This window comes from Pseudomonas sp. KUIN-1 (assembly GCF_009176725.1).
In the GTDB taxonomy this organism is placed as follows: domain Bacteria; phylum Pseudomonadota; class Gammaproteobacteria; order Pseudomonadales; family Pseudomonadaceae; genus Aquipseudomonas; species Aquipseudomonas fragariae.
The window spans coordinates 2,290,954-2,348,624 of record NZ_AP020337.1; the positions used below are offsets into that span (position 1 = coordinate 2,290,954).

Here is a 57,671-nt window from a genome sequence, read left to right on the forward strand (position 1 = left end):
GTTCAACACTGCGCCGACTGTCTGGTATGGGGAGTTGAGTACGTTACGTTCGCGCATGGGCGAGTTGCGCATGGATGAGGCCCGTTCTGGCGGCTGGATACGTACCTACGGCAACAAATTCAATGTGGCCGACGCCTCAGGCTTCGGATATCAGCAGGTTCAGAGTGGTGTCGCGCTCGGCGCAGATGGCAAGCTGCCTGTGGGGGCGGGGCAATGGCTGGCGGGTGTGATGATCGGGCAGAGCACCTCTGACCTCAGTCTGGATCACGGTGCCAGTGGCAAGGTCGACAGCTATTCGCTGGGCGCTTACAGCACCTGGCTGAACAGCGAGAGCGGCTACTACATCGATGGCGTGATCAAACTCAATCAGTTCAAAAACAAGGCCAGAGTCAATCTCAGCGATGGTTCCCGCACGCGCGGCAACTACGACAATCTGGGGGTTGGCGCATCGCTGGAGCTGGGGCGGCACATCAAACTGGACAACGGTTATTTTCTCGAACCCTACACCCAGCTGGCGGGCCTGGTCGTTCAGGGCAAGGACTACGCACTGGACAACGGTATGCGTGCTGAAGGTGACCGCAGCCGATCGCTGCTCGGCAAGGTCGGTACGACGGCGGGGCGCAGTTTCGACCTGGGCAAAGGACGTACGCTGCAACCTTATGTGCGGGTTGCCGTGGCTCACGAATTCGTCAACAGGAACGAGGTCAAGGTCAATGACAACGTGTTCAACAACGACCTCTCCGGTTCCCGTGGCGAATTGGGGACGGGCGTTTCGGTGTCGCTGTCTGACAACCTGCAGTTGCATGCTGATTTCGATTACAGCAATGGCGATGCCATCGAACAGCCGTGGGGCGCCAGTGCAGGCTTGCGTTACAGCTGGTAGCGACAGCGAAGCGGGGCGGATGATGTCTGATCGCTGGACGCTGATGCGCCAACGGTCCTATCACTTGTGCCAGTATCCGCAGAAAAAAGCAGGGTGTTAACTGATGGGCATGGCGGTCGGCAAACGGGTCGGCCACCGCTTCCTCATGCTGGAGGCCCGGCTCATGTCTGTTATTTCAAAGTGGATCGAACGGATCAGAATCCTGTTCTGGCCGGTTTCAAGGCGCAAGAGCATGTTGCTTGCGCCGCCGATGGTCGCCGAACTTCTTCCTGACATACCTGGCGGTGAGCCTAATTTGCTCCCCAGCAGCGCCTGGCTCGTGCCGTTGCGGGTCGATTTTCCCATGTGGCAAAACTCCGAGCCTACCCCGGGCAATCCCGAGTATCTGCGCGTGTACTGGAACGACGTGCTGCTGGAGGAGAAGACCTGGACCGCACCTGTACAGCCTGTCGATCTGTTCATCATGATCGCGCAGCAATACCTGATCGAAGGCCGGCATCGACTCCGTTATCGCGTCGAGACCTCCAATCAGGTGCAGACCGAATCCGAAACACTGGTCTTTGTCATTGATAAAACGGCACCGGTATTCGAAGACGAAGGGGCGCTGATTTTTCCGGAAGAAATCATCAGGGATGGTCTCACGGCGGCCTGGCTGGATACTCATGGCGATACCGTGCTGGCCGAGGTGCCCGCGTATTTTTCGCCGGGCGCCGGGGACCTCATTATCTGGTACTGGAGCAGCATGCCGACGGGGTCGGAGCACACCGGAACCCTGACGCTTGAAGCGTCCGATATCGGTGGCGCGATCAACATCGGCTTTGACCGGCAAGTGGTTCTCGAGAGCGGCGATGGCATTCGTTATGTGTCCTACAGGCTGAAGGATCGCTCGGGGAATGCCGGGCCTCGTGCGCTGGCTGTTGCGCTGCTGGTGTGCGCTCAGCCAGTGCCGCGTGTGTTGCCACCCCCTCGTGTTCAGAAGGCTGCAGGCTCGGCAAGTGCCAGCAGGCTTGATCCGGTCGATGCCTTTCAGGGCGCAGTGGTATCGATACCGGAGGATGCCGTGATTCTTCCCGGTGAAACCGTCCGCGTCCAATGGGCCGAGCCAGGCAGTGTGGGCTCTTTTCTTACGGAAATCGCAGACTCGAGACTGTTCAGCGTTCCTTCCACAAAAATTGCCCCGCATTTCAGCAAGTCCATCCCGGTGTACTACGAGGTGTTCGAAAAAAGCGTCGACTCACCCCATCTTTCGGACCGGCATACGTTGAGTATCCTGGGAATGACAGGCTTTCCGGTCGTGCAGTGTGACAAGGTATCCGGAGGGCGTCTGAGCCTGCAGAGCATTGCCGAGGGAGACTACGCGCGGTTCACGCTCGACAGTTGGTCTTTCATGGGCACTGACCAGTTTGTCAGCGTCGAGGTGCACGGCGTCGGCAGTGCTGATAATGAGTCGTTAGTGGTTAGCGTGCTGGACGAGTACCCGGTACCGCTGGTGGGCGATAACATCGACGTCGGTCGTATCAGCAAAACGGATTTGACTAGATTTCTGATCGGCACTCAGCTGGATGTGCGGGTGCGTGTGAGTTTCGACCAGACACTCTCGTGGCAGCCTTTCCCTTCACTGAGACCAACGTTGTATGCCTGAGGAAATCATGGACCGCCAGGTTGGCAGTCCATGGTGCATTGCTACTTGTAGGTCATCGTGAAGCTGAGCGCCCCTTTGGCCTTGCCCGGCCGGATCGCGCTGCTGTCCTGAGTCTGATAGAAGCGGGCGTAGAAGTTCAGCACAACGTTGCCGGGTGTGATCGCGATCAGTGGCACTTCGGTCTGCAACTCCATGGGCGTAACGCCATCACCCTTGAGGACCTGAATCCCCATGCCCTTGGCGTCCGAGTCGCTGGTCAGGCTGAAAACCCCGCTGCCGACGGGGCCCTCGGGAACCGAGCCTTCGACACCATCGAGCTGGATATGCGCCGTGGCCACGAAGCCTGCGCCCGTGTAGGTCTCGCAGTTACTCAACGCAATACTGAATGGCACCGCAGGTGTGGTGAAGCCGGGACCGGTGAAGTCAGCGCTGTCCCACTCACCCAACTGCACCGGGTCGGCACTGACCGGATCTGCACCGACGCTGCACTGTGCCTGAAGTATCGTGCCGGTTAGCCCGAATTTCATGATCCTGCCAAGCGTTGTCACGCTTCCGGAGAACAGTTCACTGCCATTGAGCACATTGGGTCCGGAGGGAATCGGTCCGGTCTTGACCAGCGTGACGTAGTTGTTCAAATGAAGGAAAGGCAGGCTTGTGAGCATTTTCTGGTGGTCGTTGAGGCCGATGAACGGAACGGAGGCGCTGCCACCTACAGGCGTGAAGCAATTGGGGCAGTTCCTGTCATACGGATACTCCAGTCTTACCCGCACCCCGACGCCCGGAATATTGGTTTGCAGTATCTTGCCGGTGAGGTCTTCCCCGTTTATAGGCTCCACCGTGCCGGAAAAGATCGGAGCCGTTGCCGTTGCGTTGAATTCCAGAAGAGCCGTGCCGTCATTTCTGCATGCCGCCTCCAGGCCTGCCTGATCTGGTGTGGCGTGAAGCATATCGATGCTGCCGATAAAGGTGCCCACTGCAGCGTCTTTCGGGACGTAGAGCGTGCCGATGTCGCGTCGGTAGTCCTTTATTCCCGGAGAGGAAACCCAGTAGCAATCGTTGCTCGGTGTGTCATCCGGTACGTCGGAATAAGCCGCAGCACTATGGCTGGCTCCCAACAGGATCAGACTGGGGAGCAGGGCATTCAATGCAGTGTTCATGGGTGATTCCTGAAATAACAATGTCGCGGATGGCTCAGACCTGATGTCACTGGGTACACGTCATGTCCTGCATTCGGTAGCCCTGGGCCAAAGGCATGCCAGCGGGGTCTATGTGCAGACGACACTGAGGGTCGCTTTTCTCTCCCCAGTGGACATCGAGGGTTTGTGCCTGCATGTCGGTGGACAGCAAAATCTGCCCGCCCTGGCCTGCGATGCCCAGGATGTTGCCCTGCGCGTCGCTGACCCGGGCGCCGAATGGCAGCGGCTGGCCACTGGGAGTGGTTGCATTGATGACCAGGCGTGTCACCGTGCGTGCAGCGAAGGTGGTCTTGATCACGGCACCCCTGGCAGGCACCACTTGAGCACTGGCGTTATCGATTTCCACCTCGGGGCCAAGCCGGTCGGTCTGCAAGGCGATCGGGTTATAGCGGTAGGGGCGCAGATAGGGCATCAATGCGTAGCCGCGACTATTGGTCCTGACACCGGTCGCGTTCTGTATGCCCACGCCTGGTGTATCGGGCACTTCGACCAGGGCGATGGTGTCACCCAGATTCGGGCCGAACTCGATGCCGTCGGCATGCAGCAACAAGGCGCCACTGGCATTGACTGATGTACTTCGATAATCATTGCCCTGAGTCACACCGGCGCCGAGGCTGGCGAAGGGCGCCTGATAGCCCGCCGCAAGGCTGGCACTTTGCTGCTTGCCGTCATCGTTGCTCAGGCTGGCGTGATAATTGACCCGGTTTTCGTAGAGGCTGCCGCTCAGGCTGCCCCGTTGACTGTGGCGATTGGCGCTGCTCTGCAGGTCGAGTGTGGCATTGCTCGAATGGCCGGTGTCGAGGGGCATCGAGATGCTCAGGCCGAACTGCCGGTCGTTGCCGCGGTTACTGGCTACGCTCAGCGACTGTGAGGCGTAGAAGTTATAGGTTATCCCGGCACGATGGGTATTGAAGTTGAACTGAAATTGTCGTTGCTCGATATCGCTCCCCCAGTAATTCTGTTGCGACAGCGTAAGACCGACGCTGCTGCGTGCGCCGATTCTCTGATGAATCGAAGCCTCCAGTCGGCTTCGGCGGCTACCCCTGAACGCATCGTCGTTGCTGCGCTGACTGACGGCTTCGTCGAAATCCCGATAGCCTGCGGTGGAGTAGCGATAACCTGCGAAGCGCAGATTGGTATGGGTAGTGAACGCCTTGCCGTACTTGATGGCGTAACTCATGCCCTGCACGCTGGACTGACCGGGCTGATCGATGCCGGCGCGTGACCGGGTCACATCGAACGCCATCGCTCCCAGCATGCCCATGTCCCGTGACACGCCCAGCGCTGCGGCATGGTAGAAGTCGCTGGTCATCAGTCCGCCATAAAGTGTCGAGTTCCAGCCTGTGCCAACGGCCAGCGTGCCTTGCCATAGCCAGGGATGGTCGGTGGCGTAGGCACCGTTGAAGCGGCCCAGGGCTGCGCTGTATTTCCAGACGCCTTCGCGCAACAGGTTACTCATGGTCGAGTAAGGTTGGGTAAAGCGCCGCACCTGACCATCGGCTTCGGTCAGCACGATCTCCAGTTCGCCGCTGCCCGCCGTGTTCAGGTCATCTATTTCATAGGGGCCGGCACTGACATACGTGGAGTAGATCGGGTATCCGTTCTGCAGGACTTCCAGTTTGGCCCTGCTTTGCGCAACGCCACGGATCACCGGTGCGTAACCCTGCAGGGAATCGGGGAGCATCTCCTGATCGGTTTTGATCAACCCGCCCTTGATCGGCAGGCTCCGGAAGACATCGCCGCCGGTGTAGGTCTCACCGAGGGTCAGGTTAGCGTGGGTGCCGGGCAGGTCGCGCTGTGCATAAGCGTAGGCTCTGGTCCACTCGCGATGTCCCTGTGCATCCTGACGCACGCTTTGATTGCTGCGCAATCGCCATGACCCCAGGTTGATACCGGTGTTGAGGTACAGGTCTGCGCTGCTGCTGGTGCCTGTTTCCCTATGGGTCGTCTGTTGCGCCGAGGTCTGGTAATTGATGAAGGCGGCGTTGATGCCGTAATCCCAAAGCGCCGGGTCCACTCGCCCGTTGGCGTCGCGGCGCATGGCGATCTGCGGTATCGAGATCGACAGTTGCAGTCTGCCGCCGTCCAGTACGACCTTGGCGTCCGGAATCAACTGCCCCAGCGCGACACAAGCGACTTGCAACAAGGCCGGGTCGGCCAGACTGTCGAGGCGTACGCCGATCTGCTCCAGCAGTTCCCGCGACAGGCAGGGCAGCAGGCCGTTGCCTTGTGGGTCGGCATCGAAACGGATCTGCCGTTGGCCGAAATGGCGCATATTGACGTGGATTTCTACCCAGTGATCGCCTGGCCCGAGGTTTTCGACAACTGACAACTGGTTCAGCACGCTGGCCGCGGCCTCACTGTCATAGTCCTGGCCCTGACGCAGGAAGCCGGACTGGAACTTGACAGGGGTTGCCGCCTTGGTCAGTTCCAGCGGTACGGTAACGCTGCCGCACACAATCAGCACCTGCATAAAGCGCAGGCGCACTGGTATGAACCCGGAATCGGGTAATAGGGTCATGTTCAATGTCCTGGGGATGAAACGGGCCAGCGCTGTTTCAGTCAGTCAGCGTGGCTGTAGCTGTCAGCGGCGTGCTGTAGCCGCCGTAATCGTTGATCGCGGAAAACACCACCTGCAGGCCCGGTACCGCTTTCGTTTCACTGAGCTCGTAATGGCGAGAGCTGAACGGGCCAAGCATGGCGACTTCCCTGACCTTTTCAGTTCCGCCACCGCCGGAGACGTCGAGGCGAATGAACGACACGTGAAAGGGTGTCGGATTCATCGCGGTCAGTTCTGCCTTGCCCGCAATCTGCCTGACCGACCATTGCAGGTCCTTGAGGCGGGCAATGGGGTTATCAGTCAGCAGCACCGGGCGATAAAACAGTTTGATACGGGTACGCAGGGCAATATTCAGTACATTGCCCTGCGAAGGGTCGGCTTGAGGTATTTCCTGCACGTTGAAGTAGAACAATGATTCGCGATCAGAGGGCAGTTCGTGGGGCAGGCCATTGATCTGTACCTGTTGTTCCTTGCCCGGATTAAGACGGAAAAGTGGCGGCGAAGGTGCGAACGGAACGACGGTGACAGTGTCGTCTGCCTCCGTATTTACCCAGGTCTGTACCGCGAACGGGCGATCACTTGGATTGGATACGACCACCGACGTACTGCGCTTGTCGCCGTCGAACACGATGCGAGTTGCGTTGACCGTCAGTGCTGCCTGAGTGGCTGGTATATAAGCTGCGCACATGAATAACAGCATGCACCCCGCGAGGGCAGGTCTTTTGAAAGCCTGTTGGCAAATCATGGAAAGTTACCTTGTACGTTCAGATCCGAAACGGACCTGAACGTATTGAAGATGCTTCACGTGAAAAGACTATTGATTCTTACACCGTGAGCGAATGGGTCGATGTATCAGTTGATTGCGACAACAAACTGTACATCCGCCGAAGCGGCACCGGCTTGAACGGTAGCCGCTGTCGAACGGTAGTAGGCGTTGAACACCATGTCGGTAGCACCGCCCTCAATCAGTGCATAGGGTGCCGATTGGCTGCCTGGTTTGATGGACGTCAAGGTCTGGTCCTTGATGACAATCGCAACGCCCTTTGCCCCGTCGGCAGTTGGGGTGACAGCGAAGTAGTCGCCGCTGCTGTCAGCGTTACCGATGAAGGTGACTTTGGCCGTATTCGGGTCGCCAGCCACAAGGCCGCAACTGCCGTCGTCATTGACGCGCAGGGCAAAGCTCTTGCCAGAGAGTTCCTGACCGATGCCGGTGAAGCGGTTGGCCTCGATAGAGCCCATGTTCACCACGTTGCCGATAGAGCCATCGCCCGGATTGACTACTTCGATAGGGCAGGTGGTAGCGGTGATCTTGCCTTCGAAACGGATCGTGCCGGGGCCGGGGTTGGCGGATACGACAGTGCCGGTGAGAGTAGTCGCCAGAGCAAGGCCCAGTACGGATAGCATTTTGTTCACGATGAAAACCCTATTAAAGTTACAGAAGTAAAAATGTAACTATTTATGGTGTCTTGAGAGACGGTTTGTGTTGTGTGTCATGACGGGACGGGAGTTTACAGTAGGTGAGTTAGTTGCAAAGTCTCTGGAGGGCTTTGCTTAATGGCGGGAGGTGTAGGATATTTCCCAAGCTAGTGTCGTCTATTGTAGTTTGCGAGTATGTACTTCGTTATATGTCAGGTTGATGGCGTTTGCAGGTCATGGTCTGGCATGAAATATAAATGTTTTGATGCTTGGTATTACACGTCCGGAGGCGTGGATAATGAATGATTCAGTATTGGCAATCGCCTTGGCAAGTCAGGCCAAGATGCCACCGACAAGCGCTTATAGCTGTCGATGGCGAGAAATTGAAATTTAATTTCTGACGGTTCGCAAGTCGCCGTTTCTTCTGAGACGGGGTAAATACTGTCTTAGCCGGAAAAAATATTGCCCAGAACTCTGTGGCCGTGGCGGTGGCGCTACTGGAGTTGGAGCTACAGCCCTTGGAATAGGTTGCATTCCACCAGCGGGAACACTGGCAAATGGAGTCGAGGTATTTGGTGAGGCGGTAACCTCGCCGACGAGCGATGTGGTATTCCTGGCACTGCCCATGCTCCTCAGCCCGCCGCCTGCACCCTGGTCCGTGCTGCTCAAGCTTCCTCTCAATCCTGCTTCGGCGCCGGTTGTTGGCGAAGCCGCCGCTGAGTTTGCTGTCCTCACTGCCGGTTCCACCGCTGCCTTGGACGCAGCCTTGGACGCAGCCTTGAGCGCGCTTTTAACCGCACTTCTGAATACCCCCCCAGCGAGGTCTAAAGGTACCGCGGCATAGGCCAGGTATTCCCCTAACCGAAAGGCTGTCTCGTTTCCCTTCGCCGCACCATAAGTAGTGGCAGCCGTTGATGCAGCCCCCAGAACGGTCCCTGCCGCCAGCAACCCTGTTGCGACGTAGGCCGCCGTCTGTGCGGTCATCGTCATACCCAGGACCGTTACAGGAACCGAGGCGGGCGCGGCCAATCCAAACGATGTAACTGTCGCGTAGGCACCCAATGCCGTGAACACTACGCCAACCGCGAGCATGATCCAGGTCTGTATTCCGATGCCCCCCGGCATCTCTGCAGGTATCGCATCCTCATCGGGCCTTCGCAGCCTGCCGCTCTGGGAGCTGGCGTCATGCCCGGTGGGGTCGCGCCAGGCAATGGGATTGCCCAGGCAATAGGTGTAGGGGTTGACCCCGCCTGCGCCAAAGGGGCTCAAGGAATCAGGGCTGTGAAAACGCATCATGCCGGGGTTGTAGGCTCTGTAGCCATTGCCCAGCAGGTACCAGCCCGTGTCTTTTTCGCATATTTCGCCGTTGAACCCTGCGACGCTGAGCAGCGCGTCATCGCTGTGACGTTCTCCGTAGGCGCTGTAGACCGCTGTTCGCAGCTTGTCCTGCTGGAACTCAGCGAGCACGCTCTGGTTCGCATCCGTCAGCAACAGCAGGGTTTCTGCCGGTTCTCCGATGGTCTGCTGGCCGACGGGTTGCTCGTCTATGTACAGAAACTGAGTACGTCGGTCGTCCTGCACCGTGCTGCTCAACTGCTGGTCCTGATAAAAACGCAGTATTTCGCTGTCACTGCCATTGCGGGTGGTGGCCAGATGATCATGGCCGTCGTAAGCGTATGTGCTGATCGGCTCACCCGCCGGTTTCTCCACCCGTAAAAGGCGGCTTTGGCTGTCGTAGTACAACCGGTTGCCATGTTCGTCATCGAGCTGGTTGCCGTTGGCGTCATAGCGGAACGTCGGGTCCGGTGTGCCCCGTGGAGGCCTGTAGGTGATGCCGAGCAACTGGCATCGGTCCCTGGAGAGGGGATCGGGGTCATCCTCTTTGCCATAGTGGAAAAAGGCCATCTCAGTGCTGGCGTCGGCAAATTCGGTAGTGGTCTGGATCATGTTGTCCAGCGAGTCGAAGATGAACGTCTGCTTGAGTATCGCCCTGCCGGATGCGTGCACTGGCAATGTGCTGCCTGAATAGATGACGCCGGTCAGACGACCTCGAGCGTCATACTTGAATGTTTCCAGCAGCAGCGTGTTGCCTGCTTCCTGCAAGTGACGGCTTTGCATGAGCCCGTCGGTTTGCCATTGCTGTTCCAGCGTACGTACCGGGTGATTGCCTGCAATCTGCGTCCTGAGAATTTCCTGTCCCTGGTCGTCATACTTCATGCGGTTTACCAGGCGGGTTCCGGCGGCCTGGTCACAGGTTGTCATCTCGCTGGGCTGACCCAGGGTGTCATACAGGATTGTCACCTCCACGTTGCCCTGCACAACGTTTTCGAGTCTGCCGAAATCGTCGTACCGGTAAATCGTTTCCACGCCTTTGACGCCACCTTTGATGCGGCCCTTGACTACGCCTTTAACCGAGTTTTTGACGTCTTTTTGTTCGACGTCGGTGCGATACATCGCACGGCCCTGCAAGGATGTCCGATGCACGGTTTTCCAGGTCCGGTCTTGTAGATCTTTCCAGGTCTCTTTGGTCAACTGGTTGTGCGCGTCATAAGCATAAACGCGCTTGCCCTGCTGATTGGTGGCAGAGGTCAGGCGGGCGCTGACGTTGTCATAGCCAAAACCGACGGTGTCATCCGGTGCAGTACTGGAGACGATCTGGTCGGTGAGTGCCAGGTTGTAGGTGTAGCTGATGTCATCGCCCTTGGCGGTTTTGCGGGTTTTGACCTGCCTGTGACCGTCCTCATACTCGTACTGCTCGATACGTTGCCCTGCCTGCGACAGTGTCAGACGACCCAGCCCGTCGAACGCCTGTTTGCCTGCCAGAGTGTTGGTAATGCCGTCCGAATGCATCATTTTCAGGCCGATCGGCAGCTCGGTGTTGCTGTGCGGTGCATAATCACGGTGCGCCTCGCTTCCATCCGGCAAGCGTGTTGTGACCATGCGTGACCAGGCGTCATAACTGAACAGGGTTGTGTGGTTTGACGCATCGGTCTGCTCCGTGCAGCGCCCCAGGCCGTCGTAGAGGAAGGTTTGTGAACCCAGATCTTTTTCTCCATCTGCGTTCTGGGTCTTGATCTTGTCCGGCTTGCCGAACATGTTCAGCCAGGTCTCGCTGCGACCACTGATCAGCGGTTTTGCGTCACTGCTTTGCACCCAGGTCTTCTGAACAGGGCCTTTATGTTCTTCATTGCCGATGGGGTCGTAGTACTGGTGGGTCTGTACGCCGTGATCCGAGGTAATGACACACTGGACGTTCCAGTCGTCATAGGCGTAGGTGTTTCGCGTGGCGAACCGTTGCTGGCTGGCGAACCAGTCATAATCCGTTTCGTGTTGCACATTGTTCCAAGCGTTGTATTGCGCGGTATGGATTATGCGCATCGCTTGCAGATCGTTGCTGTCGATGTGGTCCCGCTCCTCGAGTATTGCCCGGCCCAGGCCGTCCAGAACAGAGCGGGTCTTGACCTTGCGGGCGTCGACCAGCACTTGTTCTGCCTGCTGCCCCGCAGCGGAACACAGGGTGTACAGATACTCGCGACTGGCTTCATCACTTGAGTCCGGTGCGATCGTTTCTTTGGTCAGCCGGTTCAGCACGTCATAGACATAGCGGATCTCCACGCCTTCTTCCAGGGTCAGCAGCACCTGACCGGTCAACAACGACTGTTGTTGCTGCTTGCTTATGCGGGTGTTGTCGAAGCCGATCGTGGTGATGTCTATGAGTTGTACCGGGACCTCCAGTTGCCTGCTCTTGCTCTTGCTGTACTCGTAGACGGTAACGGTGTCGTTTCCATTCAGGGACTCGATATTTTTCCCGGTTCGACCATGCAGGAATGGCGCATCCGGCTGGTTGATGTACTCCAGCAGGACCTTCTGCAACTCTACACAGGTTCCATCGCTTTCAAGCTGCAGCAGCGTTTCGCTTTCCGGCACGATCCAGTCGGGTAACTCGCTGTCGGCCAGTGCAGGCAATGTCTGGTAGCGATAACGTGTGGCCAGGGTCGGGGCCCCGAGCTGCGACGATGGAGCGGGCTTGACCACTTTTTCTTTCAGTCGGGAGACAAACCCTTCCGCATCGGCCGGGCAACCGTCGCCACCGGCGGCCGGGTACCAGCTGCTGACTTCTTCGATGCCGTCGGCGCGGGTATGCACCAGCAGGTTGCCGTAACTGTCATAGGTATCGGTGACGGTCTCTGTGCGGGTCCGCTCAGGCGCGTCCAGCCGTTGCCAGCGGGTGGTGATTTCGCTGGGTAGCTGACAATCGTTGGGCTGTCTGGAGTAATGCTCGCCCTGCAGGATGTTGTAGGCGGTCGTGACCGTCAGCTGGTTTTTGTTCTGGGTGGTGACTTCAAGGGTCTGCAAGTGGAAGCGGTTGAAGGTCCGCTCTATGCTGCGCACGGCCTTGTTGTCGACCCACAGGCTTTCGGTACAGACATAGTTGTAGTCCTGCAAATATTTATAGAGATTGTCCAGGCCGTTGTCCTCCCAGGCGATGGGCAACCCTGCACCGAGAAAGTTTCGTGAGCGTTGCTGGCCGTCCTTGTAGGTATATCGCACATCGATCTCTGCCTGATTCAGGCCGGGATCGATGATGTGCTTTGTCACCCTGGGCACGGGCATGCGACCGGCGCTGGATGGAAACGCATGGCCCTCGTCCTGGTAGTAAACGTTTTCGCTGATTCCAGCAGGTGTCTCCACATGCCTGACGCATAATTGATTGCCGTTCTCCAGGCCATATTCGAAGCGCCACGACGCTTTGTTTTCGGTGGGCAGGGTGATGCGCGATACGCGTTTGTCGCTGCCTGCGAGGGTCATTAGAAAGCGCGCCAGCGGAGTACCGCCGGTGCCTTCGTCCGGATGCAGATCCAGCTCGACGGAGGTGGTGCTGCGGGCAATTTTCAGCAGCGTCTTACCCAGGTCGTCAGTGATTGAAGCAAGCCTGTAGGTGCTGCTGTTGAACACCGTGTGCTTGAGCGCAATGCTGTGCCCCGACGGCGCGATGATTTTCACCGGCCAGGCCATTCTCTTATTGCCGCTGCTGTGCAACTCGAGGATTTCCACCAGACCTGATTTGTGCGCCACCCGGTAAGACTCATCGTCCAGTTTGTAGAAGTGGAAGGTGTCGAGCTTCTTTTCCGTCATCGTCAGTTGGCCGTTGCTGCTGGTGCCGTCGACCCGGAAGGTCTCGCCTGTGCTGAGGGACAGGATCTGAGTGGCAGGGTCGTACTGCGACAACTGCATGTTCCAGCCCAGGCCATAGCCGCTGTCCAGCGTATTGAGCTGGCTGTAGGACAGGTCGAGTCGGAACCCTGGCCCGCGCAGGTCATTGCTTTGCAGATCGGGCAAGCTGATCGATATGTTGTATAGCCCGGTGCGTGGGTCAACGCCGCTTTTCAGACAACTCATGAAATTGAGCGCGTTGGAGTGCACGGAAGTAGAAGCAGCCATGGAGCGGACCTCGCTGATTGATGCGTGACAAGCGCAGCGGTGCCTGACGATTGTGCAGTCCTTGCGCTCTGGTCATTGACGACCCCCAAGCCTGAACGCCCGAAGACGTTCGTGTGGCTGGAGGTCTTGCCTAACCCTAACAGTCCGTACCCGGGCAACAACCTAGCAGTAGTGCTAGTGGGCAACTGATGTGCATCGGCGTAAAAAAATCCTATCCGCATTCTCAGGGGCAACCCTTGCGATATACCCATTTCAGGCGGAAACGAGAAAGGAGTCTCACTCATGGCGCTGGATCTTCCCGCCCCCAAGGTGCCCGACCTGCAGCAGCCCGGGAACTACCTCGATCTTGATCAGTTGGGCGGTGCCGACCTGACCACCTGGATCGACTATCCAGGTATCAAGAACGGCGATCGGTTCATGCCCAACTGGCGAGGTTGCGGTGCCCAGGGCGCAGTGGAGGACTATGTCGGCGATGTTATCGAGGTCGTCGGGTTGCAGCCCGAAGGCATGCCCCTGTTGATCAATAATCCGTTGCTGATGAGGCTTGATAAGGGGTGGGTGTTTTACTCGTACATTGTCGAAGGTCGCCCTGATGAATCCCTGCGCCTGTTCTTCTATGTCGGTAAGCCACCGTCAACGGCCGCCGGGCTGGGGGTGCTGCAATGCAAGGAGTCTCACGATCTGAAGCTTGATCCTGACCTGCTGTGGCAAATCAGTGAAGTGTTGTTCGTGGCGCCGCCGTATCAGGCGATGCGCGTGGGCGACAGGGTGACCCTCACACTGGATCTTTATTTCGATGAAAGCACTTTCTGGTACTCGTTGGTCCGGTCCCGGGAATTGACGGTGAAAGAGGTGGGCCAGCCTCTGCAGTGGCCGATAGGGTCCAACGAACTTGAGCCAATCAGAGATGGCTTCGCTCTGATGAGCTACCGCATCGAGTATGCCGATTCCACATTGACAACGGTTTCGGCCACTCAGTCGCTGGCTTTCGTCGCACCGTCAACGGCGTTATTGCCCGCCTTGACCATCAAGGATTTCAACGGTGGCTCACTGGATCCGGAAGCCTTTCCTGACGGCGTCACCCTGCTGGTCGATCCTTTCGGCATGCAGATCGATGACGATGTCGTGGTTTATGTCTCCAGCGGCAATCGGCTGGTGCAGACCCTGCGGGCCGACCTCTCCAATCTCGACAGTGGCGTACTGCAGTTCTCGCTGGCTCAGGCCTGGCTTTCTGCCAATAACGGCAAGGAAATCGAGCTGGTGTATCAGTACGCGCGACCGGGCAACGCAGCCAGCTCGTTACCGCGCAAGGTCATTCTGAGTCGACCGCTCGATCTACCTGCGCCCGTTATCGAAGACGCCATCATTGACGGCTCCGGTGAAGGGACCGTCACGGGCTATATCTTTGCCTCGCAGCTGCAGAGCGGGGTGACGATTCGCATACCGAAAGAAGCGTTTATCGGCGACGATTACACGGTACAGATGCATTGGGAGGGGTACACAAGCACGGGCAGCTTTATCGCTGATCCTTCGCCAGGCGATCCGCGCCTGTTCGTCATCCCGCCCACAGCGGTCCCGGCCAATATGGGCAAGTGGGTCGCCGTGTACTACAAGGTCGTCTCAGCGTCGCAATCAGGCACTTCGCAAGTATTCAATCTGGAAGTCAGAGCCCTGGGCTCCGTCTGGCCGTACATCCAGATCATGCGACCACGCGTTACCGATGCCCTGCTTGACCTCGCCAGGGTCCCGCCAGAAGGTGCAGGTCTGGACCTGGAATCCTGGGCCTACATGGCTCCCAGGCAACGGGTACGCATCAAGGCCACTGGCTTGCTGCCGTCGGGCCTGGAGCAAACGGTCGGGCTACGTACCGGCGCTGCAGAACCGGTCAGCGAGGCGGAACACCAGGCCAGGCAGCTGTCGGTAATCATCCCGAGGGGGTTTCTGGAAAGTCTGCAAAGAAACAGACCGACCAACACCGTGACGGTTGAAGTCAGCTTTGATGAAGGGGCGAATTACACACAGTTTCCGTCTATCGATTTCACGGTGCTGGACGATGTTTTTTCACGGGCCGGCGGGCTGGCGCAGGACGCAACGGTCACCGGCATGACCCCACACTTACACGGACGTAATCCTATGGCTACTAACACGCTGAACAACCTGACCGAGTGGATGAAAGACCCCGCCAATAATGTGATGTGGGGCTGGGATTCCATCGCGGCAATGGCCCGAGGCAAGGTGAATAACCTGTTGCTTCAGGAGTACATCGCGCGTTTTTCGTCGAACGCCTATCTGCAGCCTGTGAGCGGAGAGGTGGCACTGAGCGACGGGTTTAAAGAAAATATTCACAATTTCATTCTGGATGCGCCCAGGCTGGCGTTCACGAACGATAACCTCGGTCAGTCGCATGCGACATTGACCTGTTCGGTTCTGGGCGGAACCCAATTGACGATGAAGAATAACGTCGACAATTGGGAAGCCTACAGAATTATCCATATCGATGCGCTGCAAGGTCCGAAACTGACACTGGATCTCGCGCTGGAAAGGGTCCCGGGTGATGTCCAGAGCGATGGCCGGGTGCGGCTCGACCTCAAGGACAGTGATAATTTCATTCTGACCTTCGCGGTTGACAGGGCTGACCGGGCACTTGGCGGGGATTTCTTCAAAGCCCTGTTCAGTGCGTTGCCGGACGAGCAGCGCGTATGGACGCTGGGCGTGATCAAGCGTGGCAGCAATAATCTGATGCACCCCCAGTCGTTCAAACTGCGCACCCAGACCAATCCTGCCGCGCCTCTCGACCCGCAGGCCGCCAACTACGGCGACGGGGCCGTGCTGGTGTTCATTCGCCTGGCGGGCAGTCAGGAAGGCGGCGACATCCCGGTAGAGTACCAATACCTGATACCGGATGATGCCGGGAAAGATTATTCGGCCACGGTGTTGTTCAGTGCGGAGCGTACGTTCAAGGCGGCACTGTTCATTGGCGAAGTGACCAAGACCATTGCTTCGATTATTGAAAACGGGGTGTTCAACAGTGTTCATGACGGCTCCGGCCGCTTGATCAAGGCGACGGCCACGTCGGGCAGGCTGACGACCTCCGAAGCGAGCAGCCAGGACGTCAAGGTTGACATCAATGGCGTGGCGGTCTTCGCAAATGTCTACAAAGCCGGGACCTGGCTTGATGTGTCAGGGAGCACGCCTTTGTCTGTGGAGCTCATTGGCGATGGCACGGTGGCACTGACCTGGAAGTCCAAAGCCACCCCCAGCGTTGTGCTTACGTTGCCAGGCCATGGGACGCTACTGGTCATGAGCAAGGTCGTCACGGTCGATGTACGGTGCATTTATACCTTTGCCGAAGAAAACAACGACCTCGTTCTGATCCCCGGTCTCACGATAAACACCACCATCGATGACCTGACTTCCGTGGAGATCCCTCCACCCGCTAACAGCTTTTCATTACTGTTGTTAATAACGTCGGTAAAAAGCAATTTCGAGAAGCTGAACAAGGATCCGTTCGAGTCCGACATCAAAGCCGTACTGGCACGCAAACTCGCTACCCGTGTGCCGATCAGCGCGTTCATCCGGGACAGTATCGATCTCAATTTCAACGAAGCCATTGTGCCTGACGTACTTCGTGCGCCCAGAGACATCGCCGCCTTCGGCCGCATCAACAGTTCCGGGGCAGACTTTGTCGTCAGCCCGGCGGAGCACCTGATGGTCGTCGACAGTTCCACCACCTTCTCCATTCAACCGCCGGGTGCGAATGTGACGTGGGATGTCGAACTTCTGCAAGGTGATGCGCAGAACTTCGGTGCCGTCAACGGCACCGGCCGGTATTACGCGCCGGAATCCTCTTTGACCGAGCTTGCGTTCACGCGTGTTCGGGTAATAGCCACTGACGTGAAATCGAACGCTCGAAGTTCGGCCCTGGTCACGATCGTCACCAACCCGATCACCCTCAATCCATTGATTCAGGTATGTGACGCCGGGCAGACCGTGGAACTGCAGGCAGGTTCGCTCGGCACCGAAGAAATGGACTGGTCGCTCAAGGATCCGGTGGCTGGCGAAAGCGGTGTTCTGGAGCCCAGCGCACTGGCCGATGGTGATCATCGTTACGTCGCGGCGCCAAAGGTGACCGGTAAAACCTATGTCCTGGATCAGATCGTCGTGACCAGCCAGCAGGCGAGTGTTTCGTCGTGGGTACTGGTAAAGCACCAAGTCCCACTGTTAACCGTAAAAGTCGTAAAAACCGTGGAGGTTTCTGAAGTTCTGGACGTTGAGAAAGTCGGGGACCACGTGGACGTTGTGAGCATTCGTGCCGATCAGGTTCAACTGCAAGCGTTTGCCAATGGCCTTACGCCGCCCGGCGTCAAATGGAGAGTGGGCGCCGGGCGCGGGCGCATCGATGACGGCCTGTACACCCCCGACGTAGCGTCAACTGACCGGTTTGTGCTGATTTTTGCCGAGGCCCCGAATGCAATCCTTGGCGTCATAGAAGGGCATATCGTCTTGCCACTACCACTGGACCGGTTTGCTACGGATCTGGAATTGATGAAAGGCAAAAAAGCACAGGCGTTCTAAGCGGACGTGCGCGACGTCTTATCTATATCAACATCACAGGAGGTGATGTCATGGCTGGTTATTCAGCGGAAAGTCTGCTGGCATGGATGAAAAATACCACGCGTCTCAGAGGCTGGGACGCGATCATTGCTCTGGATGGCGACAAGGTCAACGAGCTGCTTGAACATATTTACCAGCAGGGTGTGGCGCAGGGGCTGTCGCGTCCGGTGCCGGACGGAAGTATCACGATTCCCGATACGCATGATGCTCATTTTTTCTCGGGTTGTGTGCTCGGGGCGCCGACCTTGTCGTTCAAGGACAGTGTTCTGGGACATTCCCTGCTGGCCTGGCGCCTGCCAGTTATCGCCGGCATGCATACCGTGGTAGAGAGCGCTCAGGGACAGCACAATGTTCACAGAATCGCTGCCTACGATCCGCTGAACGCGCCGGACCTGGATTTCGATCTGGAACTGAATAGTCAAAGCGCGGATCTGGTGGTAGAGCTTGGCCTGGCTAAAAACCTTTCGCTGGATTTTCCGGGCGGTTCTACTGAACGCAGCAAGATCGGCGAGTTTTTTCAAGGTTGGTTGAGCAACCCTGAAAATCAAGAGCAGAGGTTAAGGCTGGGTATTTTCAATGAGCAGAGCAACGAATTGCTCAACGTGCGCAGAATTGATGTGCGGTCACAGCTTGAAAGCCCCGATGCTGTATCGGTCCATAAAAAAGGCGCCTTGTTGCTGTTCACGACCCTGGAGTACGGGGTGACGGGCGGGATTCCGGATGGCGATTCTGACTTTCGTTACCTGATTCCCAACGATGCTCAGCATTCGTACTCGGCGACCGCCGTGTTTTCCTCCCACGCGCTGCACCGCGCTGCCTTTGGTGGTGCGGTGATACAAATGCTGCAAGCGCCCGACTTCAGCTTCATCGTTCCGGAGGATAAACCGCTGCAGCGAATGGTCGCTCAGGCCGGTACTTTTGCAGTACCGGCCGGAGACTACCGGAGCGCAGAATTTGTCTTCGAATCCGAACCTTTCAGTGTCCAGGCCTTCAACGCCCAGCATCCCCTGACCATTGATTTCGAGTACGCCCAGACTACGCAGACCTGGGAATTCCCCTGCACGCTGGGTTTTCGCTACAGGGCGCTGGACAGCGATCAATGGCAATCGCACAACGCCACCTTCAACATCAGCCTCAAGCACGAGTTTCATCTGATTGAAAGTGAGTCAGATGATCAGGCAGTGGAAGGGCATCTTTATGCACCTTACCTCTTCGACCATGAAGTCAGCGCCGCTCCAGGAACGCTGGACAACCTGAGTGCCAGAGAACTTGAGCAGATCAACGGCTTCGTGGCCTATACCGTCAAACACGCCTTGCTTCAAGGGTTGAGCAAAACCCTGGATGCCACCGGCGCCGAGCGCTTTCTGGCCGGCTGGTCATTGCCTGACGAGCAAGTGCTGCAACCCGTACTCAAACGTCTGCCTTATGACCTCGCGTTGTTCGGTCGTATCGATCCCGCTGCGTCCACGTTCAGTATCGTCGAGCAACAGGCACTGATCAGTACAGGCGAAACGCTGCAATTGACCACCCGGCCTGCGCGCCCGGGCATCGTCTGGTCGCTGGCAAATCCATTGGATGGCGGTACTGACGGTCTGGGGGAAATTGATGCGCAGGGTCGGTATGTGGCTCCCGCAGCACTGCCCGTGAGGCAGGGTTTTCAGCGTGTACTGATCAAGGCGATGGACCCCGTGTCGGGGCATGGCAGTACCGCAGTGTTGACGGTGCTCACCAGCAGCGTCAGCGTCAGCCCGTTGATTCAGGTGTGTAATTACGGTCAACGGATAGCGCTTTCAGCACGCAGTTCGCGCGCAGGCAACCTGAAATGGACGGTGGTCGATCCGGTGCCCGGACAAAGCGGGACGCTTGAGGATGGCGTCGATGCGCCGCATGAAAAATTTTACGTCGCCGGTGCAGGGGGGGCAGGGAATACCTATGTCCTTGACACAATAACGGTCAGCGATGACCAGCACACCGAATCAATCCAGGTACTGGTTCTTCGCCACTCACCGATGCTGCCCATCACGCTTGCCAGCGTCAATGACCAGCGTGCCGAGCTGACAGTCGTCGTCAATGGCCACAAGCTTCCAGTCACCTGGCGTCTGAGCGGGCCGGGCTCCATAGACGCCGCGGGTGTGTACAGCAGCGATTCCAACGCACCCGAACGCTTCGTTGTCGTGTTCGCAGAAATTATGGACGAGTACCTTGGCACGATGGCCGGACACCTGATTCTGCCGCTGCCATTGAGTGGCTCCTCCGGTGTATTGCAGGCACTGACCGGCCCCGCGCTGGGCACGGCGGGTAATACAATGCCCCGTTCACTGAGCGCTATTGTGCAGCAAGCCGGTGCAGGTACCTTGACCCAGGGCTGGGGAGCCGTCGCGGCGGTCAGTCGCAGCGATCTCAACCGGCATATCGAGCAGCAATACATCGAGCGCTATCGGGAGCTGGCCTTCTTGCCGTTGTTCACCGGTGAAATTGTGGTGGATGAGCGACAAGGCGACACTGTTCGTCTGAAGCAGGTCGTACTGGGTGTGCCGGTTCTGTCGTTTGTGGCTGACTCGGCGGGCTCCAGCAGTGTTCTTGTCACGATGAACATCGTGTCGGGCCGTTACAGCGGCTTGCATCAGCCGCAGGGCAGCGCAACCACCGTGTCCGGCAGCTTCATCATCAGCGAGCCCATGGGCTTCAGGCTGGCGATGACGGTCGATCTCTTCGTGGGAGAGGAGGGGCATGTGCTGCTCGATCTGGCTGACGGGGCTGGCGTTGCCTGTAATCTGGGCGGCGTCGATGATGCGATCAATCAGGCACTGGCAGATTTCTTTGCCCGGGAGTTCAAGCAGATTGCGCTTCATTGCCGGGTTTTCTCAGTCCTGCAGGCACAGCTCAATCGTTATCATGTTCAGACGCCAACCCGCTTGCGGCTCCTTACCCGCGCCGCGCCGCGTTCAAGCGACGCGCGCATGGACAACGCGGGTGATGGCGCGCTTATGCTGTTCATGCAAGCGCAGGATAGCGAAGCTGAAGGCTTGTTTCCGTCGGCAGATAATTTCGTTTATCCGATACCTGATGATCGCGGGGCAGACAGTCAGCCAGCATACGGCACGGTGTTGATGCTCTCGCAAGAGACTCAGTCGATGATCGAGCGTGAACGCTTGCAGGTGCTGGACAGCCTGAAGTTCAGCGGTGGACGAGTATTTGAACCGCTTGAGCGACACTGCCCGCACGACCTGTTGTTGTTTGGCAGCCTTCGTTCAACACAGGCCAGCATTACACCGCTGTTCTCGACTGTAACGGCCGGGCAGACCCAGCGCTTTGTCCTGCACAACCCGCAAGGCGAAGAAATACCGGCCACCAGCTGGAGTGCATTAAGCATTCAAAGCCACGTGGCTGCCGGAAGCGGCAGCATCTCTTCCAGCGGCGTTTACACGGCGGCGGGCCTTGAGGCTATCGGCCATGACGCGCTGCGCGTCGTGATCACTGCCGTCTATCAAGAGTCAGGCGCTGTCGTCAAGGTCTCGGCGCTGGTGAGTGTGGTATCGCGGAGCCTGGAGTTGGCGCCACGTGTAACGGTGGTGCCAGGGGGGACTGCGCTGCAACCGGTCTCGCTGGCGGCTTCGACGCATGACGGCAGCCCGGTGAGCTGGGCGCTGCTGGGGGCGGAGCTTGGCAGGTTGAGTGAGGTCGGCAAGGGCGCGCTCTTCAGTCCGGATGCCAGGTCCGGTAAAAGAGCGCTGGCCGTGCAACAGATAGAGGCGTCGGGCAATGACCTTGGCATCGCTACGGTGCTTGTCGCCAACGGGCAGCAAATGCTGCACATCGAGCCGGCTTTTGTACCCAGAGCACGACCAAAGGTAGCGGTGCAGTTACAGGATGACCGCTCACTGCTGCCCGGGCTTGAGCGACGCTGGAAGGTGGTGGGTGGGGCCGGCACTGTTGATCGGCAGGGGCTTTTCATGCCGCCCGACCAGGCGCTTGTCGCCAGTAGCGTGGTGAGCTGTGAAGTGGTGAACAACGGGGTGGTTCTGGCGTGTGGCTATAGCGTCATCGAATTGTCCGAAGTCATCGATGAAGGTACTTGGACCGAACTGTCGATGTTTACCATCACGGTCCCCGGCTCGCCATCGACTGAAAATAATACGGGTATTCTGTACCCCAATGGCTATCAGCAACTCAGGCTGCAGATCAAGACCCAGGTGATGCCGGTCGACGGTGTCGATTACGAGCTGAGCCCCGCCGAAAGGCTCACCATGCGCCTGGTAGACGATGGCACCCAGCAAGAAATCGAGACAGTAGCCCTCCATCTCGATGGCATGTCTGAAGATGATGAGCAGACGTGGCGCGTGCGTAGTCAACATAACCGCTTCGAGTTGTCCGGGGCCGGCGTTTTCGCTGCTGAGCCGGGCCTGGATGCGTCACGGCCAGTCGTGCAGGACTTCTATCTGCACAGTCGACAGGAATCGGGTTCAGTCAGCGTCTTCTACGCGAGATTTCAGGATGCCAACGACAATTGGTGGAACTCTGTGCGGTATGAAGAAGTGAACAGCACGGTCGAAATCACCCCGCGACGCTTGCCCTCGTTCGATAACCAGAATTACAACTTCATTCCGCAGCGTGCCGAGGGGTTAGGCGGAAATCCTCCGGCCGAGCCGCCTGCGGAAGGGGCTCAGGATGACCCTTTCGACTTCAATCTCAACACCATCGATTACTGGAAGCTGAGTGTCGTCAACCCCGATACCCAGCAATGGGTAGGTTTCGAGAGGCTGAAGTTTATGCCCTCCAAGCCTGGCAGTGACGTGATCAATACCTCGATCATTCTCTGGGAGAGCGAACAGGTAGAAGAAAAAATGTTCAGTTGGACGGGTTTTATCTTCGACGACCCGGAAGTTATCGGCGATGTGAGCAAGGTGCACTTTGACGAAGCGCTGAAAGACGTGATGGGGGCCGATCACTCGTTGGACATCGACGTCAATATGGATCTATTCGAGACCGGCAAACTGATCATCAGCCTGCACCGCCTCCGGGGTCTTAAATTCATCCCGAAAGGTCATCCTGCACGCGACAAGTTGACGGGAACATTAGCCGTCCTGTTGATCGATAAGCAGGGCAATGCCCATAAACGGCGAATCAGTTTTCTGGCCGAGGGCCCCGGCAGGCGCAACCGTCTCATGCATACCTTCTATTCGGCAACTCGGTCCGAATGAGGCATTGATGCAACAAACTGACAGGGAGTCATTATCATGAATGCGCTAAGTAAAACCTTTGCCTGCATGGCGCTTGCAGGTTTGACAGGCTGTACGTTCGCCCCGTTCCAAAGGGCGGAGGCTGCGCCCCCGGCACAGGCGATCCGACTCATCATGCTCGCACAAAATGACGATGGCGGAGGCAAGAACTGCACCTTTACCGCCCAGGACGACGTGGTTTATCTCAACAGGGGCGATCATGCGTGCACGAACGATCAGATGAGTTATTTCAAGCTGGATAACGTGCGCTCCGCAGTAAAAATCCGCCTGGAGTCCAGAGATTGTGATGAAGAGGGAGGCTGGGTATTTGAACTCGAGACCTACATTGACCCCATTACAACACCCTGGATCTCCATCGACCAGCTCAGAGGCAAACCGGTCGACACCATCATCAGTCGCGGCATTATTGTGACCCAGGCATATAGCGGTGATGAAAACATAAAAGGCAAGTTGTCCTGCGTCCGTGTCGATGTATCGGATTAGTCCTCGGTAACACTGGACCTGTCAAGCCTGCTTGACCGTCACCCGCAGGGGTGACGGTTATCCCACTCTATAAAGTTCGAGGTTCATGGATCATGACAGCATCGACTTCCGTACACTCCAACGCGTTCAACTTCCTGAGTTATGTACAGAGCGGCGTTGACCCCCGTACCGGGCAATACACGGTGGCGATCACCCTGCCCGATGTCAAGACCAACGGATTGCGTGGCCCGGGCATGCCACTGGCACTTAACTACAACCCTCTCAACCGCCAGGACAGCGGCTTTGGTCTGGGCTGGAACCTGCAGTTGTCGCAGTACGATCCGGGTAACCAGATCGTGTCGCTGAGCAGCGGCGAGACATTCAAGGTCGATGGCACCAGCGACGACCAGATGCTGATGTCGGAAAAGAAAATCGACAGTTTTCACTTGTACAAGGAGGACGAGACCCATTTCAGGGTGATGCACAAGTCCGGTCTGGTGGAGCTGCTCGAACTGCGTGGCAGCGGGGCCAACAGGGTCGCACTGCCGGTGCGCGTATTCGCCCCGGAAGGTCACAGTGTCACGCTGGATTACGCCTCTTTCGGCGGGTATCAGATGCTCAGCGAAGTAACGGATGACTCGGGTCAGCTTCTGCTCGGCATCAGCCGCGAAGACACGGCGGTGACGCTGCGCATGACCACTGGCGAAGGCCCGGATGCGACATTCAAGATGGTGCTGGGCGGATCGGATCACCGTGTCAACCGTATCGAGCTGCCGACCGACAATGCTGCCTCGTGGCGTTTTGTATACAGCCTGATCCGTGAGCATCTATGCATGACGTCGGTAGAAACACCCGTTGGCGGTCGGGAAGAGATCTTTTATACCGACGGCGGCCATCAGTTTCCTGCGAGGGCGGCACGTCCCCCTCTGCCCAGAGTCACGCGCCATCGCACGACGCCGGGCTTGGGGCAGGCGCAAATGGACGTTTTTTACAGTTACCAGGACAGCGCCGGGCGCGAGCGCAACTTCCTGGGCGCGGGGCTGGATATCGCCTGGGAAGACAATGGTCTGGACAATCTGTATCGCTATCTCGGGGCGGAGCTGTACGAATATTCGTCGACCGAGACATTGCGTGTCCAGGTCGCGGGCAAGCCTGATGCCGAGCGCAGTATCGAACGGACCTTCAACCAGTTTCACCTGCTCACTCGGGAAACCACGCGCAAGAACCTTACCGTCATGCAGGTGGACACTCGGTACTACATCGTGCCGGGACAACCCTTTTTTACTCAGCCTGCCTACTGTCAATTACCCAAGGAGGTCCAGACCACCTGGCGGCTGTCGTCAGACGGCAGTGTGCCGCGCAGTGAAATGGTCAGCAGCACCTATGACCAACACGGCAATCTGCTCACTCAGACCCAGGCCAACGGTATGGTCGAGGTCAGTGAGTGGTATCCGGCCGCCGGCGAGGATGGCTGCCCGCCAGACCCTGAAGGCTTCGTCCGCTGGATGAAAAGCAGCAAGATCATCCCGGCGGCGTCCGACTACGGTAACGCCCCGGTCCTGATCACCCGCTATCGCTACACGGCGTTGCCTGCTGTGGATGGCGGTCAGCTACAGCAATGGCTTGCACCGCAAAGCGAGACGTTACTGATGCAGGCCCCTGAAGATGAGTACGAGCAGCGCCTCACGACCTATGAATATTTCGATGAGCCGAACAACGCACTTCTGCACGGTCGGCTCAAACTGCAACGGGTGATCATGGGCGAGAATGCAACCAGCACAGAGTATGCCTACAGCACCCCTGACAGCGAGATTTATGGCAAGACTGTGCTGCAAACCGTACAGACCGTGACCGGCTTCGATGGCGCGAAGAAGGTCATTACCCTGGAGGATTCTCTGCTCAACGGCGAACCCTTGCTCAATCGCGACGACAACAACGTGGAAATCCGTTATGTCTACGACAGCCTGCGGCGTGTACTGAGTGAAACGGTGGCGCCCAATGATGATATCTACCAGGCGACCAGAAGTTATGAGTATCAGCTCTGTGCCAAGGCCACCGATCAGGCCACGCAGACGCTCATCGACGTCAAGGGGGTCAAAACCTGCAGTCACTTTGATGGCCTCAACCGAGTCATCCATGAGGAGCGGGATGACGCAGATAAACCTGCGCGCGTCGATAAACCTCGACAGACCTACGCTGCCGTTTACGACGCATGGGGGCTCATGGTCAACGAGACCGAGTTTGACTGGCTTGGTCAGCAGGATCTGGCGCTGAAGAGCGTCTACGAATATGACGATTGGGGCGAACAGCGCTGCGTCACCGGCCCGGATAATATCAAGACGTTCGAAGAGACCGACCCCATTGGTACGGCGCAATCGCAAGGCCCTGTTCAGCGTAGCTGGATCGAAGGCACCGATGGCAAAGGGAAAAGCGAGTTCACCGAGACCTGGATGAACCTGTTCGAACAGCCGACCCGTAGCGAGCGACAGGATAAGGCCGGCACCTCGGTCAGTCTGAGCCAGTACCATTACGATGGCCTTGGCCGCCGTGTCGAGGAAATTGTCGGGGTGGTAAACGGCGGGCGGCGCACGACCTATGTCTACGACGTCTTTGATCGGGTGATCGAGTCCACATTGCCAAGCCAGGCCATCGTGCGTCGCAGCTATGCAAGCCACAGCAGCGAAGACTTGCCCATCAGTATCGGCATCGAGCACAACGGCAAAAGCATTGTGTTGGGAGAGCAGTCGTTCGACGGGCTGGATCGTCTGGTCAGTTCTGTCACCGGTGGGCGTAAACGTACGCTTGTTTACGACGTCGGTCTGCTGCAACCCAGAACGGTAACCCTGCCCAGCAAGCGGAAAATCGATTACGAATACAAGCCCCAGGTAGGCGACGAGCCGTGGCGCCGGGTGCAGTCCGAAGCTGAGCCCGAACCTGACACCACCCGCGAAGTTGATCCGCTGAAACAATCCGGGCCTGGTGCAGCGCCTGCCCGGACCGCGGAGCCGGGTGTGGCTGCCGATTACACGTACGATAAGCAGAATGCTCGTCTGATTCATTCCGAGGAGCAGGGTGAGATACTGGATCGCGAGTATTACAGTACCGGCTCGCTGAAAAGCGAGAAGCGCACCTCAGCAGGCAAAACCTACGACATGTTCTACAGCTACAGCCGACAGGGCCTGCTGCTGTCTTACACCGATGTACTGGGACAGGAACAGGTCAATCGCTATGACACCTGCGGTCGTCTCGAGGAAACCCGGCTGGGTGAGGTTTATTCAACGTTTGCCTATGACGTTGTGTTTGGTCGTCTCGCGAAAATCACCACCACCGACCAAACCGACAGCAGCCGCGAAAGAACCGTCGCGATCAGCCTTGAATATGATGATCTGGGGCGAGAAGTAAAGCGTACGTTTGACCTCGATGGTGTCGAGCAGCAGATGGTTCAGGTCTATGACGATGTGGATGACATGGTCCAGCGCACCCTTAGCGAAGGCACGGAAATACTCCGTGACGAACACTACAACTACGATACGTCCGGTCGCCTGACTCAATACCAGTGCACAGGGACTCAACGGCCGGTGGACCCTTATGGCAGGACCCTCCTCGGGCAGAACTTCATTTTCGATGGCGCTAACAACCTGACGTTCGTCACCACCCGCTTCGATGGCGGCAGCAACAATGCCAGGTATTTTTACGAGGGTGACGATCCCGTGCAGTTGAGCCGGGTAACGAACACCAACCACGCGTACTACCCGCCTGAAATCAACCTCCGCTATGACCCGGACGGCAATCTGGACATCGACGAGGCCGGGCGCACGCTCAAATACGATCCCCTCGGCCGCCTGATCGAAGTAGGCACGTCCTCAGCCGGCATTCATTACCAGTATGACCCCCAGGACCAACTGACCGGGGAGACCCGTGGCGGCGACAGGGACCTGCGCTTCTATCGCGACGGAGAGCTGGCCAATCAACTCGGCAGCCAGGGGCAGAGCACCTTCATGCGTGGCGACGACTATCTGCTGGCCGAGCAGCAGGGTGACCGGACGCTGCTGCTTGCCACCAGCGCCAGCGATAGCGTGCTGGGCGAGGTGGCTGCCGACGGGGTCAACCGGAGGTGGTATACGGCCTACGGCCACGCCAGCGGTGAAGATCCACCGCACGGCAGACTGGGGTTCAACGGCGAACTGAGCGAGGCGGATACCGGCTGGCAAATGCTGGGCAATGGCTATCGGGCCTACAGCCCGGTGTTGATGCGCTTCAACAGTCCTGATAGCTGGAGTCCGTTTGGTGAGGGCGGGGTGAATGGGTATGCGTATGTCGAGGGGAATCCGGTGGGTAGGCGGGATCCGTCGGGGCACGTCGGGTTATTTACCCCATTAAAGCTGTTGTACCGAGCCTTAAAGAAGACTCCTACTCTGACCACAAAATCCCCAGGCGTCGAAAAAATTCCTGCGCTACTTACCACTCGTGGGAGTAAAGAGGTAACAAAGTTATCGAAAATCAAGCCAACAGACTGGGATAGTTTGAAGGAAGTGGTTGATAGTTATCCCGAGCGCATTGCAGATGCCCGTGGGAACTTCATGCCGAAGTATGCGGATTCTCTTGCGCGCAAACAAGTTAAGGCTCAGGAATCATTAGACTACGTGGTTAGGAATTTCGAAGAGCCTGGAATTACTGCTCATGCGCGCCATACGATTGCAAAAGAATTATCACTTGCCAGAAAAGAGCTTAAAAAGATTTCCGCCGTAAAAGAAATAAGGAGTCCGTCTTCAGCACCTGCTCGATCAAAAGGGGACTGGCTTAATGGCCCCCCAAACAGAGATCGATTTGCATTTAATCCAGACTACTAAAATGTAAGTGTTAATCCGTAATCCAGGTGCACAACGCAGGGGGAGTATCTCCTGTGGGGTGCACCGCTTTTAAATACGTCACTCCACCAAAATAACCCCCTGCCTGATCGCCATCACCAATGCCGCCTTCAACGACGTCACCCCGAACTTGCGGCGGATATTGCTGGTATGGAAGTGCACGGTCGCTTCCGAGCACCCTTGTATCCGTGATATTTCCCAGGCGGATTTGCCGAGCGCCACCCATTCCAGGACTTGTCGTTCCTTGGCAGTCAGCTGGACAGTGGCGGGTGTGGTCTGGGAGGGCGGCGTGGTGCCGGGCGGTTTTCCATTGTCGCGAAGCATGGTGAAGTCCTTTCCCTGAAGATCGCCGCACCACGATACCCCTGCATCCCCTAACGCGAACCTGACATAAATGACAGCGCCGCAGGACCGTGAAGGCCTTGCGCCGTCAAGGCTGTAGCGCTTTTTTACAGCTTCTTTACGCCCCGGCCAGCCTGTCGATCTCGCGCCTTTACACCCTGCCTGCGGACAATCACCCCACGCGGCCTGCGCCGTACCGGTGTTGCCTGATGGGGGAAATTTCAATGAGCGTTATGGATGGTATCTCTCTGTTGATGGGAGTCGGGCTGTTCATCTATCTGCTGGTGGCGCTGTTGCGCGCCGACCAGAGTCAGGAGTGATCATGCACAGTTACGATTATCTGTTGATCCTGGCCTTTCTGGTCCTGCTGCTGGCCCCCGCGCCGTGGCTGGGGCGTTTCTATTACCGGGTCATGGAAGGCGAGCGTACCTGGCTGAGCCCGTTGCTGGGGCCGGTCGAGCGCGCCTGCTACCGGATCTCCGGCGTCGACCCGAAAACCGAGCAATCCTGGCAGCAATACGCCTGGGCCTTGCTGGCGTTCAACCTGGCGGGCTTTGTCGTGCTGTTCGCCATCCTCATGCTGCAAGGCGTGCTGCCGCTCAACCCGCAGCAACTGCCGGGCATGGAATGGTCGCTGGCCTTCAACACCACCATGAGCTTTGTCGCCAACACCAACTGGCAGGCCTACAGCGGCGAAGCGTCGCTCAGCTACCTGAGCCAGATGGTCGGCCTGACCGTGCAGAACTTCGTCAGCGCCGCGACCGGCCTGGCAGTGCTGGTCGCGCTGTGTCGCGGCATCAGTCGTCGCTCATCGCAGAGCCTGGGTAACTTCTGGGCCGACATGACCCGCGCCACGCTCTACGGCCTGTTGCCGATCAGTATCGTGCTGGCGGTGTTTCTGGTCTGGCAGGGCGTGCCACAGAACTTCGGCCACTACATCGACGCGCTGACCCTGCAGGGTGCTGATCAAAGCCTGCCGATGGGCCCTGCGGCCAGTCAGATCTCCATCAAGCAACTGGGCACCAATGGTGGCGGCTTCTTCGGCGTCAACTCGGCGCATCCGTTCGAGAACCCCACGGCCTGGAGCAACCTGTTCGAACTGGTGTCGATCCTGCTGATCCCGGCTGCACTGGTGTTCACCTTCGGCCATTACGTCAAGGACATGCGCCAGAGCCGCGCGATCCTGGGCTGCATGCTGGCATTGCTGCTGATCGGCGGTGCGGTCTCGCTGTGGGCCGAGTACCAGCCTAACCCGGCGCTGAACATCGCCGGTGTCGAGCAGACCGCACCGCTGGAAGGCAAGGAAACCCGCTTTGGCACCACCGGCACGGTGCTCTGGTCAGTCGCTACCACTGCGGCGTCCAACGGCTCGGTCAACGGCATGCATGACAGCCTCAACCCGCTGACCGGCATGGTCGCGCTGGTCAACATGATGGTCGGCGAAGTGATCTTCGGCGGCGTCGGTGTCGGCCTCAACGGCATGCTGCTCAACGTGCTTATCGCTGTGTTCCTCGCGGGTCTGATGATTGGCCGCACCCCGGAATACCTGGGCAAGAAGCTGCAGGCGCAGGAAGTCCGGCTGCTGGTCGCGACCTTGCTGGTGATGCCGGTCGGCGTGCTGGTGCTGGGCGCGATTGCCGCGAGCCTGCCCGGCCCGGCCGGTGCCGTCAGCAACCCCGGCCCGCATGGCTTCAGTCAGTTGCTGTACGCCTACACCTCGGCCACGGCCAACAACGGTTCGGCGTTCGGCGGTTTCAGTGCCAACACCGTGTTCCACAACCTGATGCTCAGCCTGGCGATTTTCATCGGCCGCTTCGGCTACATCCTGCCGGTGCTGGCCCTGGCCGGTAGCCTGGCCATGAAGAAGGCCGCGCCGCAGGGCCAGAACAGCTTCCCGACCCATGGCCTGCTGTTCGTCACCCTGCTGACCGTCACGATTCTGCTGGTGGGTGGCTTGACCTTCCTGCCGACCCTGGCACTGGGGCCGATTGCCGAACACCTGAGCCTGGGTTTCTGAGGAACCGATCATGAACTTACCTATTAATCCTGCAAAAAATGCTGCTGCGAAATCTACTGAATCGCAGGCCACCGAGTCGGCAAAAACCGGCATCGCCGCCCTGTGGCGTCCGGCGCTGGTGCAGGCGTTCATCAAGCTCGACCCGCGTCAGCTCAAGCGTTCGCCGGTCATGCTGGTGGTTGAACTGACCGCCATTCTGACCACCGTGTTGTGTGTGATCCCCAACCCGCAGGTGCCGACTTCGGTTTGCGTGCAGATCGCCCTGTGGCTGTGGTTCACCGTGCTGTTCGCCAACTTCGCCGAAGCGCTGGCCGAAGGCCGCGGCAAGGCCCGCGCCGACAGCCTCAAGGCGGGCAGCGAAGGGCTCAAGGCACGTATCAGGGACGACAACGGCAACCTGCGCATCATCAATGCCAGCGAGTTGCGCAAGGGTGATGTGGTGCGCGTCGAAATCGGCGAAATGATTCCCGGTGATGGCGAAGTCATCGAAGGCATCGCGGCGGTCAACGAGGCCGCGATTACCGGCGAATCCGCACCAGTGATCCGCGAATCCGGTGGTGACCGCTCGGCCGTGACCGGCAACACCCGGCTGGTCTCCGACTGGCTGCTGATCCGCATCAGCGCCAACCCCGGCGAGTCGACACTGGACCGCATGATCGCGCTGGTCGAAGGCGCCAAGCGGCAAAAGACCCCCAATGAGGTCGCGCTGGATATTCTGCTGATCGGCCTGACCCTGATCTTTCTGCTGGTGGTCATCACCTTGCAGCCGTTCGCCCACTTTGCCGGTGGCAGCCTGCCGCTGGTGTTTCTGGTGGCGTTGCTGGTCACGCTGATCCCGACCACCATTGGTGGTCTGCTGTCGGCCATCGGCATTGCCGGCATGGACCGCCTGGTGCGCCTCAATGTGATTGCCAAGTCCGGTCGCGCCGTGGAAGCCGCGGGCGATGTGCATGTGCTGCTGCTGGACAAGACCGGCACCATCACCTTCGGCAACCGTCGCTGCGCCGCGGTCTACGCTGCACCGGGCGTGACCGCCAAGGAACTGGGCGAGGGTGCTTTGCTGGCCTCGCTGGCCGACGACACGGCAGAAGGCAAATCCATCGTCGAGTTTCTGCGCAACCTGCACCCGATGAACGAGCCGACCCTGAGCTCGGTGACTGCCGTGCCGTTCAGCGCTGATACGCGTCTGTCCGGCGTTGATTATCAGGGCCACGTGTACCGCAAGGGTGCAGTGGATTCGCTGTTGGCCTTCATCGACATGCAGCGCAGCGAGCTGCCGCCTGTACTGGCCCGTGAAGTCGACAAGATTGCCAAGACCGGCGGTACGCCGCTGCTGGTCTGCGCCAACGGTCGGTTGCTGGGCGCGATCCATCTCAAGGACGTGGTCAAGCCGGGTATTCGCGAACGTTTCGAAGAGCTGCGCAAACTGGGTATCCGCACCGTGATGGTCACCGGCGATAACCCGTTGACTGCCGCAGCGATTGCCGCCGAGGCCGGTGTCGACGACGTTCTGGCTGAAGCCACACCGGAGAAAAAACTGGAGCGGATTCGCCAGGAGCAGGGCGAAGGGCGGCTGGTGGCGATGTGCGGCGACGGTGCCAACGATGCGCCCGCACTGGCCCAGGCCGATGTCGGCATGGCGATGAACGACGGCACTCAGGCGGCACGCGAAGCGGCGAACATGGTTGACCTCGACAGCGACCCGACCAAGTTGCTGGACGTGGTGCAGATCGGCAAGGAGTTGCTGGTTACCCGCGGTGCGCTGACCACCTTTTCGATTGCCAACGACGTGGCCAAGTACTTCGCGGTACTGCCTGCGCTGTTTGCCTCGATCTACCCGCAACTGGGTGTGCTCAACGTCATGAAGCTGACCAGCCCGCAGAGCGCGATTGTCTCGGCCATCGTCTTCAACGCGCTGATCATCGTCGTGCTGATCCCGCTGGCCCTGCGCGGCGTGCGTGTACAGGCGGCCAGCGCGGCTCACTTGTTGCGTCGCAACCTGCTGATCTATGGCCTGGGCGGCATCGTTGTGCCGTTTATCGGCATCAAGCTGATCGACATGCTGCTGGTCGCACTCGGCCTTGTTTGAAGCCTGTGCTGCATGCCGGTCGGCGTGCAGCCTCACCTGATTGAGGATGTGCAGATGTCCAATGTATTGCGTCCGGCCTTGAGCCTGATCGTGTTGATGAGCCTGATTACCGGTGTGGCGTATCCGCTGGTGGTCACCGGAGTGGCACAAGTGGCGTTTCCGGCCCAGGCCAATGGCAGCCTGGTGTATGACGCGTCGGGCAAGGTGCGCGGCTCGGCGCTGATCGCCCAGTCATTCACCGGCGATGAGTGGTTTCAGTCGCGTCCTTCGGCTGGCGCATTCGCGACCGTGGCCAGTGGCGCAAGCAACTTCGCACCGAGCAACCCGGCACTGGCGACACGCGTGAAAGAGGATGCCGCGAAACTGGCCAACGCCTCGCAGGAACCGATACCAATGGCCTTGCTGACCACCTCCGGCAGCGGCCTTGACCCGCACCTCTCGCCTGAAGCGGTGGCCTGGCAGGCCGGGCGTGTTGCAGCGGCGCGCCAGTTGCCGCTGGACAAAGTGCAGGCGCTGATCGACGCCAATACCCAGCGCCCGCTGATCGGCCCACCCGTGGTTAACGTATTGGCCTTGAATATGAGCCTGAATCAGTTACCGTCTGCACCGCGCAACGCGCAGCTGTAACAAAGTGCGCCATGTACGCAGCAGATTCACTAAGCTGTAGCTGATCAGAAAGAGGGTGGTAACCAACGTGAGTGATTCCGGTCGAGCTGACGCACTGCTGGCCCAGTTGCCCCGCGAGGGGCGCGGAAGGCTGAAGGTTTTTCTCGGGGCTGCGCCAGGCGTTGGCAAGACCTATGCCATGCTCCAGGCGGCTCACGCGCAGCTGCGCCAAGGCGTTAAGGTGCTGGCGGGCGTGGTCGAAACCCACGGCCGCGCAGAAACCGAAGCGCTGCTCAACGGTCTGCCGCAACAGCCCTTGCTGCGCACTGATTATCGCGGCATGACCCTCGAAGAAATGGACCTCGACGCGCTGCTCAAGGCTGCGCCGAGCCTGGTGCTGGTCGACGAACTGGCGCACACCAACGCGCCCGGCAGTCGCCACACCAAGCGCTGGCAGGACATTCAGGAACTGCTCGCCGCCGGTATCGACGTCTACACCACGGTCAACGTCCAGCATCTTGAAAGCCTTAATGACCATGTCCGCGGCATCACCGGCGTGCAGGTGCGTGAAACCCTGCCGGACTGGGTGCTGCAGGAAGCCTTTGAACTGGTGCTGATCGACCTGCCGCCCCGCGAGCTGCTGGAGCGCCTGCGCGACGGCAAGGTCTACGTGCCGGAGCAGGCGCGCGCGGCCATCGATGCCTTTTTTACCCAGACCAACCTCACCGCGTTGCGCGAAATGGCCATGCAGACAGCGGCGGCGCAGGTCGATAACGATCTGGCGCAGGGCTACCGGCAATTGGGCCAGTCGGCCCCGGCGGTTCGCGGGCGGATGCTGGTGGGCATCGATGGCGATATCCATGCCGAGCGCCTGGTGCGTCATGCCAGTCGGGTTGCCCAGCGTCGCCATCTGCCATGGAGCGCCGTGCATGTGGACGATGGGCAAACCCTCGACGAGCAGTCACGCGCGCGCCTGCAAAGCGCTCAGCAACTGGCCGAGCGGCTGGGCGGCGAGGCGGTTTCATTGCGTGCCGGGGAGGTTGCCAGAACGCTGGTTCAGCATGCCATCGAACGACGTGCCAGCGTGGTGCTGGTCGGCCAGTCGCGTCGGCATTGGCGTCGCCGCGTGTTTGGTGGCGGCGTCGCGGCGCGCTTGTTGCGTGAAGGGCATGGGCTGGAAATCTCGGTGCTCGACGACAGCGAGGAACTGCCCGATCAGCCGCCGCGTGCGCGCCCGGCCCGCGAAGTCGTGTGGTTCGATTACGGTCTGGCGTTCGTCGCCACGTTGATCGCCAGTCTGGTCGCCTGGGGCGTTGCAGGCGTGCTGGCGCTGCCGAACATTTCCCTGATCTTTCTCGCTGCGGTATTGCTGGTCGCCGTGCGCAGCAGCATGGGCCCGGCGCTGGCCTGTGCCGGGTTATCGTTCCTGGCCTATGATTTTCTGTTCATTCCGCCGAGCTTTTCCCTGAACATCCAGCGCGAAGAAGACGTGCTGACGCTGTTGTTCTTCCTGCTGATGTCGGCCCTGACCGGCAAGCTCGCAGCACGCCAGCGCAGGCAGTTGCAGGCATTGCGCGATACCCAGGAACAGACCAGCGAACTGCTCGACCTGTCGCGCAAGATGACCGCCGCCACCGACCGCAAGGCGGTATTCAGCGCCGCCGAGCAGCATTTTTCCGGCTGGAAGGAACTGCACTTGTGCCTGGTCGGCCGCGACGGAGAGGGCGGCAGGGTGGTCGAAACCGGTGGGCCGCTGACCTTCTCGGAAGCCGAGCGTGCTGCCGCCGACTGGGCCTGGAAGCACGATCAACCTGCGGGCAGTGGCACTGGCACCTTGCCGTCCGGACGCTGGTGGTGGTGGCCGATCACCGCAGAAGAAGGGCCGCTGGCTCTACTTGGGGTCTGCGCGCGGGAAGGCCAGTCGTTCACCGCGCAGCATCGACGTCTGCTGGCGGCACTGACCCAGCCACTGGCGCAGGCGCTGGCCCGTGCGCAACTGGCGCAAGAGCTTGAGGCGGCGCGCCTGCACGGTGAAACCGAGCAACTGCGCAGTGCCTTGCTGGCCTCGGTGTCCCACGACCTGCGTACCCCGCTGACCTCGATGCGCGGCAGCATCGACAGCCTGCTGGCCCTGGGTGAAGCCATTCCACTGGAGGATCGCCGCGAGCTGCTGGAAGGCACCCGCGATGAAGCCGAGCGCCTGGACCGCTATATCCAGAACCTGCTGGACATGACGCGTCTGGGGCACGGTGCGCTGAAGCTGGCCCGCGACTGGGTGTCGCCCGCCGATATCGTCGGTAGCGCGCTCAACCGGCTGCGTGCCGTACTGGCGCCATTGCAGGTCAGCACCCAGGTGACTGGCGAGCTGCCGCTGCTGTACGTGCACGCAGCGCTGATCGAGCAGGCGCTGGTCAATGTGCTTGAGAACGCTGCGCGCTTTTCACCCGTCGATGGACGCCTGCAGGTGGCGGCCGGTGTGGTCGACAGTGAACTGTTTTTCTCGGTCAGTGACGAAGGCCCCGGCATTCCCGAAGACGAACGAGCGAAGATTTTCGACATGTTCTACACCGCCGCCCGCGGCGATCGTGGCGGGCAGGGCACCGGGCTGGGGCTGGCGATCTGTCAGGGCATGATCGGCGCGCATGGCGGACGGCTTTCGGTCGAGGAGGGTATTGATGGGCTGGGTACGCGCATCACGCTGTTTCTGCCGCTGCAGGCGCAGCCGGATGTGGAACTGGAGGAGTCCGCTTGAGCCAGGCGACCACCATTCTGGTCATCGACGACGAGCCGCAGATTCGCAAGTTTCTGCGCATCAGTCTGGTCTCGCAGGGCTACAAGGTGCTGGAAGCCGCCACTGGCGCCGAGGGTCTGACTCAGGCTGCCTTGAACAAACCGGATTTGCTGGTGCTTGACCTTGGGCTGCCGGACATGGACGGTCAGCAGGTGTTGAGCGAGTTTCGCGAGTGGTCGGCGGTGCCGGTGCTGGTGCTTTCGGTGCGCGCCAGTGAGGCACAGAAAGTCCAGGCACTGGACGCCGGCGCCAACGATTACGTGACCAAGCCGTTTGGCATTCAGGAGTTTCTGGCCCGCATCAGGGCGCTGCTCAGGCAGGCGTCGGGCAGCGAAAAGCCCGAATCTGCGCTTGAGTTCGGGCCGCTCACCGTCGACCTGGCCTATCGGCGCGTGCTGCTCGACGGTCTCGAAGTGGCGCTGACCCGCAAGGAATACGCGGTGCTGGCGCAGTTGGCGCGGCATCCCGGGCGGGTCATTACCCAGCAGCAATTGCTCAAGGATATCTGGGGGCCTACGCACACCGAAGACAGTCACTATCTGCGTATCGTGGTGGGGCATTTGCGGCAGAAGCTGGCGGACGATCCGACCGCTCCGCGGTTCATCCTCACCGAGCCTGGAATAGGGTATCGTCTGCTCGCTGATCACTAGATGAAAAAAGCGAGCAGAGCCCCGTGCTGCGGCACTTTTACTGCCGCGCACCGTCAAAGCCGCACACTCCCTGTTCTCTCTTGAGGTAACACCCGCATGAAAGCCCTTATCTGTCTGCCATTGCTTGTTTTGGTTCTTGCAGGTTGTGCTGGCAAGACCGGATATCGCGACAGCTGCGCCACTCAGCTCGACGCGGCCTGGCATGAGCTGGATCTGGCCAAGGCTGAAGGCTTCGCCGGAACGGTCAGTTACTCGAAGGCCTTGTCGCTGTTGACGGGTGCCAAGACTCAGCAGCAGTTCGAGGCGTTTGAAGGCTGCACCGAGAAGTCCGAAAAGGCCCGCTTCTATATCCGTGAGTCCCGCGCTGGCCGTTGATACCTGACGATACACAGGTCTGCTCTTGATTCTGGCCGAAGGCCGTGGCAGCGAGCTTGCTCGCGAAGAGACCAGTAAAGCCCCTGAAAATGGGGCGTCTGGACAATGACTATCGTGCTAATGCGTTGGCATGCAGTTCGTGACGCTCTGCGTCACACGGCGGTTCTACGACATCAGCTGGATTGACGTTCGGCTCAGTTCACCTTTTCGCCCCTCGGCGACCTACTTTGATGGGGCCAAAGTAGGCAAACCCCTTGGCTCTGTTTCCGGCCCGACTTCGTCGGGTTCCTTCGCCCTGATACTGATCCGGGGCTCAGCCGTCACTTACGTCGCACTCTGCGTCGTCAGTACCATCGTGTTCGAAAAGCACTTTAGAGTAGTCGGGCTAGAGGGACGGCCCGGAGCCTGATGACTATCGTTCCTCACGCTCCGCGTGGGAATGCAGTTCGTGACGCTCTGCGTCACACAGCTGTTCTGTGATGCCAGGTAGATTGAGGTTCGACTCAGGTCACCTTTTCGCCCCTCGGCGAGTCACTTTGAAGGGGCCAAAGTGACCAAAGCCCCTGGCTCCGTTTCCGGCCCGACTTCGTCGGGTTCCTTCGCCCTGACACTGATCCAGGGGTCGCCGCAACGGACCATCCATGGTCCGGTGCGGCTAGCCTGGCGTCCTGCCAGGCTACCCCCGGATCAGCGCCAGGCCTCAGCCGTCACTTACGTCGCACTCTGCGTCGTCAGTGCCATCGCGGTTGAAAAGCGCTTCAGAGCAATTTGGCTAAAGGCACGGCCCGGAAACTGATGACTATCGTTCCTCACGCTCCAGCGTGGGAATGCAGTTCGTGACGCTCTGCGTCACACGGCGGTTCTGCGATATCAGTGATGTTTGTTTCTGGCTCAAGTCACCTTTTCGCCCCTCGGCGACCTACTTTGATGGGGCCAAAGTAGGCAAACCCCCTCGCTCCTGTTTCCGGCCCGACTTCGTCGGGTTCCTTCGCCCTGTCACTGATCCGGGGGTCGCCGCAACGGACCATCCATGGTCCGGTGCGGCTAGCCTGGCGTCCTGCCAGGCTACCCCCGGATCAGCGCCAGGCCTCAGCCGTCACTTACGTCGCACTCTGCGTCGTCAGTACCATCGTGGTTGAAAAGAACTTTTGCGGCAGTGGCTGCGGGTAAGGCATGAGATTGTTTTGGCTATCGTGCCGACGCTCCGCGTCGGCATGCCGTTCGTGACGCTCTGCGTCACAAATCTTTCAGTCTGGCGAGACGGTAGGCCTAACCAACTCTGGCGAAACGGCCTACGCTCACTTTAAAGTGTTCGGACATTAGCATCGCTTGCAGTCCCACAGTCATGAAGCAGTTGCCGGAAGGGGCTTTCGATGGGTAGAAAACTCGATGCGTGCCTGAGCGCGATCAATGAGGTGGTGCTGGGCAAGGAGGCGCAGGTACGCCTGGCGATGACGTGTCTGGTCGGCGGCGGGCATTTGTTGATCGAGGACTTGCCGGGGATGGGCAAGACTACCCTCAGTCATGCGCTGGCGAAAATTCTTGGTCTGAGTTATCAGCGCATTCAGTTCACCTCTGACCTGCTGCCAGGTGACATCCTGGGGACCTCGGTATTTGATCGGGACAGTGGGCAGTTCACCTTTCATCCGGGGCCGATTTTCGCTGAGCTGGTGCTCGCCGACGAGATCAACCGCGCCACGCCCAAGAGCCAGAGCGCGTTGCTGGAAGCGATGGAAGAAGGGCAGGTGTCGATCGAAGGCGCGACGCGTCTGTTGCCCGATCCATTCTTTGTGATCGCGACCCAGAACCCGTTCAGCTCCGGCGGCACTTTTGCCTTGCCCGAGTCGCAACTGGACAGGTTCATGATGCGCATTTCCATGGGCTACCCGGCTAGAGCAGCAGAGAAAGCCCTGCTGCTGGGCGAGTCGCGCCGCGAGCTGTTGCCGCGTCTGCAACCGATTCTGGATCACGCCCTGCTTGGCCAGCTTCAGGCGCAGGCGCGGCAGGTGCGTGCCAGTGACGCGCTGGTTGATTATGTCCTGCGACTGGTCGAGGCGACGCGCAGTCAGCCGCAGTTCGCCTACGGACTTTCACCCAGGGCGAGCCTGGCGGTTCTGGCCGCTGCACGGGCCTGGGCGATGTTGCTGGGGCGTGAGTATGTGATTCCCGAGGACGTGCAGGCGGTGCTGCCATCGGTGATCGGCCACCGGCTGCGTGAACGCAGCGATCCGACCGGACACGGCGGCGGTGCGCTGGTGCAGTGGCTGTTGCGCGAGGTGCCCGTGCTTTGATCGAACCGCTCAAACCGCTCTGGCAACGCTGGCTGTCGAGGCGAATTCCTCCAGCGTCACGCATCACCCTCGACCACCGGCGCATTTTCATCATGCCGACACGCACCGGCATGATTTACGCGTTAGTGCTGGTGCTCATGCTGCTGGTGGCGATCAATTACCAGAACAGTCTGGCCTACGGGTTGACCTTTCTATTGCTGTCGATAGGCGTGCTGGCCATCCTGCACACCTACCGCAACATCAGCGGTCTGGTTCTGAGTGCGGGCGTGGCGCGTTCGGTATTCGTCGGCGAACCGGTGCAATTGCGCCTGCGCCTGGAAAGTGCCGGTCAGGCTCACCATGCACTGGGGTTCGGCTGGAGCGCGACAGCGTTGCAGTCAGGCGACGTGCTGCCCCGTGGGCTGACCGACCTGGAGCTGACGCTACCCGCCGAAAAGCGTGGCTGGCTGCATGCACCAAGGCTGCGCATCGAGAGCGTGTTTCCGCTGGGCATCTTTCGTGCCTGGAGCTGGCTCGACCTGGAGCAGAGCGCCTTGATCTATCCTCGACCCTTGTCCGGGACCCTGCCGTTGCTCAAGGGCGTGCAGCCGCATGCCGAGGACGATGGTCATGCTACCCAGGGTGCCGGTGTCGATGATTATCAGGGCCTGCGCAGCTACCAGCCGGGTGACAATCGCAGTCGCCTGCACTGGAAGGCGTATTCACGCGGGCAGGGGCTGTTGATCAAGGACTTCACCGACCTCAGTGGCCATGACCTGTGCCTGGACTTCATGGCGCTGGGCGGGGATATCGAGGAGCGCCTGTCGCGCCTGTGTTATTGGGTGCTGGAGCTGTCGCAGCGGCACCAGCCGTTTGCCCTGCGGTTACCGGGCTTTCTGTCAGCGGTGGACAGCGGTGATGCACACCGCGAAGTCTGCCTGCGCGCCCTTGCGCTGTACGGCCATCGCCCATGAACGACAAGGTCAAGGCAGTTCCCGCCGCGCCCATTCCGCGTGTCAGCCTGACCTGGCTGCTGGTGGCGCAGGCACTGGTGGTGTTGCCGTTCGCGTTGCATGTCCCGGTGTCGATCATGATCCTCTGGCTGGGCTGCACGGTGTGGCGCGTTCAAGCGTTCCGCATGCGCGTGCGCTTGCCTGGCACCTGGGTCAAGTCCGGGCTGCTGGTGGGCACCGCCGGTGGCGTCTATCTGGCGCGCGGCAGCCTGGTCGGGCTGGATGCCGGGGCTGCGTTACTGGTGGCTGCATTCGTTCTGAAAATGCTGGAAATGAACAATCGCCGTGACGCGCGGGTGCTGATTTTCCTTGGCTTCTTCTGCGTGGCGGTCGGCTATCTGTTCGAAGATAACCTGCTGTGGGCGCTCTTCAGTCTGCTGCCGGTCAGCGCGCTGCTGGCTGCGTTGATCGGCCTGCAACACTCGGACCTGGCCGGCAGGTCGGCCGACACGCTCAAGCTGGCGTTCAAGCTGATGGCGCAGGCGCTGCCGTTGATGCTCCTGCTGTTTCTGTTCTTCCCGCGTCTGGACCCGCTCTGGTCGCTGCCGCAGCCGAGCAACAAAGGCGTCACCGGTCTGTCGGACAACATGGCACCCGGCGACATGGCGGAGCTGAGCAAATCGCCCGCGCTGGTGTTCCGCGCCAGTTTCGAAGGGCCGATCCCGGCGCGCAATCAGCTGTATTGGCGCGGTCTGACCCTTGAGCAGTTCGATGGGCGTCGCTGGTCGCAGTCGGCCCGCGCCCAGACCGTACAGATTGCGCAGTGGGAGAAACGCGGTGAGCCGCTGGCCTACAGCGTTGTCATGGAAGCCAGCGGCCGGCCCTGGCTGCCCAGCCTCGATGTGGCAGAAACCACGTTGCCGGACGTGCGGCAGATGAGCGACTTCCGCCTGCAGCGCAGACGCTCCGTCGAGCAGTCGCTGCTCTACGCCGTCAACTCATGGCCACAGAGCGTCCGTGATCCGCTGTCCAGCGAGCAGATCCAGCGTCAGGACCTGCAGTTGCCTGCCAAGGGCAATGATCAGGCGCGGCAATGGGCCGATGAACTGCGCCGCCGCTACACCACACCGGACGCCATGGTCGCGGCGCTGCTCGGTTACTTCAGCGATCAGCCGTTTCACTACACCCTCAAGCCGGTGCCATTGGGCAATGACAGCATCGATGAATTCCTGTTTGCCAGTCGTCAGGGGTTTTGCGCCCACTATGCCGGTGCCATGACCTTTGTCCTGCGCGCGGCAGGCATTCCGGCGCGCGTGGTGGCCGGGTATCAGGGCGGCGAACTGAACCCCGACGGGCAGTACCTGACTGTTCGCCAGTTCGACGCGCATGCCTGGGTGGAATACTGGCAGCCGGGCGTGGGCTGGCGCAGCGTCGACCCGACTGCAGCCGTGGCGCCGCAACGTATCGAGCAAGGTCTGGAGCAGGCGCTGGCGGCGGACGAAGCGTTTCTGCAGGACTCGCCCTATTCAGCGTTACGCTACCGCAACGTGCCTTGGGTCAACGCCCTGCGCCTCAGTTGGGATAACCTCAATTACGGCTGGCAGCGCTGGGTGCTGGGCTATCAGGGACAACAGCAGTTACAAATTCTCGGTCGCTGGTTTTCAGGCTTCCAGGCGCCGGTTTTTGTCCTGGGAAGCCTGTTTTCACTGGGCCTGGTCGCGTTATGGCTGTTCAAACCCTGGCAACGCGAAAGCGACTCGCAACTGCGCGTGTTCAACGCATTTGAACGCTTGCTCGCCCGCCATGGTCTGCGTCGTATGCCGGGTGAAGGCGCTGACGCATTCTGCCGCAGGGCGGTGCTCTACTTTCCGCAGCATGCCGAGGCCATTGAAGGTTTCATCCGCGAATTTCAAGCGCAGCGCTACGCTGGGCGGCTGGCTTCGGCAAGCCGCTTGAGGCAGGCACTGAGCACGCTGCGCCGTGGTTTGCCATGGAGGTTGTCAGCCGTCAGGGACAGGCATTCATGAATCAGTTTGTCGAAGGGGAATTGCATGTCTTCAATGGTGGATCATCTGGTCGCCGAAGTGCTGGCGCTGGATGTCAAATTGCTCGCGTGTCAGGCACGTCTTGCCGTTTCGACTGACAGCGAAGCGCTGCACGATTTACGTACCACGGTGCGCCGTCTGCGCAGCGTACTGCGGCCCCTGCGGGAAAAACCGAGTGCGGCAGAGCTGGAAGAGGCGGCCAGGGCGGTCGGCCAACTGACCACGCCGCTGCGTGACATGCAGGTGCTCGCCGGGTTTCTTGAAGAGCAGGGTTTGAACGAGGCTGCATTCACACGCAACCGTTACCTGGAAAGCGCCTGCCCAAAGGTCGCCAGCTCGCCCGAGTTGACCCGCCTGCTCAAGCTGATTGACCGGTTCCCGGAAATGCTGCGCCTGCAACAGCGCCAGGGCATGTTGCGTGGCTTGCGCAAGACCATCGAAAAGCGCATGGACAAGCAATGGCACAAGTTGCGTGTGGCCATCGCCGAGCCCGGTCATGACCGTCATGACCTGCGCCTGCTGATCAAGCGCGTACGTTACGCTGCCGAAGCCTATCCGCAACTCAGCCACCAGCCGAAAAACATGCAGGCGCGGCTCAAGTCCGCACAAGGCGAACTGGGCGACTGGCACGATCATCTGCAATGGCTGGCGCAGGCGGCAGAGCAACCGGATCTGGCTCCCTGCGTGCCGGGCTGGCAGATCGGCATAGTAGGCGCCGAGCGCAAGGCCGAAGCATCGCTCAAACGCTTGGCCAAAGCCTGTTTCTGATCCTGTGATTTGTCGAGAGGCAGGTCATTCAGGCCGCAAAAATGGCTATTATGCGGCCTGTCGTTAACTAAGAGGATGGTTATCATCCATCCACTTGTGTGTTGACGTGTGGAGTGAGCATGACCTTTTCTGAACTGATCGATGCGCTGCGTCGCGATCCGCGCTCTGTCACGATCCCTGCCGAATGGTCTCAAGGGCGTGCCTGCTTCGGCGGGCTGATGGCTGCGCTGACCTACGAAGCGATGCGTGCAGAGGTGCCGGAAGGGCGGCCGGTTCGTTCGTTGGCGATCACCTTTGTCGGGCCGGCCGCGCCCGGTGTGCCGATTGCTTTCGAGGTCGACACCCTGCGCCATGGCAAGGCAGTCAGTCAGGTGCTGGGACGCGCCATGCAGAACGGTCAGGTCATGACCCTGATACAAGGCAGCTTCGGTGCCCCTCGGGAATCGATGATCACCGTTGCCGCAGAGGCCGCGCCGGTCCTTAAACCGGTTGATCAATGTCCGGAGCTGCCGTTCGCCAGCGGCGTGATGCCTGATTACCTGCGCTTCATGGACATTCGCTGGGCGTTGGGCGGCATGCCATTCAGTAATACCCGATCACCGGCGATTGGCGGCTACGTGCGCTTTCGCGATACGCCGCACGCCACGCCCATGAGCGAAGCGCACATTCTGGCGCTGGTGGACACCTGGCCGCCTGCGGTACTGCCGCACCTGGACAAACCGGCCCCCGGCAGCTCACTGACCTGGACCATTGAGTTCGTCCAGCCCCAGCCGTCGCTCGATACCCTGCAGTGGTGCAGCTACCGCGCAGTCATCGAGCATGCCCGCGATGGCTATGGCCATACCGCCGCGGCATTGTGGAGCCCCGACGGCGAGCTGATCGCAATCAGCCGCCAGACGGTTACCGTATTTGGCTGACCGGCAACCGGATCAAGGTTTGCGAGCGGCCCGGGCGGCGTCCTGGCGCTGAAACCCCAGCGCCGCCACCAGGCCGATCACGCCGATGGCAACCGATGAAAGGCTTTCGGAAAACAGGCCGTTGAGGATCAGCAGGGCCGCCAGAATGAACAGCGGCACGGCGATCAGGTACAGAGCCAGACTGGCCGAGTGCTCCTGACTGTCGTTGCTGTCACGCCATTGATTCAACTGCAGATCGGAAAGTGGCTTGTTCATGATGCGGTCCTCTTCAGGCAACGCGTAAAGCGTCGTTCAATGCCTGAAGGATAGGCCCGCGCGCAGAGGGCTGACGAGTCAAGCCTGTCTATCGCGGCGATAGCCTGTTACAGCTTGAGCTGGCCAATGGCGGCATTCAGTTCGCCTGCCAGCGTAGCCAGCTCGTCACTGGTGCTGGCCGAGTCAACCGTCTGGATCACCGTGCGTTCGGTGACATCGCGGATACTCACCACCGCACGGTTCATCTCCTCGGCGACCTGGCTTTGCTGCTGGGCCGCCACGGCGATCTGCGTATTGCTTTCGCGCATCTGTGCCACGGCACCGGCAATCGCCGCCAGCGCATCACCCGCTTCCCGCGCCTGCTGCAGGCATTCTTCAGCCTTGTGCGAGCTTTCCTGCATGAAATCCACGGCATCGCGGGTGCCGCTTTGCAGGGTCGAGACCATCGTGGTGATTTCATCGGTGGAGGTCTGCACCCGCTTCGCCAGATTGCGTACCTCATCGGCGACCACGGCAAAACCCCGACCCATTTCCCCGGCGCGTGCGGCCTCGATGGCTGCGTTGAGGGCGAGCAGATTGGTTTGTTCGGCAATGCTGTGGATGACGTTGACCACGCCGTTGATCTTCTGGCTGTCTTCGGCCATGCGCTGGATCATTTCCGCCGTTTGCTGCACGCCGCTGGAAAGCCCCGCGATGGACACCTGCACACGGTCGACCACTACTTTGCCGCTGCCCGCCAGTGCGTCAGCCGTCTGCGACTGATCGCGGGTGGCTGTAGCGTGCTGGGCAATGTGATGGACCGTGGCCGTCATTTCGTTGATGGCCGTGGCCACCTGATCGGTTTCGCTTTGCTGACCGAGCATGCCTTGGCGCACCTCCTTCATGCCCGCCGCCAGATGCGCTGCGCCCTGATCGAGGCGCCCGGCAGTTTGCGAAACGGTGTTGACCACCCGCTGGTAACCGGCCTGCATGGCATTGAAGGCCTTGGCCATCTGCCCGACCTCATCGTCACTGCGGTTGGGAACACGGGCCGCCAGGTCGCCGCTTTTTTCGACGTGCAGCATCACGTCTTTGAGCGCGTTGAGCTGGCTGAGCAGAAAGCGAATCAGCAGCTGAGAGGCACAGAGCATCAATAACATCAGCACAAAAACCGCCATCGCGTAGTGCGTGAAGCGATCCAGCAGGATGTGCATGAAGGTCGGGGTGAATGCCAGTAGCGCAATCCGTTGCTCGGCGCCGCGAGTGATGATTTGCGCACCGCTCAGCCATCGATCGCCGACGGGTTTGTCCAGCGCCACCCAGTCGCGGGCGTCAGCCAGTTCCGGCAGCGTAAGACTATCGAAAACCGGTGTCTGACCCTGGCGGTAAGTCAGTATTGTATCGCTGGAGGGCAGTGCTGCGTCGACGGGCCAGGCGGCCAGCAGGCGCGCCTGCGCTTGTGCTACCTGACGCGACACATCGGTCCGCGCTTGTTGCTCTGTCTGCATGGCGTACAGCACCAGCAACAGGGTGGTGACGAAAGCGACCGCGTTGACGGCCCAGAACTTGTATTTCAGTGACAGGTTGCCAAGCCATGAGGCCATGAGGGGTCTTCTTCGGTAATCGGTTGAAGTAGCAGCAAGATGCCATCACTGTGCCTCAACCACCGAAGAGCCCTTTGATACGGGTCAACAAAGCCGCAGATTTTAATCTTCTGTGGATTTTTTCAGCGTCGGCAAAGCAAAAAACTGCCGTGCGCAATCCGTGCTGTGGCGTGCGAGGTCTTCCTGCGTTTCGCCCCGATGCAAGGCTACTTCGCGCAAGACTTCCGGCAGGTAAGCCGGCTCGTTGCGACCGTTTTTCGGCTTGGGGCGCAGGCTGCGTGGCAGCAGGTAGGGCGCATCGCTTTCCAGCATCAGCCGGCCGCGAGGGATATTGCCCACCAGCGCGTGCAGGTGGGTGCCGCGTCGTTCGTCGCAGATCCAGCCGGTGATGCCGATATGCAGGTCAAGGTCCAGGTAACTGAACAGCGCGGCGCGCTCGCCGGTGAAACAGTGCACAACCGCCGCGGGCAGGCGGTCGCGGTAATCGCGCAAAATTTCCAGCAGCCGCTGGTTGGCATCGCGTTCGTGGAGGAACACCGGTAATTGCAGTTCCACGGCCATGGCCAGGTGCGCCTCCAGGACCTTTTCCTGTTTGGGGCGAGGCGAGAAATCGCGATTGTAATCCAGGCCGCATTCACCCACGGCGCGAACGCGATTTTCCTTGAGCAGGGCATGCAACTGTTTCTCGGTGTCACCGGTCCAATCGCTCGCCGAATGCGGGTGGATACCTGCCGTGCAGAACAGGCGTTGCGCGCTTTCATCCAGCTCGTGACACAGCTGCAGGGCGTGTTCGCTGCCCTCGACACTGGTGCCGGTCACCACCAGTTGTTCGACGCCTGCGGCATAGGCGCGGTCGAGTACCGCCTGTCGCTGCGAGGCGAAGCTTGCGTTGGTCAGATTGACGCCGATGTCGATGAGTTGCATGGTGCTACCTCCAGCTGAAGGCTGCCGAGCATACCAGAGCTCTGGCCACAACAAGAAAACGCTGGGTATTCAAGCGATTGAACCTCAAGGTTCAACGATTTCCTTCGCTGTTCGATGCTGCTGCGTGACCTCAAGATTTCCTTTTTCCTGTTTCTTTCCGGCATTGCCCTGGGGAAGTGAATGATCCGATCCGCGCTTGTGTCTTTGATCTGCCTGTTACCGCTGCTGCCCTTGCAGGTTTCTGCTCGGCAGACCGGTCCCGAGGTCGTGCAGCACACGGTGCAGGTGCGCGATTTGCCGGCGATTCGCAGCAGCAAGGTGCTGCGCGTGCTGGTCAATCAGAGCCGTAACAGCTCCGGCGACGTCAAGGGGCAGGAAATCGGCGTCGAATACCATCGTCTGCAAGCTTTCGAGCAGTACCTCAACAGCCATTCCCGTGCCGGGCAGAAGGTCACGATCAAGGTCATCCCCAAGGCCAAGAACCAGCTGCTGACGGCCTTGCAGCGCGGAGAAGGCGACATGATCGCGCCCGGCGAGCTGCTCGATGTCAGCGACGCCAAGGGCATTCAGGCCAGCGCACCGATCGTGCACGACGTGCCTCTGGTGCTGGTCGGCGTTCGTGGTCAGCGCAGTGTGCGCCGTGTGGATCAATTGTCCGGAAAGACCCTGAGCCTGCCCACCGGCAGTGCCGCCGATGAAGCCCTGCATCAGGTCAATCGACAACTGGAGCTGCGCAAGCTGCCCCTGGCGAAAATCGAATGGGTCGACCCCAGTCTGGCTGTCGAGGATGTGCTGGAAATGGTTCAGGCCGGGATTTACCCGATGACGCTGGTCGAGCAGCCGATTGCCGAGCGCTGGGCGAGGATCATGCCCAAACTGCGCATCGAACGCGGCCTGACCTTGCAGACCCACGGGGACATCAGCTGGTTCGTTCGTGACAATGCCACCCAGCTGCGGGCCAGTGTCGACGATTTCCTTAAAGACTATAAGCCGTCGGCCCAGCAGGATCAGGTGTTCGCCAACGCGTACAAGAACACCTACAAGGTCAACAACCCGTTGGTGCGCAACAACCTGCAGCGTCTGGAACAACTGCGTCCGATGTTGCAACGCCATGCCGATGCACAGGGCATGGACTGGCTTGATCTGGCAGCCCTCGCGTTCAAGGAATCCAAGCTAGACCCGTCTGCCAAGGGCAGTGGCGGCGCGACAGGGCTGTTGCAGATCACGCCGTCGGCAGCAAAAAGCGTTGGCGTGCCGAGCATCCAGAGCGCTGACGACAACATCCGTGCCGGGTCGCGCTACATGGCGCTGATCCAGCGCAAGTATTTCTCCAGTAACCGGGTCAACGAACGCGAGCGCATGGCATTCGTGATGGCCGCCTATAACCTGGGGCCTGAGCGCGTGCAGGGCATGCGCGAGGAAGCGCGGCGTCGCGGGCTGAACCCGAACCAGTGGTTCTTCCAGACCGAGCGTGTGGCGATGGAACAGGGCGGTGCCAATGTCGTGGCGTTCGTGAACAGCGTCAACAAGTACTACCTGGCCTTCGACCGCGAGCGTGACTCGCTGGAAAAGAGCGGGCCCAAACCTGCGGTAAAACGCTAAAGATCGATTTATTCGATTTGTATGCGCCGTTATTTGCGGTTTTTACATGAGTGAATTTGATTATCATGGCGCCACTCGCTGTTAATCACCCATCACTCACGGAAAGTCTCGCATGAACACATTGATCAAGTCGGTCCTCACCACTCGCGCCGGTTACGGCCTGACTGTCCTGCGCGTCATCGTCGGTATCGCGTTCATCGCGCACGGCAGCCAGAAACTGTTCGGCGCCTTCGGTGGTTATGGCCTCGAAGGCACTGCGCAGTACATGGAAAGCCTGGGCCTGACGCCGGGTTACCTGATGGCGCTGATGTCGGGCAGCGCCGAATTCTTTGGCGGCCTGGGCCTGCTGCTGGGATTGCTGGCTCGTCCTGCTGCGGTCGTGGTGATCCTGTTGTTGCTGGTGGCGATCTTCACCGTGCATATCCACAACGGCTTCTTCATGGCCAACAACGGCTACGAGTACGCGCTGGCACTGCTCGGCGGTGCCGTGGCAGTACTCATCGAAGGTGCAGGCAAGTTGTCGCTGGACCGTATCATCGGCCGATAACCGGCTACGCTTGCTGTGCAAGGCCCGCTCTTGTAACGGGCCTTGTGCGTTTGCAGGCTCCTGCCATGAATGGCAATTGACAATGAATGGGACGTTTCTCTAGGATGCGTGCTCAAGCGCCGATTTAACAACTACTTGCGGGGCGCCTGGCAAGGCTGAAGTCTTGTCGAAATACCGCTAAAACGTTGGTTCGGTGTTGCCTCTCACCGCTGCCCAGCGGATCTTGCGAGGCAGAGAAACCACCATGAACAACCTGCGCCCCCTCATTCGTCTTTCCCCGATCAGCACGGTCTTGTCACGCAAGAATCCGAAAATCCTCCTCAGTGGCTCCCATCAGCCCACGCTGTTGCGCTATCTCGATGGCTGGCCACGTCGGCGTGGCGGTTCCTGTGCGTTTCTGATTCAGTTTGCCGAGACCCACCAGTCGCTGAGCCATTTTGCTGACGATCAATTCGACCTCGCCGTGGTGCAATCGCCGCAGGCAGACGATGTCGGGCAGGTGATTCGAGACCTGACCCGCATCGCCCGGCAGGGCCTGATCACGCTGGGTTGAATCGCCTGATTCAGCCAATTGGCAGAGAAGGCATATTGCTGGCCCCCGATGCGCGAACGGACAGGCAAAATCGCCGCCTTATCAAAGGATTAGGTGGTTTTCGCATGCGTTTGGTCTATTGTGCTCTGGCGTGCCTGACGCTTTCCGGGCTGGCTTTTTCCGTTCAGGCCAGAAACGCCACGGAAAACGAGCGTTACCTGTGTCGTTGGGGCTCGGCCATTGCTGGCGGTGCGCAGGCCTCCAAGCTGTCAGGCGTGACTCGCTATGGCGCGCGGCAGAAGCTGCAGGCGCGCAAGTTTGCCAAACAATGGATGCGGCCCATGGCATTGCGTATCACGGAGCAGACTTACGACAGCGAGTCGCGGCTCAAGCCTGATGCGGTGACCAAGGTCTATTACGACGGCTGCATCCAGCATGAGGTGGCGCGACGTTGAGTCTTTATTGCCTGTCGAACTGATTTTTTCAGGGCCGGAGAAACCTCTTGAGTACAAAGATCATCACCCGTGACGGGCATGAAGCCCTGAAGAAAGAGCTCGACTACCTGTGGCGAGAGCACCGGCCGGACATTACGCAAAAGGTCGCCTGGGCGGCATCGCTCGGGGATCGCAGCGAGAACGCCGATTACCAGTACAACAAGAAGCTGCTGCGCGAGATCGACCGACGCGTGCGCTACCTGCGCAAGCGCCTCGAAGACATGCGTGTCGTGCAGTATTCGCCGGAGCAGGAAGGGCGGGTGTTCTTCGGTGCCTGGGTCGAGATCGAGAACGAAGCGGGCGATCTCAAGAAGTTTCGCATTGTCGGCTATGACGAAATCTATGGGCGCAACGACTACATCTCCATCGACTCGCCCATGGCTCGCGCCTTGCTGAAGAAGGAAGTCGGCGACGAGGTGCTGGTCAATACGCCTGAAGGCGAGAAACTCTGGTTCGTGAATTCGATTGATTACGAGAAGTGAGGCCGGACGCAGAGCGTCCGGAATTGCATTCTCACGCGGAGCGCTGATCGCTATACACAACTAGCTCGCTCCCACTGGATTTGTGAGTAGCCTCAACCCTCGCGCAGCACGGTCAGCGGGCTGACGTTCAGTGCGCGGCGGGTGCCGAATACACCGGCACCACCGACCAGCAGGGCGCCGATCACCGGGAGCAGCAGTAGCCACGGATGCGGTTGCCATTCCAGCGAAAAGGCGTAGCGGTACAGCACGAAGCTCACCAGCTCACAACCCAGTGCCGCCAGCACACCGCTCGCGGCCCCCAGCAAACCGAATTCGATACGTCGCGACTTGATCAGCAGCGCTCGCTCTGCGCCCAGTGCGCGCAGCAGTGCGCCTTGCCGTATGCGTTCGTCCAGCGTGGCCTGCAATCCGGAAAACAGCACGGCGATACCTGCGGCCAGCACGAACAGCAGGACGAACTGCACAGCCAGGGTGACCTGATCAAGAATGCTGCGTACCTGTGCCAGCAGGGCCTCTACCCCCAGAATGCTGATGGACGGGTAGGCGCGCGACAGCTCGACGATCTGCTTGTCCTGGCCGGGTGGCAGGTAAAAGCTGGTCAGGTAAGTGGTCGGCAAGTCGGCGAGGGTGCCGGGTTGGAAAATCATGAAGAAGTTGGGCTGGAAGGTATCCCAGTTCACGTTCCTGAGGCTGGTGACCACGGCTTCGCGGGTCAGTCCACCGACAATGAAGCTCAGGCGGTCGCCCAGTCTGATTTTCAGGCTGTCGGCCAGTTTGGCCTCGATCGAGACACCGGGCGTCGCGTCGCTCTGCGCGGACGCAGGCAACGCTTTCCACCAACTGCCCGCAGTCAGGGTATTGCCCTCGGGAAGCTCGGCGGCCCAGGTCAGGCTCAGGTCGCGACGCGTGGCATTTTCACCGCGCGAATCCTTGGTCACGAAGTTGCTGACCGGTTCACCGTTGATGCTGGTCAGGCGTCCAGGCACCACCGGGTAAAGGGGCGCCGCGTGAGTGGACAGCTTGCCCAGGGTCTGGGCGAAGTTTTCTTTATCGGCCGGCAGTACGTTGAGCACGAAGTAGTTCGGTGCATCCTTGGGCAATTGATTTTGCCAGGTGTCGAGCAGCTCACCGCGCAGCAGCGCGATCAAGCCCATCGACAACAGGATCAGGCCGAAAGCCAGTGATTGGCCGGCAGCGGCCAGCGGGTAACGCAGCAGTTGTCCCAAACCCAGCCGCCAGGGCAGCGAGGCGCCGGAGAGCAGGCGGCGCAGGCTGTTGAGCGCCAGCAGCAACAGACTGCCGAGCAGCAGCGCGGCGACGATACCACCACCCAGCAGGGCGAAGGTCAGGACCAGGTCCAGGCTCAGGCGCCACATGATCAGGCCCAGCGCGAGCAGCGCTGCGCCATACACTAACCAGGAGCTGGCGGGGATTGGCAACATGTCGCGGCGCAGTACACGCAGCGGCGGCACGCGACCCAGTGCAGCCAGCGGCGGCAGGGCGAAACCGGCCAGCGCTACCAGCCCGGTGCCCATGCCTGCCAGCGCAGGCAGTACGCCCCCCGGCGGAACGGTCGCCGGGAGCAGATTTTGCAGCAGCGCGAACAGTCCGAGTTGTGCAAGCCAGCCCAGCAAGGCACCGCTCAGGCTGGCCAGCAAGCCGATGATCGCCAGTTGCAGGCTGAACAGGGTCATCGCCTCACCGCGCGACAGCCCCAGGCAGCGCAGCAGGGCGCTGGCATCGAAGCGCCGTGCGGCGAATCGGGATGCCGACAGTGCGACAGCAACGCCCGCCAGCAAGACGGCGACCAGACTGGCCATATTCAAATAACGTTCGGCCTTGCCCAGTGCGCCGCCAATCTGCTGGCTGCCATCGCGGGCGTCCTTGATTTCCTGGTGCGGCTCAAGACCCGGCTCAATGGCTTTGCGATAGGCCGCCAGTGCTTCCGGCGGGCCGCTCCACATCTCCCGATAGGTGACCCGGCTGCCCGGCTGCACCACGCCGGTGGCAGCGAGGTCCTGCAGGTTGATCATCACGCGCGGGGTCAGGCTGTAGAAGTTGCCTGCCCGGTCTGGCTCGTAAGTCAGTATGCGGGTCAGTTTCAAGGTTTTGGAGCCGACGTCGAGGTCGTCTCCGACCTTCAGGGCGACGGCGGGAAGCAGGCGTGCCTCGACCCAGGCTTCACCCGGATGCGGACCGCTGCCGGCCTGTTCCGGTTGGTACAGGTCTGCGGCGCTTTTCAGTTCGCCGCGCAATGGGTAAGCGTCGTCCACTGCCTTGATGCTCGACAGCTGGATACCTGCGTCGGTGGCAATCACACTGGAAAAGACCACGATCTGCGCATGCTTGAGTTGCAGGCGTTTGCCTGCTTCGACCTGCTCGGCCCGCGCCGGGCTCGAGCCTTCGAGGATCAGATCGGCACCCAGGAACTCGGTCGCCCGCAGCAGCATCGCGCCGTTCAGACGGGCGCCGAAATAACCGATGGCGGTGCTCGCCGCCACGGCGACCAGAAGGGCGAAGAACAACACCCGCAACTCTCCTGCGCGGGCATCACGCATCAGTTGGCGGACAGCGAGGCTCAGCAGGCGGGCAAAAGGCAAACGTGCCATCAAGGCTCCAGCGGGGCGACCAGTCGGCCCCCTTCAAGGCGGATCAGGCGACGGCAGCGGTGCGCCAGACGCTCATCGTGAGTGACCAGCACCAGCGTGGTGTTGCGCTCCTTGTTCAGTTCGAAGAGCAGGTCGCTGATGCGTTCGCCGGTGTGGCTGTCGAGGTTGCCGGTGGGTTCGTCGGCGAACAGCACGTCGGGGTCGGCGGCGAAGGCGCGGGCAATGGCGACCCGCTGCTGTTCGCCACCCGACAACTGACGCGGCGTGTGGGTCAGGCGCTGGCCAAGGCCCACCCGTTCCAGCAGGTCACGGGCTTTTTCGCGGGCGTCTTTGCGGCCTTCGAGCTCCATCGGCAGCATGACGTTTTCCAGCGCGTTCAGGCTGTCGAGCAACTGGAACGACTGAAACACGAACCCGACGTGCTCGGCACGCACTCTGGCGCGCTGGTCTTCATCCAGTTCGCTGAGGTTGCGGCCCGAAAGGATGACCGAACCGGCGCTGGGCAGGTCCAGCCCGGCCAGCAAACCGAGCAGGGTGGATTTGCCCGAACCGGAGGCACCGACGATGGCCAGCGTGTCGCCCTTGTTTAGTTCCAGGGAGAGTTCGTGCAGGATGGTCAGGTCACCTTCGGTGCTGGGGACTACTTTGCTGAGGCTTTGGGCACTGAGAATACTTTCACTCATGGAGAATCCGATGCGTGCGTTGTTTTTAAGTGCTGGCCTGGGGTTACTGCTGCTGTCACAGGGCGCGTTGGCGGGCACGGTATTGATCGTTGGAGATAGTATCAGTGCGGCTTTCGGGCTGGATACCCGCGTGGGGTGGGTCAGTTTGCTGGAACAGCGTCTGAGCAAGGAGGGATTCGACGACAAGGTGGTCAATGCGTCGATCAGTGGCGACACCAGTGCAGGCGGCCAGGCGCGTTTGCCTGCGCTGCTTGCAGAGCATAAGCCGGAGCTGGTTATTCTGGAATTGGGCGGCAACGACGGCCTGCGCGGCCAGCAGCCTGCTCAATTGCAACAAAACCTTTCATCGATGATCGACCGCTCGCAGGCGGCAGGTGCCAAAGTACTGTTGCTGGGCATGCGCATCCCGCCCAACTACGGGCCACGCTATACCAAGGCCTTTGAAGAGGTTTACAGCAACCTGGCCCAGGAAAAAAAGGTCCCCTTCGTGCCATTCTTTCTGGAAGGTGTAGGCGGGGTGCCCGAGCTGATGCAGGCCGATGGTCTGCATCCGGCGGCGGCCGCTCAGGGCAAGTTGCTGGAAAATGTCTGGCCGAGCCTGAAACCGCTGCTTTGAGGCTTTCCCGGGCGGGGGCTTTCGGCTAATGTGGCGCCCCCGATCTGGAGCCCCCCATGCCGCGTCCCGCCTGGTCCCTGTATGCCTATCAAATGCTTGAACCCGATGAGCAGCTGGATCTGTTCGCCTGTCAGGAAGTGCGCGTCCATCTGATCGCTCGCCAATTGGAGCTGGGCGGCTCGATCGACCGTACATTGTGCGGCACGTTATTGCCGGCCCAGCCGCAAATGCGCGCCGTCGAACTGCAGGCCATGCGTGATGAGCGTCTGTGCCCCTTGTGCAAGGCCATCATGGACGCGCAGCGCAGGGGGATGAATCCGATCTGGCCTGAACTCTAGCTGTCATGACTGCCGGAAGGTCGGCCGCAGATATCCCCGATCCGGCAAGGGCCGGTGTACACTTCAGTTCTTGTTTCCATCTCTTTAGTCGTTACCCGAAGGATCTCCCGGATGTTGTCGCGCATTCCAGCCGTTACCCGCTGTCTGTCGCTTGCTGCTCTGTGCGCGGCGAGCTCTGTCCATGCACTGGAGTTTCCGTTGCCGCCGCCCGGCGAAGACATCGTGGGGCAGGTGCAGGTCATCAAGGCCAAATACGAAGACACCTTCGCCGATCTGGGCACCCAATACGATCTGGGCTATCTGGAAATGATCGCTGCCAACCCTGGCGTCGATCCCTGGTTGCCGGGGGCGGGCAAGGACATCGTGCTGCCGACCCGCTTCATTCTGCCGCCGGGTCCGCGCGAAGGGATCGTCATCAACCTTGCCGAATACCGCATGTATTACTACCCCAAGGGGCAGAATGTCGTGCACACCTATCCACTGGGTGTCGGTCGTGAAGGCTGGGGGTCGCCGATCGGCGTGACCAAGGTGACGGCCAAGACGCCGAACCCGACCTGGACACCGCCGGCCTCGATCAAGGCCGAGCATGCGGCCGATGGCGATCCGCTGCCTGACGTGGTGCCGGCCGGTCCGGACAACCCGCTGGGGCCGTTCAAATTCGGCCTGGGGCTTTCCGGCTACCTGATCCACGGCTCGAACAAGAAGTTCGGTATTGGCATGCGCACCAGCCACGGCTGTTTCCGCATGTACAACAATAACGTGCTGGAACTGGCCGACATGGCCCCGGTCGGCACGACCGTGCGCATCATCAGCGAGCCCTACAAGTTCGGCATCAGTGGCGGCAAGGTTTACCTGGAAGCGCACACGCCGGTTGATGACCTGGGCAACCCGTCGGTGGTCGACAAGCACACGGCGGTGATCAACGCGCTGCTCAAGCGTGACGACCTGGCCAACAATCTGCGCATGAACTGGGACGTGGTACGTGATGTGGTCGCGGCCGAAGACGGCATGCCGGTGGAGATCGCAGAACCGGGCAAAGCGCCTGCGAGTGCTGAAGAGCCGGTGATTTTTCAGTAAATCGTCGCCAGCAATTGTTCTCGTGCCAATGCTCCGCGTTGGCATGCGGTTCGTGACGCTCCGCGTCACAAGTCTTCAGCTCAACACACCGTCATGCCGCGCCCGCAGGAGGCCGCCATACGCGCTTTTCGATCACGATGGCACAGACGACGCAGAGTGCGACGTAAGTGACGGCTGAGTCCTGGCGCTGATCCGGGGGTAGCCTGGCAGGACGCCAGGCTAGCCGCACCGGACCATGGATGGTCCGTTGCGGCGACCCCCGGATCAGTGACAGGGCGAAGGAACCCGACGAAGTCGGGCCGGAAACAGGAGCGAGGGGGTTTGCCTACTTTGGCCCCATCAAAGTAGGTCGCCGAGGGGCGAAAAGGTGACCTGAGCCGAACCTCAATCCACCTGACAACGAAAAACCGTCAAAAGAGAGTCATCGGGTATTAGCCCTGTTCCTGGAGTCATTCAGGCTATTGCACAGGCAATCACGAGCCAGAAAACAGGCAAAAAAAAGCCGACCCGTTGCCGGGTCGGCTTTCAATAATCCCGGGGGATTATTACTTGCGGCTGGCTTTGTCCAACATGCGCAGAGCGCGCTCGTTGGCTTCGTCAGCAGTTTGCTGAGCTTTTTGAGCAGCAGCCATAGCTTCGTCAGCCTTGCGGTAGGCTTCGTCGGCACGTGCTTGCGAACGAGCTGCTGCGTCTTCGGTAGCGGTCAGACGAGCTTCGGTTTCTTTGGATACGCTGCTGCAACCGGTAGCCAGAACTGCGGCCAGAGCCAGAGCAGAGAATTTCAGAACGTTGTTCATCGTGTTCACCTTCAAGGAATTTTTTTTCAAATTAGTCATCTCTCGAAAATGAGAAAACGACCGGCGTACATAGTACCCATTGTTTGTAGTAAGTAAACGGACCCGGCGCAAGAAGCTGCTAAAATTCCTCGCTTTGAAAGCGTTCCGCGTTACTTCTCAAGCGTTCTGTACAAAAACTATCCACTTTAACCGGACCCCTGCCGTGCTGAAGCGTTCCGGACAGTTCATGCAAGACCATTCCTGATTGACTGTCGGTCGGCACATGAGCGTTTCCGGGTATTTTTACATCGAGCGCGCTTGAGCATAGTCGCTAATGGCGCCTACTATCTCAATGTGATGTCCGTCGAGATCGGCAGTGCCCTACCGGTGTCGAAAACAGGCACTGGGTGGCGTAGATGTTCCTTCGCCTGAAAAAGACCGGTAAGGTAGGGGTCAAATTCCAAGACCCGCGAGGAGTAGCGATGAGCGAGGCGTTGTCCATCCACCATGACGAAGTCGGCCACCATTTCGAAATCATTATCGACGGCCACCGTGCCTATCTGACCTATATGGATCTAGGCAAACAGACCCTGGACTTCTATCGGACCTTTGTACCGGACGCCTTGCGGGGTCGCGGAATTGCTGCGGCGCTGACCAAGGAGGCGCTCGATTATGCCGACAGCATGGGCTATTCGGTCATACCGTCCTGCTCTTATGTCGAGCGCTATATGGAACTGCATGATCTGCAGTCGCAGGCCGCCAAGCTCTGACGACTTCCAGCTACAGACCGTCAGTATGAAAAACGCCGAGCATTTGCTCGGCGTTTTCGTTCTTGCGGTGCTGTCGGTCAGGCAATTACTTGCGCTTGCGAGCTGGCAGCACATCCTTGAGTTTCGCGTGCATGCTGCGCAGGGTCTTTTCAGTGCTTTGCCAATCGATGCAGGCATCGGTAATCGACACGCCGTACTGCAATTCCGACAGGTCCTTGGGAATCGCCTGGCAGCCCC

At 59.8% G+C, this 57,671-nt stretch carries 40 protein-coding genes (2 of these 40 only partly in view); 27 read left to right on the forward strand and 13 right to left on the reverse strand.

Translation table 11 applies throughout. From position 1 onward, the window contains the following. Both KUIN1_RS10640 and KUIN1_RS10645 read left to right on the forward strand, forming a co-directional pair. Positions 1-883, forward strand: the final stretch of a protein-coding gene (locus tag KUIN1_RS10640; protein ID WP_116886718.1) for an autotransporter outer membrane beta-barrel domain-containing protein. The gene continues 1,316 nt to the left of window position 1, outside the view; 883 of the gene's 2,199 nt are visible here — the last part of the coding sequence; its start codon lies beyond the left edge, outside the window; its stop codon occupies positions 881-883. Positions 884-986: 103 nt separating this feature from the next. Then, positions 987-2,525 carry a hypothetical protein gene (locus tag KUIN1_RS10645; RefSeq protein WP_116886717.1) on the forward strand — a complete coding sequence of 513 codons (1,539 nt, stop codon included), beginning with the start codon at positions 987-989 and terminating at the stop codon, positions 2,523-2,525. Positions 2,526-2,566: 41 nt separating this feature from the next. Here the strand turns inward: KUIN1_RS10645 and KUIN1_RS10650 are convergent, their stop codons facing one another. From KUIN1_RS10650 to KUIN1_RS10670, 5 genes are all read right to left on the reverse strand, one after another. Then, positions 2,567-3,682 (reverse strand): fimbrial protein, encoded by a 1,116-nt coding sequence (locus tag KUIN1_RS10650; protein WP_011267391.1) that lies wholly within the window; start codon positions 3,680-3,682, stop codon positions 2,567-2,569. A 46-nt stretch (positions 3,683-3,728) separates the two neighbouring features. Then, positions 3,729-6,242, reverse strand: coding sequence for a fimbria/pilus outer membrane usher protein (locus KUIN1_RS10655; RefSeq protein ID WP_116892737.1), 2,514 nt, complete (start codon positions 6,240-6,242; stop codon positions 3,729-3,731). Positions 6,243-6,279: 37 nt separating this feature from the next. Continuing rightward, positions 6,280-7,026, reverse strand: coding sequence for a fimbrial biogenesis chaperone (locus KUIN1_RS10660; RefSeq protein WP_024651641.1), 747 nt, complete (start codon positions 7,024-7,026; stop codon positions 6,280-6,282). Between the two features lie 107 nt (positions 7,027-7,133). Then, positions 7,134-7,694 (reverse strand): fimbrial protein, encoded by a 561-nt coding sequence (locus KUIN1_RS10665; RefSeq protein ID WP_024651640.1) that lies wholly within the window; start codon positions 7,692-7,694, stop codon positions 7,134-7,136. Between the two features lie 393 nt (positions 7,695-8,087). After that, positions 8,088-13,139 carry an RHS repeat-associated core domain-containing protein gene (locus KUIN1_RS10670; protein ID WP_152091977.1) on the reverse strand — a complete coding sequence of 1,684 codons (5,052 nt, stop codon included), beginning with the start codon at positions 13,137-13,139 and terminating at the stop codon, positions 8,088-8,090. 282 nt (positions 13,140-13,421) lie between these two features. Between KUIN1_RS10670 and KUIN1_RS10675 the strand changes: the two genes are divergently transcribed. From KUIN1_RS10675 to KUIN1_RS10690, 4 genes are all read left to right on the forward strand, one after another. Further along, a complete protein-coding gene (locus KUIN1_RS10675; RefSeq protein WP_116892735.1) occupies positions 13,422-17,714 on the forward strand; it encodes a hypothetical protein in 4,293 nt (1,430 codons plus the stop codon). A 50-nt stretch (positions 17,715-17,764) separates the two neighbouring features. Continuing rightward, positions 17,765-22,954, forward strand: coding sequence for an imidazole glycerol phosphate synthase (locus KUIN1_RS10680; RefSeq protein WP_103714957.1), 5,190 nt, complete (start codon positions 17,765-17,767; stop codon positions 22,952-22,954). Positions 22,955-22,990: 36 nt separating this feature from the next. Next, positions 22,991-23,476, forward strand: a complete 486-nt coding sequence (locus tag KUIN1_RS10685; protein ID WP_103378252.1) for a hypothetical protein — start codon at positions 22,991-22,993, stop codon at positions 23,474-23,476. Between the two features lie 92 nt (positions 23,477-23,568). Beyond that, a complete protein-coding gene (locus KUIN1_RS10690; RefSeq protein ID WP_116886713.1) occupies positions 23,569-28,305 on the forward strand; it encodes an RHS repeat domain-containing protein in 4,737 nt (1,578 codons plus the stop codon). Positions 28,306-28,383: 78 nt separating this feature from the next. Here KUIN1_RS10690 and KUIN1_RS10695 read toward each other — a convergent pair whose 3' ends face one another. Continuing rightward, positions 28,384-28,647 (reverse strand): LuxR family transcriptional regulator, encoded by a 264-nt coding sequence (locus KUIN1_RS10695; protein WP_003406091.1) that lies wholly within the window; start codon positions 28,645-28,647, stop codon positions 28,384-28,386. Between the two features lie 242 nt (positions 28,648-28,889). On the opposite strand from KUIN1_RS10695, the gene kdpF reads away from it, so the two are divergent. The 12 genes from kdpF to KUIN1_RS10775 all read left to right on the forward strand — a co-directional run bounded on the left by kdpF (position 28,890) and on the right by KUIN1_RS10775 (position 44,146). Continuing rightward, a complete protein-coding gene (kdpF, locus tag KUIN1_RS10700) occupies positions 28,890-28,985 on the forward strand; it encodes a K(+)-transporting ATPase subunit F (protein WP_003406089.1) in 96 nt (31 codons plus the stop codon). 2 nt (positions 28,986-28,987) lie between these two features. Continuing rightward, positions 28,988-30,682: a potassium-transporting ATPase subunit KdpA gene (gene kdpA, locus KUIN1_RS10705; RefSeq protein WP_024660645.1), complete on the forward strand. Its 1,695-nt coding sequence runs from the start codon at positions 28,988-28,990 to the stop codon at positions 30,680-30,682. A 10-nt stretch (positions 30,683-30,692) separates the two neighbouring features. After that, positions 30,693-32,771, forward strand: coding sequence for a potassium-transporting ATPase subunit KdpB (gene kdpB, locus KUIN1_RS10710; RefSeq protein WP_103712891.1), 2,079 nt, complete (start codon positions 30,693-30,695; stop codon positions 32,769-32,771). A gap of 54 nt (positions 32,772-32,825) precedes the next feature. Then, positions 32,826-33,398, forward strand: a complete 573-nt coding sequence (gene kdpC / locus KUIN1_RS10715; RefSeq protein WP_024640717.1) for a potassium-transporting ATPase subunit KdpC — start codon at positions 32,826-32,828, stop codon at positions 33,396-33,398. A 67-nt stretch (positions 33,399-33,465) separates the two neighbouring features. Further along, entirely contained in the window at positions 33,466-36,129 is a 2,664-nt protein-coding gene (locus KUIN1_RS10720; protein ID WP_060409608.1) for a sensor histidine kinase, read from the forward strand. Next, complete coding sequence (locus tag KUIN1_RS10725; protein WP_003316606.1) at positions 36,126-36,818, forward strand: response regulator; 693 nt, start codon at positions 36,126-36,128, stop codon at positions 36,816-36,818. The genes KUIN1_RS10720 and KUIN1_RS10725 overlap by 4 nt, the downstream gene beginning before the upstream one ends. A 96-nt stretch (positions 36,819-36,914) precedes the next feature. Beyond that, entirely contained in the window at positions 36,915-37,193 is a 279-nt protein-coding gene (locus KUIN1_RS10730; RefSeq protein ID WP_003316607.1) for a lipoprotein, read from the forward strand. 1,373 nt (positions 37,194-38,566) lie between these two features. Next, positions 38,567-39,484, forward strand: a complete 918-nt coding sequence (locus tag KUIN1_RS10755; RefSeq protein WP_011267404.1) for an AAA family ATPase — start codon at positions 38,567-38,569, stop codon at positions 39,482-39,484. Continuing rightward, positions 39,454-40,437 (forward strand): DUF58 domain-containing protein, encoded by a 984-nt coding sequence (locus KUIN1_RS10760; RefSeq protein ID WP_116887074.1) that lies wholly within the window; start codon positions 39,454-39,456, stop codon positions 40,435-40,437. The genes KUIN1_RS10755 and KUIN1_RS10760 overlap by 31 nt, the downstream gene beginning before the upstream one ends. After that, complete coding sequence (locus tag KUIN1_RS10765; RefSeq protein ID WP_116887073.1) at positions 40,434-42,443, forward strand: transglutaminase TgpA family protein; 2,010 nt, start codon at positions 40,434-40,436, stop codon at positions 42,441-42,443. The genes KUIN1_RS10760 and KUIN1_RS10765 overlap by 4 nt, the downstream gene beginning before the upstream one ends. 24 nt (positions 42,444-42,467) lie before the next feature. Further along, a complete protein-coding gene (locus KUIN1_RS10770) occupies positions 42,468-43,229 on the forward strand; it encodes a CHAD domain-containing protein (RefSeq protein WP_116887072.1) in 762 nt (253 codons plus the stop codon). 119 nt (positions 43,230-43,348) lie between these two features. Next, entirely contained in the window at positions 43,349-44,146 is a 798-nt protein-coding gene (locus KUIN1_RS10775; RefSeq protein WP_024652795.1) for an acyl-CoA thioesterase, read from the forward strand. A gap of 12 nt (positions 44,147-44,158) precedes the next feature. On the opposite strand, the gene KUIN1_RS10780 is transcribed toward KUIN1_RS10775, so the two are convergent. From KUIN1_RS10780 to KUIN1_RS10790, 3 genes are all read right to left on the reverse strand, one after another. After that, a complete protein-coding gene (locus KUIN1_RS10780; RefSeq protein ID WP_011267409.1) occupies positions 44,159-44,401 on the reverse strand; it encodes a hypothetical protein in 243 nt (80 codons plus the stop codon). Between the two features lie 107 nt (positions 44,402-44,508). Continuing rightward, positions 44,509-45,984, reverse strand: coding sequence for a methyl-accepting chemotaxis protein (locus KUIN1_RS10785; protein WP_152091979.1), 1,476 nt, complete (start codon positions 45,982-45,984; stop codon positions 44,509-44,511). A gap of 102 nt (positions 45,985-46,086) precedes the next feature. Then, complete coding sequence (locus KUIN1_RS10790) at positions 46,087-46,908, reverse strand: TatD family hydrolase (RefSeq protein WP_011267411.1); 822 nt, start codon at positions 46,906-46,908, stop codon at positions 46,087-46,089. Between the two features lie 180 nt (positions 46,909-47,088). On the opposite strand from KUIN1_RS10790, the gene KUIN1_RS10795 reads away from it, so the two are divergent. The 5 genes from KUIN1_RS10795 (at position 47,089) to greB (ending at position 50,565) form a co-directional block, all read left to right on the forward strand. After that, complete coding sequence (locus KUIN1_RS10795) at positions 47,089-48,510, forward strand: transglycosylase SLT domain-containing protein (RefSeq protein ID WP_058399429.1); 1,422 nt, start codon at positions 47,089-47,091, stop codon at positions 48,508-48,510. Positions 48,511-48,622: 112 nt separating this feature from the next. Next, entirely contained in the window at positions 48,623-49,057 is a 435-nt protein-coding gene (locus KUIN1_RS10800) for a DoxX family protein (RefSeq protein WP_003406787.1), read from the forward strand. Positions 49,058-49,301: 244 nt separating this feature from the next. After that, positions 49,302-49,610 (forward strand): hypothetical protein, encoded by a 309-nt coding sequence (locus KUIN1_RS10805; protein WP_003406785.1) that lies wholly within the window; start codon positions 49,302-49,304, stop codon positions 49,608-49,610. 104 nt (positions 49,611-49,714) lie between these two features. Beyond that, complete coding sequence (locus KUIN1_RS10810) at positions 49,715-50,044, forward strand: hypothetical protein (RefSeq protein ID WP_003316621.1); 330 nt, start codon at positions 49,715-49,717, stop codon at positions 50,042-50,044. Between the two features lie 47 nt (positions 50,045-50,091). Further along, a complete protein-coding gene (gene greB, locus KUIN1_RS10815) occupies positions 50,092-50,565 on the forward strand; it encodes a transcription elongation factor GreB (protein ID WP_003316622.1) in 474 nt (157 codons plus the stop codon). Positions 50,566-50,657: 92 nt separating this feature from the next. Here greB and KUIN1_RS10820 read toward each other — a convergent pair whose 3' ends face one another. After that, positions 50,658-53,174, reverse strand: a complete 2,517-nt coding sequence (locus KUIN1_RS10820; protein WP_116887070.1) for an ABC transporter permease — start codon at positions 53,172-53,174, stop codon at positions 50,658-50,660. Continuing rightward, entirely contained in the window at positions 53,174-53,857 is a 684-nt protein-coding gene (locus KUIN1_RS10825) for an ABC transporter ATP-binding protein (RefSeq protein ID WP_003406778.1), read from the reverse strand. Before KUIN1_RS10825 ends, KUIN1_RS10820 begins: the two co-directional genes overlap by 1 nt. A gap of 10 nt (positions 53,858-53,867) precedes the next feature. On the opposite strand from KUIN1_RS10825, the gene KUIN1_RS10830 reads away from it, so the two are divergent. From KUIN1_RS10830 to KUIN1_RS10840, 3 genes are all read left to right on the forward strand, one after another. Further along, the gene (locus tag KUIN1_RS10830; RefSeq protein ID WP_003406776.1) at positions 53,868-54,473 is read left to right on the forward strand and encodes an arylesterase; all 606 of its coding nucleotides are present in this window, start codon (positions 53,868-53,870) and stop codon (positions 54,471-54,473) included. 56 nt (positions 54,474-54,529) lie between these two features. Continuing rightward, a complete protein-coding gene (locus tag KUIN1_RS10835) occupies positions 54,530-54,811 on the forward strand; it encodes a hypothetical protein (RefSeq protein WP_003315714.1) in 282 nt (93 codons plus the stop codon). A 111-nt stretch (positions 54,812-54,922) separates the two neighbouring features. Further along, positions 54,923-55,888, forward strand: a complete 966-nt coding sequence (locus KUIN1_RS10840) for a L,D-transpeptidase family protein (RefSeq protein ID WP_044323451.1) — start codon at positions 54,923-54,925, stop codon at positions 55,886-55,888. Between the two features lie 545 nt (positions 55,889-56,433). On the opposite strand, the gene KUIN1_RS10850 is transcribed toward KUIN1_RS10840, so the two are convergent. Then, positions 56,434-56,685, reverse strand: coding sequence for an Lpp/OprI family alanine-zipper lipoprotein (locus tag KUIN1_RS10850; protein ID WP_003347084.1), 252 nt, complete (start codon positions 56,683-56,685; stop codon positions 56,434-56,436). A gap of 461 nt (positions 56,686-57,146) precedes the next feature. On the opposite strand from KUIN1_RS10850, the gene KUIN1_RS10855 reads away from it, so the two are divergent. Then, on the forward strand, positions 57,147-57,434 hold the full coding sequence (locus KUIN1_RS10855) for a GNAT family N-acetyltransferase (protein WP_003315710.1): 288 nt from the start codon (positions 57,147-57,149) through the stop codon (positions 57,432-57,434). 85 nt (positions 57,435-57,519) lie between these two features. On the opposite strand, the gene KUIN1_RS10860 is transcribed toward KUIN1_RS10855, so the two are convergent. Next, positions 57,520-57,671: the final stretch of a 3-deoxy-7-phosphoheptulonate synthase gene (locus KUIN1_RS10860; RefSeq protein ID WP_003406774.1), read on the reverse strand. The gene runs 925 nt beyond the window's last position; the window shows 152 of its 1,077 coding nt (coding positions 926-1,077); its start codon lies beyond the right edge, outside the window; it ends in the stop codon at positions 57,520-57,522.

Bases quoted from the DNA above. Each gene is read 5' to 3' on its own strand.
- KUIN1_RS10645 (WP_116886717.1), top strand. From the start codon at position 987: ATGGGCATGGCGGTCGGCAAACGGGTCGGCCACCGCTTCCTCATGCTG.
- KUIN1_RS10650 (WP_011267391.1), bottom strand. From the start codon at position 3,682: ATGAACACTGCATTGAATGCCCTGCTCCCCAGTCTGATCCTGTTGGGA.
- KUIN1_RS10655 (WP_116892737.1), bottom strand. From the start codon at position 6,242: ATGACCCTATTACCCGATTCCGGGTTCATACCAGTGCGCCTGCGCTTT.
- KUIN1_RS10660 (WP_024651641.1), bottom strand. From the start codon at position 7,026: ATGATTTGCCAACAGGCTTTCAAAAGACCTGCCCTCGCGGGGTGCATG.
- KUIN1_RS10670 (WP_152091977.1), bottom strand. From the start codon at position 13,139: ATGGCTGCTTCTACTTCCGTGCACTCCAACGCGCTCAATTTCATGAGT.
- KUIN1_RS10675 (WP_116892735.1), top strand. From the start codon at position 13,422: ATGGCGCTGGATCTTCCCGCCCCCAAGGTGCCCGACCTGCAGCAGCCC.
- KUIN1_RS10680 (WP_103714957.1), top strand. From the start codon at position 17,765: ATGGCTGGTTATTCAGCGGAAAGTCTGCTGGCATGGATGAAAAATACC.
- KUIN1_RS10685 (WP_103378252.1), top strand. From the start codon at position 22,991: ATGAATGCGCTAAGTAAAACCTTTGCCTGCATGGCGCTTGCAGGTTTG.
- KUIN1_RS10690 (WP_116886713.1), top strand. From the start codon at position 23,569: ATGACAGCATCGACTTCCGTACACTCCAACGCGTTCAACTTCCTGAGT.
- KUIN1_RS10695 (WP_003406091.1), bottom strand. From the start codon at position 28,647: ATGCTTCGCGACAATGGAAAACCGCCCGGCACCACGCCGCCCTCCCAG.
- kdpF (WP_003406089.1), top strand. From the start codon at position 28,890: ATGAGCGTTATGGATGGTATCTCTCTGTTGATGGGAGTCGGGCTGTTC.
- kdpA (WP_024660645.1), top strand. From the start codon at position 28,988: ATGCACAGTTACGATTATCTGTTGATCCTGGCCTTTCTGGTCCTGCTG.
- kdpB (WP_103712891.1), top strand. From the start codon at position 30,693: ATGAACTTACCTATTAATCCTGCAAAAAATGCTGCTGCGAAATCTACT.
- kdpC (WP_024640717.1), top strand. From the start codon at position 32,826: ATGTCCAATGTATTGCGTCCGGCCTTGAGCCTGATCGTGTTGATGAGC.
- KUIN1_RS10730 (WP_003316607.1), top strand. From the start codon at position 36,915: ATGAAAGCCCTTATCTGTCTGCCATTGCTTGTTTTGGTTCTTGCAGGT.
- KUIN1_RS10755 (WP_011267404.1), top strand. From the start codon at position 38,567: ATGGGTAGAAAACTCGATGCGTGCCTGAGCGCGATCAATGAGGTGGTG.
- KUIN1_RS10765 (WP_116887073.1), top strand. From the start codon at position 40,434: ATGAACGACAAGGTCAAGGCAGTTCCCGCCGCGCCCATTCCGCGTGTC.
- KUIN1_RS10770 (WP_116887072.1), top strand. From the start codon at position 42,468: ATGTCTTCAATGGTGGATCATCTGGTCGCCGAAGTGCTGGCGCTGGAT.
- KUIN1_RS10775 (WP_024652795.1), top strand. From the start codon at position 43,349: ATGACCTTTTCTGAACTGATCGATGCGCTGCGTCGCGATCCGCGCTCT.
- KUIN1_RS10780 (WP_011267409.1), bottom strand. From the start codon at position 44,401: ATGAACAAGCCACTTTCCGATCTGCAGTTGAATCAATGGCGTGACAGC.
- KUIN1_RS10785 (WP_152091979.1), bottom strand. From the start codon at position 45,984: ATGGCCTCATGGCTTGGCAACCTGTCACTGAAATACAAGTTCTGGGCC.
- KUIN1_RS10790 (WP_011267411.1), bottom strand. From the start codon at position 46,908: ATGCAACTCATCGACATCGGCGTCAATCTGACCAACGCAAGCTTCGCC.
- KUIN1_RS10795 (WP_058399429.1), top strand. From the start codon at position 47,089: ATGATCCGATCCGCGCTTGTGTCTTTGATCTGCCTGTTACCGCTGCTG.
- KUIN1_RS10800 (WP_003406787.1), top strand. From the start codon at position 48,623: ATGAACACATTGATCAAGTCGGTCCTCACCACTCGCGCCGGTTACGGC.
- KUIN1_RS10805 (WP_003406785.1), top strand. From the start codon at position 49,302: ATGAACAACCTGCGCCCCCTCATTCGTCTTTCCCCGATCAGCACGGTC.
- KUIN1_RS10810 (WP_003316621.1), top strand. From the start codon at position 49,715: ATGCGTTTGGTCTATTGTGCTCTGGCGTGCCTGACGCTTTCCGGGCTG.
- KUIN1_RS10820 (WP_116887070.1), bottom strand. From the start codon at position 53,174: ATGGCACGTTTGCCTTTTGCCCGCCTGCTGAGCCTCGCTGTCCGCCAA.
- KUIN1_RS10825 (WP_003406778.1), bottom strand. From the start codon at position 53,857: ATGAGTGAAAGTATTCTCAGTGCCCAAAGCCTCAGCAAAGTAGTCCCC.
- KUIN1_RS10830 (WP_003406776.1), top strand. From the start codon at position 53,868: ATGCGTGCGTTGTTTTTAAGTGCTGGCCTGGGGTTACTGCTGCTGTCA.
- KUIN1_RS10835 (WP_003315714.1), top strand. From the start codon at position 54,530: ATGCCGCGTCCCGCCTGGTCCCTGTATGCCTATCAAATGCTTGAACCC.
- KUIN1_RS10840 (WP_044323451.1), top strand. From the start codon at position 54,923: ATGTTGTCGCGCATTCCAGCCGTTACCCGCTGTCTGTCGCTTGCTGCT.
- KUIN1_RS10850 (WP_003347084.1), bottom strand. From the start codon at position 56,685: ATGAACAACGTTCTGAAATTCTCTGCTCTGGCTCTGGCCGCAGTTCTG.
- KUIN1_RS10855 (WP_003315710.1), top strand. From the start codon at position 57,147: ATGAGCGAGGCGTTGTCCATCCACCATGACGAAGTCGGCCACCATTTC.